The sequence below is a fragment of the Paenibacillus sp. MZ03-122A genome, from assembly GCF_024213325.1.
GTDB classification, from domain to species: Bacteria; Bacillota; Bacilli; order Paenibacillales; family Paenibacillaceae; genus Paenibacillus; species Paenibacillus polymyxa_B.
Window position 1 is genome coordinate 57,672 of sequence record NZ_JANAVI010000015.1, and the last position, 47,867, is coordinate 105,538.

A 47,867-nucleotide genomic window follows, 5' to 3' on the forward strand; every position below is an offset into this window, starting at 1 on the left:
TTTTCGACAAACACTAATGATGGAAGAAGATAAAGGAGTGAACGGTGTTTTATCCCAGTCCGAATATTGATTTTCAATACAAAAGCCGCGGCTCGATAATAAACGCTGAAGCGTGTCATTATCAGTAAAGCGACATGCAATTCGAGAAATTGTTTTCTCCAATCCCCAATCACGGAACGTGACCCAGTGCATGATCTGGTTACTTGAATCATACGACTGTGTCCCAGATATCTTGACTTTAATTCCATCTTTATCGATAAAATTTCCCCAGATGCTTTCCTCTTGGTTGGATAAATCGGTTCCCAAGGGGTTTCGTGTTTCAAAAACAAATATCCCATTTGATTCTAGGTGCCTGTAGACGGTTTCGAGTAAGGCTCGTTGATCCTCATCGCTCAAAAATGCCTGGAATGCATTTCCTGTCAAATAAATCATGGAAAAACGCTTTTCGGAATCGAATGTACGAGCATCAGCTTCAATAAAATCCACAGGCAAACCTTGAGCTTTAACCCGCGCATATTCAAGCATCGATGAAGAAATATCAACACCTGTTATATGTATCCCCGATTTTGATAAATGAATGGTTGTCAATCCTGTACCACAGGCAAGTTCCAGAACCTCGCCTGGGTTCAATCTAGCCAGATCAAGATAGAAATTGTATTTATTAGTCTCACCGCCAAATTCAAGATCATAATTAATCGGGTCTCGATACTCTTCAAGATTATCGTGATTTATCAATATGAATCACCCCTTCACTACACTACAGATTTCTTTAAATCATCCTTCATTATACCATCCATTCTCGGTTTTGCTATATATGGAAACCATGTTGATGTTTTATAAAAAAAGGACTGACGCGCCAGCACTTTTAAAACAAAAAAAGCCGCTAATTTAGCGGATCTGATGAGGCAATATCTTTTTACTGGACGAGAGCGTGTCTTTAAACCTAATTTAACATCACTTGTAGGAATTACACTACTAAGAGATACCATAACCCGTTTAAAAAATGCTGATTTGCATATACGTGATATTAAGGGAGAACTTTATATTGAGGAACGATAAAGGGGGCAACGTTTAAAATGGGAAAAATAATGGATGTTAGTTTAACTTTTGAGTCAAAAGATGAAGGTACAATTATAGTAGGAACAAACAAAGGATTAGATCATTTAACCTACCCAGAAATAAAAAAATGATAGGTAATAAAATTCTTATTAGATATGCAAATCAAAATGAAATGATATTAAGCGTTAGCTCTGTTCAAATTTCAACTTCAATGGCTGAAAGGAAAAATATTGGAATATGCGTTGGTAAGTTAGCATCTCCTGATCTTGTTCAAGTGGGGGCAAGTATTTACAGTTTGGAAGATTAAGAAATTAACACTAGGCATGTTTTGAGCAATTTTACGTAAAAAAGGCGGTTTCCCCTTTTGGGGAAACCATTCGTTATGCATAATTCTTTTAAATATTTATGAAATATCCGCATTAACCATGCTCTGAATTTTTTATGTGAAATACTTTTAGTATTCATCCATCTTTGTTATAGGAACTTATTCATTTCATTAAATGCTAACTCTCTGTGACCTGCTTGGCAATGTTGCTCACCGCCCGTTTCTTTAGTAAATACTTTGGTTGTAATGGACGCAGCATTGATTAATTCTTGTTGGATTTGAGCGAGTCGGCTAATAGGTACGTATTGATCATCTTCTCCAGCTAGTAAAAGAACATCTTGATTAATGAATGCTCCAATGCCTTGCATTGTGTGCTTTTCGAAATTTTTAATGAGATCAAAAGGCGTTACTTCACCGGTGTTTTCCATCCCTTTGGTAATCTTCCAATGCAAATCAATATTGTGAGTCATCATCTGTTCGAATAATGTATTCACTTGATCTACTTCATTATGATCGACTAGCTGTATCATACTCTGATACGTTTCTTCTGGCATCCCCATTTTTAAGGCATCTAAGCCACAATAGAAAATGTTAAAAGCAACTACTTTATCGATTCTCTTTTCGAAGGCTGCTGCACGCATAGCTAAATATCCTCCCCAAGAAGCACCTACGACTAACACGATCTAATTTGAAATAATCAATCACCGTTGATATGGGCTTTTCCCAGTAATGAATGAATTTTAGGCCGTTTTTTAAAGCAGTTCCTTGGCCAGGGCCATCGAATACAATAATATTGTAATCAATTCCCTTCATAAATCTCATCATTTTAAGCATCTCTTCCATGTAAGAATCATACCCACCAAAGACAAGTAATGTCTTCGTAGCTTCAGGTGTCAATAATTTTACAGCAGGAAGATAGGAATCTTCATAAGGAATCTTGTAGGGCTTATAATCAAAATCATGAAAGCATTTATAGAATGTTTCTCTATATTTCTGATACATTTTTCCTTTATTAGGGTCTGTGGTTACAAGATAAAATTCTGCGGCTTGATAGTAGACTGAGGCTAAATCATAGTCCTTGCTGTCTTCGCGTTTCTTTGCAAAATTGAGCCAAGCTTCATACCAGCTATGGGTGTCGTTTAATTTCGGAATCATTTTTTCCAAGTCAGCTTGTGCTCGATCATCTTCTTGATAATAATCATTGATAAAACGATTAATTTGAAGATTGAACTGTTCGTTATTGACATAGGATTTAAACATATACTGTCCTCCTTCAATTTGGGTATGTGCTTACTATAGAGTATAGTTACTACATAAAAAATAATTAGTATCGCATAATCTGTAAGATATCTTACACGATATATATAAAGTGTTCGAAAACTTACACATAAGGAGCAAGTGGTTAAATGAATGAAGATATCAGAATTTATAAAACAAAAATAGCTATTGAGCAAGCTTTAATAGAATTACTCCAACAACATAATTTTAAAGATATTACGATCAAAAAAATCTGTGATCAATCTCTTATCGGCCGTTCTACCTTTTATAGTCATTATTTGGATAAGTACGACTTACTAGAAAAAGTAGTTAAACAGTATGCTTCTGATTTTAAAGTTGAAATTGAGCTGCGTTTTAATTCCACGGAAGATGGCAAGGTGGCAAACGCCATAGAACTTGTAACCGATAATATGATTAAAAATAAGCTCGAAATTTCAACATTGTTAACCGTTCATGAAATATCCGCTGATTTACGTAAAGAATTTGAACAAATTTTGTTTCGGACTTGTTTAGATTATTTAAAGCAACAGAATTCTTCAACTTCGATCGCATTGGAGTATTTAGCTGAACTATATGCTGCTAACTCAATGACGTCTATTCAGTGGGTTTTGAAAAATGGTAAAGATACTAACATCATTCTTCTTTTAGATCAAAAGCAAGAATATATTTTTAATCAGTTAAAGTCTGATCTATATACAAGTTAGCACGCGTGGAGTATGGGGTGCAGGAATAAACAATGAAGATCTATTTTGTAAAATGCAAAATAACACTTTGTTAAAGTTCAATCGCGAATTAACAAAGTGTTATTTTAAATAATCTTCTCGTTCACAACATCGTTTCACCAAAAGGCAGCTTGCTGGAACTTTAACTTTATAATCCTTGGGTAAGTCCTAATATCTGATCATTCACATGTACATTACTTAATCCCCCGTGATAACAAACTACGGATGCAATGTCGAGATCTAAATACTTTTTCAATGAGAGATGAGCTGCATCCATATCCGGTGTGGTCGGGACATGAATTCCCCCGAGAATCCCGTTAACACTGTACATCGAATCCCCGGCAATAAGAGTCTTACTTTGCATTAAATAAAGGCTGATATGACCAGGGGTATGCCCAGGCGTATGGATGACTCGAATTCTGCCGCAAAACGGCAGTTCCTGACCATCTATTAAGGTATCGTCCACTTTGCCCTTCGGGGGATTCTCAAGGTGACTATCTTTTAAAAGGGGGATATCCCCCTGAATATACGGCTTATCTAGTTCGTGTGCATAGACTTTGATATGTTGGCCACACTCCTGCAAAATCTCAGGAAGACAACCTATATGATCCACATCTTGATGCGTCAAAATCACAACTTTTAGTTTGTCAAACGACACACCTACCTTTTCCATAGCCTCGCGTAAATCTTCCATTTGCCCAGGGAATCCTGTGTCTATTAAAACAGCGGTTTCTTGATCCCACAAAAGAATGGGGTGAATCATATTCCCATAAAAATCTAGCTGAAGCATTTCTACTCCCTGTGAAATTTTCAAAATATCGGGCCTCCGTAAAATGAAATTGCCACCCCATGCTAAAATAGGTTCAAGGGGCGAATCCAACTCTGTGGCGTTGCCGTTCCTTAATGTCAATGGATACGGTGCGAATGGATGTAATAGGAATAACAAGCGTCTGATATTGCGTAAGGTATTTAACGAACTTGTCGTCAATCTGATCCAGTACCCCGTCGCATACATTTGTCCCATCTATAAAATGAATAGTTACTTCCTCGCCTTGTAAGCTTGCTAACATGATATCACCTCGTATTATTTCTTGAAGTTTCTTGCAGATCATTAGGTTTTGAGCATACTCTACAAAGAAGTTATCACTTGATCAATAACACCATATTCCAGTGCCTCCTGAGCGGACATGTAAAAGTCCCGGTCCATATCTTTTTCGACTTTTTCAAAAGATTGCCCGGTCCGTTCAGCTGTGATACGGGTTGCCTTTTCACGAGTCCATAAAATTCGTTTTGCGCTGATCGCAATATCGCTGGCCTGACCTTGTGCGCCCCCGTGCGGCTGATGGATCATGATTTCACTGTTCGGCAACGCCGAACGTTTCCCTTTGGCGCCCGCTAGCAACAGGATCGCGCCAAACGAAGCAGCGAATCCCGTACATATCGTGTGTACATCGGGTTTGATGTACTGCATCGTATCATAAATGACAAATCCTGCGGAAGTAGAGCCACCCGGGCTGTTGATATACATGTAAATTTCTTTTTCCGGATCTTCTGCCGCCAGGAACAATAATTGAGCAATAATACTGTTAGCCAAATGATCATCGATGGCTGCCCCGACAAACACAATACGATCCTTTAAGAGTCTGGAATAGATATCGTACGATCTTTCACCTTGAGCGGTTTGCTCAACAACATAAGGAACATAAACACTCATTCTGATACCCCCAATTTCCCTGTTTTCAGTTGATTTCTCCTTGTAAACGAACCGAGATCGTAAAAAGATACGGAGGTTTCAATGGGAAAACGATTTGCGTAAACGGTGTAACTTTTACAACCACTTGTTCGTTTACATTGGAGGTAACAAATGGCTTTGCTCTAGGAAAGGGCAGAATAAGACCGTGGAGGAGAGGACCTATGCGCATAGATGATTCTATACAAATGACAGATAATACAATAAACATCGAGAACTTGGAGGAATTACAGGCGGTCCTGAAACGTTACTGTCTGTCGCTTACGAAATCAAATTGGGATGCGGAAGAACTGGCTCAGGACACTTGGATAAAAGCATTAGGTAAGTTAAATAGCTTCGAGCATACAAACCCCAAAGCACTTTTGCTACGAATTGCTAAGAACACCTGGATTGATGATATACGGAGAAAAGCAGTCTACACTCGAATATTGAATAGGGAACAAGCGAAAGTAACTGTACCGGATCATGGATCTTTTGAAATAGAGATAGCGTTGCAGTCCTTAATGAAACATTTATCTCCGCTTCAGAGAACTGTTTTTTTGCTGCGAGATGTGTTTGGATATTCGATTAGCGAGACATCCGACATGCTCGAAACAACGGAGGGAGCGGTAAAAGTTGCACTCCACCGGGCACGAAAATCGCTTGAAGCAGCCAAGGAGGATCTCCTCAAAGGAGAGTTATCCTTACCGGAAAGTGAAAACTCGAAGACTTTTCTAAGGGCGTTGACGGCGGCATATCAGATGGGAGATATTGCAGCAATGGTTATGCTCTCCCATCAGGATGAAATGGAGCCGGACGTGGTGATCGGAATCGTCAATCATAAGCTGCACCGGAGTCTCGCGTTAGTAAAACAAACGGATTCCCATACCATGAGTATGATAGCGGCGTAGTTTGCGAAGAGAAATGCGGGGCTGATCATAGTGGTTGTTTCTGACCCGGGGGTAGTGTCAGCTTCGCTAGTACTACCCCGTGTAGATCAAGAGGGTACTAGCGCATAGGACAAGCACATTGCGAATTTGTCTAGCAAAGCCACCTACCTAAACGAAATGAGTGTAATATTCCAAACGTACTTTTATTGATAACGATGCAAGAAGCCATCAACTAATTTGGCGTTTGTCATCTGAATTACGGACTGATTTTCCAGTTCCTCGGCCATATCATCATCCGTCATGGACACGAAAAAAATAATATCTTCTTTGGATTGGCCACATTGATTAAAAAGTACATCGTCTGTTTCCTTAACTACCTTGGCCATAATTTTTATCATTTCATCTTTATAGTCAAACACATTTTCGGTTGCATACAGAAATTTGCTAATATGATTGAGATGTGTTGTATCGCCATATTGATATTCGCTTAATCCCCATCTATAATAATTTTCATCTTCCTTGCTGTTGCACAGGTCTTGGGCTTTCATGTTTGTGATATGTCTAACAAGTGATTCCTCCGTATTAACAGCAAGAAACAAGGTGATAAAATCGCTGTCTGTGCCAAAAGCACAAGCGTAAACCTGCTCATTCTTCACTTCTTCCAGTATGCTTTTAAGATCATCCCAAAATCCTGCCCTAAATCTTTCCTCAAATTCATTTAGAAAATTGTTCATCTGGTTCATATACTCCTTTATCAGTTTTATACTTGCTTAGAAAACCCTTTTATTTGTTTAAAAAAAGTTGTTATAATTGTTAGATCAGTGTGTAGAGATATTGGTACTAGTTTTAATGACCAAAAATACATGTCGCATGATACGTCTACCATCTGAAATATTTTTATTTCGGAGGGTAACAATATGTATAAGGAAGAAAGACTGCCTCAAAACGCAAAAGAAGGTATATTATTTTTATTGATTATTTCAATTATTTCAGTAAACACGATCGCCCCCATTATTATGGGATTGGAACGAGGCTTTAGTAAAGAAAACTATTTAGAAACGCTAAAGATTATTCCGTTTATGTGGATTATCGTTGTTTTGTTAGTAAGATTGGTTGCAGGACCGTTAGTGGGTAAAGTGATACCCAAATTCGTAGGACAAACAGATGGATTTAATGCTAGAGTTTTATTGAATACTTTATTGAATGTTACAGTCTTATCTATGCTTCTAACCATTATAGGAACTTGGGTTGGTACGAAACAAATAAGCCTAGAACCTTTTCAGAACTTCTTTCACAGTTGGTTTAGAAATTTTGGTGTAGCATTTTGGATTGAGCTATTGGTCGCTCAGCCAATAGCAAGATTTGCAATGAAAAAAATACACGTAAGACAGGCTAGCAAAGCAGAGAGTGTAAATCCGTAACACGATACCAAAGGCATAATAAAAAAACGTATAACAACGTGGTTTTTCGTAAATCGGTAAGTTACAAACCATATAAAACAAGCGCTGGTTCCAGCTTGGGACCAGCGCTTTTTCGCGTTTCGGATTACGAACTTTCGTCAGGCCAAGGAGGGCGGGTTGGCGACTTATTTCCTAAAATGACCCATTGCCGCCCGTTCTCCTCTATTCTCGCTGGGCCGTTAAAATCAGTGGTCCGTCCGCAGTAACTGCGATCGTATGCTCATATTGCGCCGACAACTTGCCGTCGGCCGTTCTCGCCGTCCACTGATCGTCGTCGATCGTGATACGGAACGTACCTTCGTTGAGCATCGGTTCAATCGTAAACACCATGCCTTCCTTTAACCGAATGCCTTTGCCGGCTACGCCGATATGCTCGTAGCTCGGCTCCTCGTGCAGGCTCCGCCCGATCCCATGCGCCAGCAGATCGCGTACGACTGAATACCCGTTCGCTTCCGCATGTTGTTGAATCGCCGACGTTATGTCGCCGAGCCGGCCCCCCGGGAGTGCCCGGGCGATCCCCATATCCAAGCATTCCTTTGTCACCTTCATTAATTTTTGCGCTTCCGGCCGGATATTGCCCACCGCATAGCACCAGCACGAATCGCCAAACCATCCACCATATTCCACGACGATGTCGAGCTTCAGCAAGTCACCGTCCATAAGCGCCTGGTTCGAAGGAATGCCGTGGGCCACCACATCGTTGACCGAAATGCAAGTTTCGGCGGGGAAACCGTTGTACCCTTTCGTAAACTGCTTGCCACCCAGCTTGGTGATGTGTCTGGCAACAAAGTCATTGATTTCCCGGGTGGTGATCCCAGGCTCGATCAGTTTGGCCACCTCGCGGTAGCAGTCCGCAACGATTTGGCTCGCCGGCTTCATCTCTTCGATTTCCCTAGGTGATTTTAAAATGATCATTTTTGTCTATTCGCTCCTTATCAATTCTATAATTTTAAAAACCGGACGATATCTTTGGCCTCTTCGTGCAGCTTTCCGCGGCGAAGCGAAAGCGACGCGCAGCCGACCAAGGCGGCCAGCAGCATTTCCGCGCGCTGTAGCCGATACGGTGGCTCAGCCGCGTTTCCGCCGGAAGCGGCAGCCCCGTCCGCCGCACGACCGGTTTCCAGCAGCGAGGCAAGCGGCGCGAGCACCTCCCGGCGAAAGGCAGCCGAGAGTGGGGCAGAGCGCGCTTCAGGCAGCGAGGCAAAGCCCTCACCGGCCAGCTTATGCAGTAGGTACAAGGCGTGGTCCTCCGCCCAAAGCTGCAGCAGTCGAATGCTGGCGACGGCGACGGAGCCAAGCTCTGTGGAAGCGGCCGTTTCGCGGCTGCTGCTTTGGGAATCCGCGGCAGCCGAGTTCCCGGTGTTCGCCGCAGCAACCAAGCCGAAATGCCCGCCTGCCAGCGCCTCCCCCGAAGCCGAAGCGCGCGGGACCTCCAGCCATTCCCCGGCCCGCTCCAACGCGTCCCACAGCAGATCGTGGAGCAAATTGCCCTTATTGCTGTAATAATGGTATACCGTGCCATAGCCGAGTCCCGCCTGCACGGCCACATCGCGGATTTCCAGTAAAGGCCCTTTATTTAAAAACACATCGGCAGCGGCTTTTCGGATTTGCGCCAGACGCCGCAGCCGGATCTCTTCGTTTTGTTCCTTCGTACGTGGAGACATCTCGTCCGTTCACCTCTTTTATTTTTGACCTACTCTTATGTCAATATAAAACATCGGCTTGCGAATAACAAGAGTCGGGCAAACAAAAGTCCCGGCAACACCTCATAAACGAATGAAGATCAGTTATATATCAGCTCAATTTTAATGGTTTGATTGTACTGATATCATTTAGCTGGTCCCAGGTGAGCAGAAGTTATGCTATACTTGCGAAGTAAAAGGGGGTGCCTACTGATGGAGAATCTATTGGGATTGTCTGTGACTTCTTACACTCATGCAAAGCCAATTATTAGGAAAGCGTTACTTTGTATGGGGCGAAACAATTTTTAACGCTACAAGCTTTTTTAATATTTTTGGCTTTGCACCTTATTTTTAAGAATCAAAATAAGGGGCGAGCAAAATTGAGATATACGAATGCTACAAAAGTTTTACCTCAAAAACTAATTATGGAAATCCAAAAATATGTTCAAGGAGAGACGCTGTATATTCCTAAGCCAAAAACGGAATATATGGATTGGGGAAGTTTGAGTGGCGGGAGAAGGTTGCTTGAACAGCGAAATGCTGCAATCAGAAATGCTTTTCAAAATAGCAGCAGTATCGAGCAATTAGCTACGGAGTTTTTCCTCTCTACCGAAACCATTAAGAAAATTGTGTATTCACATAAAAATACCTAGTTTGCAAAGTGGCGTGGTGCTATACTCGCGTCAATGAATTTAATTTTGGCCTCATAACATGGTGAGCTTAGGGCGTGACCGGATGATCGTGGTGAAAAATCAATCCGTTCACGTCTTTTTGTTTGGCAAAAGGTTTGATATGTGTTCGCATTTCATTTTCTCTCTTGAGCTTTTTTACATACCGTTCTTGATCCCAAAATTCCGTTCACCCTCCCCGATGATCCAACAGACCCATTCTATTTCAAAGGCTGTACTCCATTTTTCATTATTGTTTTTATGCCAAAAATGATTCTAAATCGTTGTTTTCATTTATTAAGCTTATTTTAATCTTTAAAATATGAATATAAACAACAGCAACAATTAAAGGGAAAAATGTATTGATTCATTGTCTTAAAACAAGAAAGTGAGGAAACGATTACTATGGGAGAGCAAAAAAGTAGAAGTAGACATCTGATTGATCCGGAAATTATCAGTGCAGTTGATTTAATACCAACAACCGATCTTACCGAATCTACACTAATGGAAGCACGTAAAAATCAATCTCAAATGATGCAACAAATAGATGTAACGCAGATGTTCCCTATTACATTAGAAAAAAAGGTTGTGCCAAGTTACTTTAGTGGTCCAGATATTCAAATAGAAATCATTAAGCCCAAACATTCAAAGCATCATAAGATGCCTCTATATTATTCGATACACGGAGGCGGGATGGTCTTAGGAAGTCCAGTCGTGGATCGTCCTGCTAATGCATCTCTTGCTGCACAACATGGTTTCTGTTGTGTATCCGTGTACTATCGCCTAGCACCAGAGCATGTGCAGCCAAGTCAGTTACAGGATTGTTATTCGGGCCTAAAATGGTGTATTGAACATGCGGAAGAGTTAGGGATAGATACTCAGAAAGTTGCCGTAGGGGGCAGCAGCGCTGGCGGCGGTCTGGCGGCTGGCCTAGCCTTGTACATTCGTGATCAGAAGGAATTCGAAATCCATCATCTAAGATTGATGAGGCCAATGCTAGACGATCGGACAAGTACCGCACCAGAGCATCCATACGCAGGAGAGTTTATTTGGACAAAACAAAGTAATTATTTTGGCTGGAAATCTGTATTGGGGGAAGAACCGGGTCAAGAGGAGGTAAATGAGTATTATGCGCCGGCCCGTGCTAAGTCATTGGCCGGGTTACCACCGACTTATATAAATATAGGTACCATTGATTTATTCATTGATGAAGCATTGGTTTTTGCCAAACAACTGGCTTTTGATGGAGTCTTAGTGGAATTACATGTCTATCCCGGGTACCATCATATGTCTCCTGCGTTTCCGGATGCACATTTTTCAAAAGAAGGGGCCAGAACAAGTGAATACGCCTTACTGAAAGCGCTGGAGATCTTTGATATAAATTCTAATGAGTATAATGCTAAACGCTAATAAGGTACGACTGCAGTATATAAAGCACTGATGAAGAATATCCATCAGTGCTTTTTCATACCTACTTATGATCTGAATAAACAATTTATGGATAGATACGGTTGAGAGTCATTGATACTTCTTAATAATATATTAATTCTAATCTGATATCATCTTTTTTTCATCTCTTCCGACTTTTACCACCCATTTAGGGTAAAATAGTACCAAGCATAAAATCCAACTACGGAAGTGGTGATGTCCCATGACAACGAGCAGCAAACCGAATAGACTATCCAAGGAAAAATCACCGTATTTGCTACAGCATGCTCACAATCCGGTAAATTGGTTCCCTTGGTCAGATGAGGCTTTTGAAATTGCTAAACGTGATAACAAGCCTATTTTCCTATCTGTTGGCTATTCCACTTGCCATTGGTGCCATGTAATGGGGAGAGAATCTTTCGAGGATGAAGAAGTGGCTGAGCTATTAAACAGGGATTACGTATCCATTAAGGTGGATCGTGAAGAACGTCCAGATGTGGATCATATCTATATGTCCATCTGCCAGACGATGACAGGGCATGGAGGCTGGCCACTGACAATATTGATGACGCCGGATCAGAAGCCTTTTTTTGCGGGGACGTATTTGCCCAAGGAGCAAAAGTATGGCCGTGTCGGACTGTTGGAGTTGCTGAACAAGGTGGGCGCCCGGTGGAAAGAACAGCCCGAAGAGCTGGTGGAGCTGAGTGAGCAGGTGCTAACCGAGCATGAGCGGCAGGACTTGCTTGCAGGTTATCGCGGTGAACTGGATGAACAGAGCTTGAATAAAGCTTTCCATGAATACAGCCACACCTTCGATAAGGAATATGGCGGCTTCGGGGAAGCTCCTAAGTTCCCTTCTCCGCATAACCTGTCTTTTCTGCTGCGATATGCACAGCATACGGGGAATCAACAGGCACTGGAAATGGCAGAGAAAACGCTAGATGCGATGTACCGTGGCGGAATCTACGACCACGTAGGCATGGGGTTCTCACGATACTCCGTGGACGAGAAATGGTTGGTGCCGCATTTTGAAAAAATGCTGTATGACAATGCTCTGTTGGCCATCGCGTATACAGAAGCTTGGCAGGTGACAGGCAAGGAACTGTACCGACGGATTACAGAACAAATCTTTACATATATCGCAAGAGACATGACGGATGCAGAAGGTGCCTTTTATTCGGCGGAGGATGCGGATTCCGAAGGAGAAGAGGGGAGATTCTATGTCTGGGACCACTCTGAGGTAAGGGCTATACTAGGCGATGAGGATGCCGCCTTTTTCAACGATTTGTATGGGATTACACCTTACGGCAATTTTGAAGGCCACAACATTCCAAACCTGATTGATATCAATCTGGAAGCCTATCGGATCAAGCATGACTTGACTGAGCAGGAACTGGAGCAGCGGGTTAGTGAGCTGCGCGCCAAGCTGTTTGCTGCCAGAAAGCAGCGGGTTCATCCTCATAAGGATGACAAGATTTTGACCTCGTGGAACGGGTTGATGATTGCTGCTCTTGCGAAGGCGGGACAAGCTTTTGGAGACACAAGATATACAGAGCAAGCTCGGAAGGCTGAGACGTTTTTGTGGAATCATTTGAGACAGGAGAATGGACGGCTGTTGGCACGTTATCGGGACGGAGAAGCAGCTTATCCCGGTTATGTAGATGATTATGCTTTTTATGTGTGGGGCTTGATCGAGCTGTACCAGGCGACCTTCGATATAGAGTATCTGCAACGGGCGTTGACGCTCAATCAAAATATGATCGACTTATTCTGGGATGAGGAACGGGACGGATTATTCTTTTATGGGTCAGATAGTGAGCAGCTAATTGCCAAGCCTAAAGAAATCTATGACGGTGCGATTCCGTCGGGTAACAGCATTGCGGCTCATAATTTTGTGCGGCTTGCACGGCTAACGGGTGAATCCCGATTGGAGAATTATGCAGCCAAGCAGTTTAAGGCTTTTGGCGGCATGGTTGCTCATTACCCGTCAGGCTGCTCAGCCTTGCTCAGCGCGTTGTTGTATGCAACAGGAACGACAAAAGAGATTGTGATTGTAGGTCATAGGGACGATCCGCAGACCGTACAGTTCATTCAGGCGATTCGAGCGGGGTTCAGGCCGAATACGGTCGTTATTTTGAAGGATGAAGGACAGTCGGAGATTGCAGAGACGGTTTCTTATATCCGTGATTACGATCTTGTGGAAGGCAAACCAGCTGTATATGTGTGTGAGCATTTTACCTGTCAGGCACCTGTTACTAGGCTTGAAGATCTGAAGGTGTTGTTGGATTGAACTGAATAAAGCGATCAAACCTAATCCCCTCGGGGGTAGTAAGCATAAGGTGATTTTCGAAAATGACCCTATGTTTGCTACCTTCAAGGGGATTATTTTCATATTAAGAGGTAGGTATAGTGAGATGAAACTAATATTTTCTTAACATATGCTACGCATTTTTTTTAATATTTTTTAGGTATATTATATCAAAGAACCGGTTCCGACCAGCCTTGCTGTTTTCGAAAATAAGTACATATACCTATTTAACTAGCGTGTTTATATCTTTTATGTCCAAGCGTTTTAGCAGCAGATGTGAAAAATGTGAAAGTGAGTCTGTCGGGTGATTGTCGTCATCGGCAAGACGAAGAGGTTCGCCATAGGTTAGGAAATCCAGGTAATGAAATGGAGATGTTTATTAATGAAGAAGTTATCGGGGAAAAAGTGGCTAGTCGCAAGGATGCTCAGCAAAAATTTTAAAACGAAGCTAATGGTCGCCTTTATTGCATTTCTGATTTTACCGTCCATGATCGTGGGGGCTTTGTCGTTTGTGAGCGCTAGTCAGCAGATTCGAAACCAGATTGAAGAAAGTGCCGAGCAGGCTATCATCCGCACTAATTTTATTATTGATAGTACTATTGAACCCAAGGTACATGACGCAGAATATTTTGCAGAAAGACTAAAAGGCAATCGGGTAGAGACGGAGGAACAAGCGGCCAAACTGGAAGAGTTTTTTAAGCAATATGCTGCACTTCATCCTGAAGCAGAATCCATTTTTTATGGTACGAAGGACGGTAAATTTACAACCTATCCACAGAAGCAATTACCGGATAATTATGATCCACGAGTCAGACCTTGGTACGATAAAGCGATAAAGGAGCAAGCAAAGACAGCGATTAGTTCTCCCTATCTTTCGGCAAGCTCGAAGCAAATGACGGTTACGGTGTCCAAGGCAACGTTAGATGGATCGGGTGTTATTGGCATTGACCTGAAAATAAGTGGTATTAAAGAGACGTTGAACAATATTAAAGTAGGTCATGAGGGTTATGCTATATTGCTGGACAGCAACCATACTTACATTGTACATCCGACGAAGGAAGCAGGCACCAAAATTACAGATATTGAATCACGCATGTTTCAGAGCGATACTGGTGAATACGAGTATGAGTATGAAGGACAGCCCAAATATATGAACTATGCGACTAACAAGCTAACTGGCTGGAAGATAGGCGGAACGCTATATTTGTCTGAAGTCGATGAGGCAGCAGGACCGATTTTGATCAGCACTTTACTAACCATCATCGGTTGTCTTGTGATTGGTATTATCATCGTTTATTTCCTGATCCGTTCCATCATCAAACCGATTTTAAAGTTAAAAGAACAAGCGGTAAATGTGAGCGCCGGAGATCTGACACAGGACATTCAAGTAAAGAGCGAGGACGAGATCGGAGAATTAGGAGTGGCTTTTCAAAATATGCAGAATAACTTGCGATCTGTCATTCAGAACGTAGGGAACAGTGCAGATCATGTGGCAATTTCTTCGAATGAACTGACAATAAGCGCGGAACAAACCAGTGCTGCAAGTGAGCAGGTGTCCCAGGCTGTGCAAGAAATAGCCAGTGGTGCAGAGAAGCAGACTACAGGGCTGGAAAATAATTCGGTGGCCCTCGATGAAATTGCACAAGGAATCACCCAAATCGCTGAACGCTCGATTTCGGTAGCCGATTTGGCCAAACGATCTGCCTTGCAAGCCGAGGAAGGACGAAAGTCTGTTGAGCAGACAGGTGAGCAAATGAATTCCATTCATCAATCAGTAGAGCGTTCCAACCAGATGATTCAAACCTTGCAAGCCCGCTCTCATGAAATCGGTGAAATTACGAAGGTTATCGGCGATATCTCCAATCAGACAAACCTGCTGGCATTGAATGCAGCTATTGAGGCAGCCAGAGCGGGTGATCATGGAAAAGGCTTTGCCGTCGTTGCTGATGAGGTGCGCAAGCTGGCAGAGCAGTCTCAGACATCCGCCACACAGATTGCCACCTTGATTGCCGAAATTCAGCATGAAACCGAAACAACAGTGAAGACGATGGACAGGGTTACGACTGAGGTGCAGGATGGACTGCAGATTTCCAAAGCAACCATTGTCAAGTTGGGTCATGCGATGGAAGGCATTCGAGAGACAACACCTCAGGTAGAGGAGGTCGCTGCGATTGCACAGCAAATATCAGCCAGTGTACAAGAGATTGCAGCGACAGCCAACGAACTTGCGACGATTGCAACCGGTAATGCCGCCACATCTGAGGAAGTTGCCGCCTCCTCACAAGAGCAGCTGGCTTCCATGGAGGAAATATCAGCTTCTGCACAGTTGCTTTCAACCATGGCTACTGATTTGAAGGTGATGATCAGTCGTTTCAAATATTAAAACGAGCTTGAACCCTATGGAATCTATAGTACAATGAATGCTCGGGACAGTTCTTTAAGCCTTATGGCATAAGGAATCTGTCCTGAGTTTTTTTATATTTTCGATTTATTGTACAAAACATGGAAGATTATAAGGGGGGCGAACACTTGGTTCGAGATTTAATGCTATGTGCTATCGTGATATTATTGTTAGTTTTGATTTTTCAGCGTCAGCTTGTTCGTCAGACGATCGCAGGTGTATTTTATGGAGTGGCAGGAATTCTGCTCTTATGTATTGGTATAAGTGATAAAACACTGCTGACCTGCTTGCTGGAGCTAGGGATTGGTCTAATGTTCATGACTCTGTTTGTGCACACTTTAACCACCGCTAAGTATACATATGGACAACGTTTGTTAAACAAAGACCGTGATCTGCTGAATTTACTTCGGGTCCAACCGGGTTTTACCTTCAGGCTGGAGAAAAGTGGTGATGAATTTTATTATAGGCTGCTTGAAGGGGAATTGCTAGAGCGCGTAGGTCTGAATCTGCAAGTCAACTACAACAAAAGGGAGCATGTGAAGCGTCTCGGGGACATATTGGAGCTTTCCTCTGAAACGATGGAGCAGCTTAGTCAATACTACAAGCAAGCCTGGTTTGGTGATCGAGCCGTATTTGAATTGGAGTTTTGGGAATATTCGGCTCTCATTACCTTACATCCGGTTAAGGAGGACGGGATTACTAGGTATGTTATCGGTCACGTGTTGGATATTACAGAGTATAAAGCCTCCGGGCAGAAGAGAATGGAGATGGACGAGGCTAACCATGCGAAAAGCATTTTTTTGGCTCATATGAGTCACGAAATCCGCACCCCGCTGAATGGAATCATCGGTCTGTCAAAGCTATTGAATAAGACTGAACTGACTGCCGTTCAAAGAGATTACCTCCACAAGCTTCTTGCCTCCTCGCGTACCCTTTCATCCATGCTCAGTAACGTATTGGATTTTTCCAAAATGGAAGCCGGCAGTCTGGAGCTGGAAAAGGTAGAATTTGAGCCGGAAAAAATGCTTCGGCATCTCGCAGATACCGTTGGAACTTTGCTGGAAGATAAGGAAATAGAGATCGTATTTATAACGGACCTGGCGTTACCGAAAAGGTTTAAGGGAGATCCGCTTCGAATGGAGCAGGTGCTTTCAAATCTTCTGACCAACGCCATCAAGTTTACGGATCAGGGACATGTATTGTTACAGGTGAAAATGCTCAGTCAGCAGGGCGGACGAGTAGGCGTTTCTTTTATGGTAGAAGATACGGGAATAGGAATTTCCGAGACGTGTATGGACAAGCTATTCGTCCCTTTTATCCAGGCGAGTACCTCAACCAGCCGCAGATATGGGGGCTCTGGGCTGGGTTTGGCCATTAGCAAGCATTTGGCTGAAGCTATGGGCGGGAAAGTAGAGGTGAAAAGCCAATTAGGAGAGTACAGTCAATTTTACTTTAATGTCGAGTTGGATACCGGGGAATTGAATGCGGGAAGCACACGAATAGAAAAACAAATCAAAGGCAAAGCCTTAATTGTTGCGCAGCATGAACTGGTGAGGTACAGTTTGAACGAATTACTGCAAGATTTGGGGCTAAAACCATTCACTATTTCATCCTTCCAAGAAAGTATGGACGCTTTTCAAAAGGGTGAGCATTTTGATTTTGTTATCATTGATATGGGGATGGAAGGTTTTAGAGAACTGGACTCCCGGAGGCAATGGCTTCAAATGCTGGATAGGCAGATAACTCAGATCATTGGACTTACAACCGTGTTTCAGATGGAAACCATAGCTGCTGGGGACATGGATCATAGGATCGATGCCTTTTTGTCCAAGCCTGTTACCCGGAACGCTCTGCTGGAGGTTCTCTGCTGGAAGAAGGAACAGTCAGTGCCTGTAGATGGTAATACTCTGGAGACTCATGTGACCATGAGTTCCCGCAATGAGATGGGGGATACAACACAGAAGTATCAAATTCTCATAGCAGAGGATAACGAAATTAACCAGGTGGTGATTACCGAGTTTTTAGCAGAGCGTAACTTTGAGGTAACGATGGTCACGAACGGAAGAGAACTAATAGCGTTACTGGAACTGCGTTACTGGGATATGGTGTTGCTTGATCTGCATATGCCAGAGATGGATGGTTTTGAGACGGCGAGACATATTCGGAGAAACAAAGCTTTTAACAGGCTTCCCATTATCGCTTTTACCGCTGATGCTGTGCAGCATGAACAGGAAGTTTGTCTTCGTGCCGGTATTAATGCCGTGCTTCTCAAGCCTATCCATGAACTGACCGCTGCTAGAGTGTTAACTAGTTGGATTAACTTAGCATGGCTGCAAGATTTACATGGTATTCACGCAGATCAGGCGATAGCCGCTATGGATGGCAAGGTGTACATTTTTCAATTTGCCCTTTATAAATGGATTCAAGAATACCAGCATCTTGATAAGAGAGTACTGAAAAAAATGGGCAATGGGCAGTTATCTTCTGCTCTTCGATTAATCCACTCGCTTAAGGGAGGAACGGGGAATCTATGCGCGGCAGAGCTGCTGGCAAAGGTGATAGAGCTGGAAAAGGCATTGAAGCGCAGCGATGAAACCTCAACAGGTGAACTGTATCCAGACTGGAAAGAGCAACTCAGTATGGTTCAGAAGGAGATTAATCAGATCAAGTCATCACTTCCCTGGAGCTGACCGTATTATTGCATAAATTTGTAGCCGATTCCCCAGATGGTCTTGATCAATTGCGGTTTCTTAGGGTCTTTTTCAATTTTTCTGCGTAAATGGTTAATATGTACGTCCACAGCCCTCTCATTAATAAAGGAGTCTGTGCCGCGGAGAGCTTGAATCAAAGCATACCTGCTGAATACAATTCCCCGGTTCAAATAAAAAAGCTTCATGAGCTCAAATTCTGAATATGTTGTCTCCACATTCTGTCCGTTAACGGTAATCATTCTTTTCGCTAGATCCAAAGTAATGCCCGTTTCAGGTTCAGGTGCTCTGCCTCTTCCTTGCAAGCGTGTGATTTCAATACGACGGAAAAGAGCCTCCATCCGTGCTTTTAGCTCTTGCATACTAAAAGGCTTGCAAATATAATCATCTGCTCCCAACGTAAGTGTACGAATGCGCTCTGATATGTTGTTTTCTGTAGAAATCACGATGATGGGCACGTCCGTATGCTTGCGTATCAGTGGGCAGGGATTTATTCCATCCAAATCTGGAAGCAACAGATCCAACAAAATAATATCGGGCTGTACGATCTCAAGCCTAGCAATACCCTCAGACGCTTGTTCCACTCGAGTAACATTGTAGTCTTCTCCTGTTAAATACAAGGAAAGGGTATCTCCCAGCATATTGTCATCTTCAATAATTAAAACATTAGACATGATCATATTTCCTTATCTTTCTATCAAATTCGAGCGAAATAGTTAGGATAACTGCAATGTTTACAACAAGTTTTTGGCAGGTCCTGTTGATAGAGTAAACTCCTTTGGACAGTCTGTCAAAAGATCAGGCTTGTTGTGGCAATCCTGTGGACAAATAGTCCAGATATATATCTATTTGATATGGAAATGTACTATTTTTGAGATTTATTTCTATAATACGACAATTTTCGTTTTCTTATAACAATATACTACAAGGCGTTGATGATAAATTACAAAAATTTAACAAAACACCTCAGAAACATGCATTGACTTAAATGAAAATTATGGTATTTTATTACATAGGAGTTGACATCCTCTGATAGGCCTCTTAGAAAAACCCACTATTTAATCTTCTACTAACTTACTCTCAATGTGCTATCTCTGTATTTAATTTTCGTACTTTAATTGTTCTTGCGATCATACTTATGATTCTTTGGTGTGGATATCCCATTGTGAATTCAGACTGTCTACTCTTTTAGATTACATATTTACATTTTTTTGCTTTCCATGCTTGTATTTTTTAAAATCAGGTCAGCGGGAGGACGAGAGATCATGAACACATTCGAAGTGCTGGAGTCCAATGTAAGATCCTATTGCAGAAGTTTTCCAGTTGTTTTCAACAAAGCTAAAAACGATGTACTGTACACGGAGGCAGGCAAGGGGTACATTGACTTTTTTGCCGGTGCAGGGGCTTTGAACTATGGGCACAATAATGATTTTATGAAAAACCGGATATTGGATTATTTAACTTCCGATCGGATTATGCATGGTCTGGATATGTACACGACGGCCAAGCAAGAGTTTATGGAGTCTTTTTCAGAGCGTATTCTCCAGCCCAAGGGCTTGAATTATAAGCTGCAATTTTGCGGACCGACCGGAACCAATGCAGTGGAAGCAGCACTGAAACTTGCACGCAAGGTGAAAAACAGAAATGGTATTTTCGCTTTTATGGGTGCGTTCCACGGAATGTCGCTGGGTAGCTTATCTATTACCAGCAACAACTCCATGCGAGAGAGCGCAGGGGTACCCCTGAACAATGTTACCTTTATACCTTATAACAGTACATTTAACGGAATGGATACCATTTTGTATATGGAGCAGCTTTTAACAGACACCCATTCGGGTGTGGAAAAGCCTGCCGCGATCATTTTGGAAACGGTACAGGCTGAAGGCGGTATTCATATTGCAGAGACCGAATGGCTGCGTGATTTGCGACAGCTGTGCGATGATCATGATATTTTGCTCATTGTTGACGATATTCAAGTCGGTTGCGGCCGGGTTGGATCGTTCTTCTCATTCGAGCGGGCGGGAATCGTTCCTGATATGGTTGTTTTGTCCAAATCGATCAGTGGATACGGATTGCCAATGTCTCTGTTGCTACTCAAGCCAGAATTGGATATATGGAGTCCGGGTGAGCATAACGGTACTTTCCGTGGAAATCAGCTTGCTTTCGTCGGGGCAAAGGCTGCGCTGGAGTTCAGAGATACGGTAGAGCTGGAAGCACAAGTGAAGGAAAAAGAGGCTTTTGTTCAGCAGTTCTTGCGTGAACATATCCAATCGATAGATCCTCTTATTGAAATTCGTGGCATGGGATTGATCTGGGGGATTGATGTGTCTCATCTGGGAGAAGCGTTCGCCAAGGAGGTAGCGTCTCTCTGCTTTAGTAGGGGACTCATTATTGAACGTGCTGGGCGTAACGATACGGTAATTAAAATTATGCCAGCGTTAACGATAAGCTTGGAAAACTTGCGTAAGGGCTGCGAAATTATTAAAGAAAGTATGGCACAGGTAACCAGTACCTTGGTTACGATGTAAATCGATCAGTAAAGCCCCTTGGCTGGAGCTGCCGTCTGCTGTAAAGCAGGTATGGCGGGCGCCGTCCAAGGGGCTTTCTAGTAAAAAATTAAGAAATAACCGTTTGCGCGTATTTTTGTGCGGATTGTTCTAGTTGCTCATCGGTCAATACTGCAGCACCATATTGTACGAAATAAGGGAGCAATTTGACACCAATCATATGGGCTGTAGCTTCCAGAGGTCTCAACAGCTCTTCGATCGTATACCTGTTCCGTCCGTCATGTTGATAATTTTCCTCAACGCTGGCAGCAGACAAGGCGATCAACAACTCTTTGCCCTGTAGCTTGCCACCTTCGCTTCCATAAGCCCAGCCGTAGGTTAGAACCTTATCCAGCCATTTTTTCAGCAGGGAAGGAGTGCTGTACCAGTAAAAAGGGAATTGCAGAACGATACGGTCATGCTGCTCTAGCAGTTCCTGCTCCTGGGCGACATTGATTTGCTCATCTGGATATACTTCATAGAGGTTGTGAACGGTCACGTCGGATTGTTTCTTGAGTTCTTGCACCCATCTTTTGTTAATGCGAGATTGCGCAAGATCAGGGTGAACGACAATAACGAGGGTTGACATTTAAAAACCATCTCCTTCGAACTTATTTATTGTAAGTAAATAACCAATACATATGTAACAATTTTAGTTTCAACTTATGGAATTGTCAACTCTATTACATTTTAAGCTCTATATTCAAAAGACTCCGGCAAGCTCATGCCGGAGTCCATCAAATGAAGTGTTTTTACATTAAGCGATATGATTAAGAGCAACAATTTTGTTTTTCCCAGAGCGCTTAGCTTGATACAGATAGTCATCTGCTTGCTGAAAAAATACATCTTTATCTTTGTTCATTTCCTCTGTATAGCTTTTCAGTCCAATGCTTACGGTTACAGAAACGAGCTGCAATTTCTCCTGAAAGGTCATTTTCTCCACTTCACGCCGGATGTTTTCGACGATCTGATAAGCTTCTTCGAAAGTATGCTCGAACATCAAAATAGCAAATTCCTCACCGCCATAGCGAGCTGCAATGTCATTTGCGGTAATCTGTTCTGTAATGATTTGCGAGATGCCTTCCAAAATTTTATCTCCGAACTGGTGTCCGTAAGTGTCATTGATCTTCTTGAAATTATCAATATCCACTAACGCCAGATGGATGATCGCGCCTTGTTCGGCATATTCGAGTGCTTTTTCATAAAAGTTTTGAAAGGACAAATGATTGTACAGCTTTGTCAAACCATCAGTCATTGACATTTTGCTGATAATCGCGTTACTGATCATTAATTCCTGTTGGGCACGCTTTGTTTTATACAAATCCACTAACAAATCGCGGCCGCTGGCCTGAATAATGAGAGCAAGAAAGGTGGACATAATTAAAAAGGTTGGAATCGCCACGATATCAAAGTCTGACAAATAGCTGCGGAATGATTCATCTGCTGCCAGCAACAGAAAAAAGACGACCACTTGCAATACAAAGGAAAGCCATATTAAGCGACGATTGAAGAACAGAATAGAAGAGAAAATAGGCAACAAACATAGCGCAGGAATAATCCGGATATCATAATTTAGGCGAATAATCATCCAGCAAATGACGGTGCTTGCCATAAACAGGATCGCAAAAGAATACCTGTTAAATTTAAAATGAGCCAACTCTGCCAGTAAGTTGGAACCACTCATGATTAGCGTGGGAATAATAAGGGTTCCGACGTAAAATTCATAAGGCGAAGCGTGGTAATCAAGAAATAAGTAGCTGCCCAGCTGGACGATAAAATGTACAGCTATAATCATCCAATATAGTAATAACATTTTGCGCACCCAGCGGGCTTGTTTTGTTTTGTAATCCATGGTTTGAGTAAGCCGTTTTGTCTTGTTCATGATGTCACCACACTTAATGTATCTTTAGCCATTCTCGTATTATAAGATACTATGTGATGAAGTTGAAGCTAATTTTTTTGAAGGCCATGAACTTGTTAGCCTAGCAACACTTTTACTTGGTGGATAGCCCCGTCCCCTGCAACCGACAGGGTATTATTCGTAAGGACGGTGCCATCTAAGGTAACTGTAACTACACCCTTGGAGACATGCTGTGGATTCGTGATATGAATCACGTAGGTATCACCGCGGAAGACACGGGTGACTGTGAATTCGTCCCAGGCTGTAGGAATGCACGGATCAATACGCAGACCATCCCATTCAGGCTGAATACCGAGAATGGATTGAGTAATAGCTATAAAGTTCCATGCCGCTGTACCCGTCAAAAGACCCAACACATGATTATATTCGAAGATAAAGCCGTTCTTTCTTTAGAAAGACATTTCCTGCCTTATACAAAATGTGCTTGATTTTCTCAAGCATTCTTCTGGAATTTGCAAAATATTTGAAATGGGTAAATATACCTTTTTATGCTAAAATGAAAAAGTTAGAACTTAGCAAGGCAGGAGGTTGCAAGAATGGCACCTATCACATTATTTTTTATCCCGTATGCAGGCGGATCGGCGTCGGTCAGCTTCAAATGGAAAAAGTTGCTACTTCCGCAGATCAAGCTTGTTCCACTGGAATTAGCGGGCAGAGGTATTCGTTCTGGGGAACCGCTAAAGGAAAGCATTGAGGAGATGAGCGAGGATCTGTTGCACAAGATCAGCGAAGAGATAGCCCCGGGCGATCCTTATGCCATATACGGACACAGTATGGGGACGATGATCTCATTCGAGCTGTACTACAAGCTGGTGGCGAGTGGATATGGAAAGCCTGCTCATCTGTTCGTTTCAGGTGGACGGGCACCGCATGTCCCAAGAAATTCCCCGTGGTTACACGATCTGCCCGCAGATCAGTTCAGGACGCATTTGCAGCGGTACGGTCAGCTTTCGGAAGCGATTTTTGACAATCGGGAATTATACGACTATTTTATGCCAGTGTTAAGAGCGGATTTCAAAGCTGTCGAGTTGTATAAGTACATGGCTAAAGCCGCACCTTTACATTGTTCTATCACCGCTTTGACGGGAATGACCGATAACACGGTGACCTTACAAGATGCGGAGGCATGGGCACACCATACGGATCAGCAATTTCGTATGTTTACCTTTGAGGGAGGACACTTTTTTATTCATGATGAAGTGGAACGGATTACGCACATCATCAATGAGACCTTGGAGCAGAGTACGGTAACAAGTACCATACAACAATAAAAATAAGAGGTGATTTTTAGTGACAGTAGGTGTATTGGCACATTTGTTTGGCAAGTTGCCTTATCGTGAATTGGCTGCAAAGGTAGGCGCAGCGGGCTTTACTCATGCTCAGCTGGCTCCGTGGAGAGCGATCAGTGATGTAGATTTTAATAAACCGGGTAAGTTCAATCCGGGATTGGCACTGTCTATCGCAGAAGAATTTCGTAAGCATGGTGTATCCATATCAGTGCTCGGGTGCTATTTACATTTTTTTATACAGGATGAGGAATTGCTGCGTGAAAATGTAGAGCGCTTCAAAGAGCTGATCCGATATGCAGGTCTGTTAGGAGCACCAATGGTTGCAGCTGAAGTCGGACGTAATGAGGACGGTACCGCCTATACGGATCGTGACTGGAGAGTTGTAAGGGAAGTAGTGCGTGAATTAGCAGATGAAGCGGAGAAGTGGGGCGTATTCGTAGGATTGGAAGCTGCAAACGATCACTTGGTCGGAACCGCCGTAGAGTTGGCTACCTTTCTGGAGGAAGTACCTTCTTCACACATCGGTGTTGTGATTGATCCGGGTAATCTGCTGAAAACGGAAAATCTGGCGCAACAGGATGAGATCATCCGCGAAGCTTTCCAACTGCTGGGCCCCCGGATTATCGCAGCGCATGCCAAAGACCGGCGGTTGTCATCGTCAGGTGAAATTGAGACGGTGCCGCCGGGTTTTGGAGACATGAACTATGGCCTCTACATGGAACTACTGGAGCAGTACAAGCCGGGGGTTCATATTATTATGGAAGCTGCTCAGGAGCATGAGATGGCTGAATCCAGACGTTATATCGAAGGTCATCGGATAGCCGCTCAGAAAGCGCAACAAGTGCAGACGAGATAGTGCATTCTTTCATATAATCAGGAATGCTACGTTAATAATTGAGAGACTTGGAAGCGCCTCCTTTTCCAAGTCTCCGTTCCTTTATCCTTCTTTAACCTTGCACAACCGCCACGATTACAATGACCCAGCTTGCCAAAAAAGCCAACCCGCCAATGGGGGTGATTGCCCCAAGCTTTCTCACACCGGATATACTAAGGGCATACAGACTGCCGGAAAACAGGAGAATACCCACCAGCATAACCCAACCTGCGGTTACGATGAGAGAAGAATGGACAAGGCTGTCAGCAAGAACTCCAAGCAGTAGCAAACCCAGTCCATGAGCGATTTGATATTGAATTCCTGTCTGGAATATGCTGAGCATGTCTGCGGAAAGTCTTTTTTTCAATGCATGCGCGCCGAACGCTCCCAGAGCTACGGCTAAAAACATCACGATACAACCAAGCAATAGCAAAATTTTCATGTTTTAACGCCTCCCTGTGAAATAGTACCGATTCCAATCGATTTCGTCAATTTTCCTTGTGAATCTCTAAACTTATAGAATTTTTCGACTCTCATCTGGCGCCTAGTATGATATATTTTTTCCAGGGCCAATGCGAAGCATTTGGAGCAATAGACAGCGTGTCCTCCACCTTTTTTACGGGAAAGTGAGGTGATGATGCTGTCTTTTTATGCTGTCGTTTTTCGGAATAATATCTTGTGTAAAGCCAAAATTGATAATGGAGAGGATGAATGCAAAAGTGATCAGGAGAAAATCCGTGTTCAGGAAATCTGTCTCTATGGTCATGTCAGCCATTTTGGTACTTTCGTTAACCTTGGGCTTATTTCAGGCAGGACCCGACCGTGCATCAGCCGCAACACCGGAATCGACACGTTTTCTACAACTATATAAACAGCTGAAGGATCCGGCTAGCGGATACTTTTCAAAAGAAGGCATCCCTTATCATTCCGTTGAAACGCTCATGAGCGAGGCTCCGGATTACGGACACTTAACGACTTCGGAAGCGTACAGCTACTGGATGTGGCTGGAAGTGCTGTATGGTCATTATACCGGGGATTGGGGACATTTGGAATCCGCATGGGACAACATGGAGAAATATATCATTCCTGTTAATGAAGGCGACGGTAAGGAAGAACAACCGACAATGAGTAACTATAATCCGACCAGCCCCGCCACTTATGCCGCAGAATATTCGCAGCCGGATCAGTACCCAAGCCGCCTGAGTGGTCAGTATGGTGCTGGCAAGGATCCACTGGACTCTGAGCTGAAGGCAACCTATGGCAACAACCAGACTTATCTGATGCACTGGTTGTTGGATGTGGATAATTGGTACGGCTTCGGCAATCTTCTGAATCCGTCGCATACAGCTGCCTATGTAAACACCTTCCAGCGTGGGGAACAGGAATCAGTCTGGGAGGCTGTACCGCATCCATCACAAGATAATCATAAGTTTGGCAAGCCTAATGAAGGATTTATGAGCCTGTTCACCAAGGAAAATAATGCCCCGGCACAGCAATGGCGTTACACGAATGCCACCGATGCAGATGCACGGGCAGTCCAAGCGATGTACTGGGCAAAGGAATTGGGATATGACAACTCCGTATATTTGGATAAAGCCAAAAAGATGGGAGACTTTTTGCGGTATGGCATGTACGATAAATACTTCCAGAAAACCGGAAGCGCTTCCAATGGAAGTCCTATTGCTGGTACAGGCAAGGATGCCAGTCTTTACCTGATGGCATGGTATACGGCTTGGGGCGGCGGACTTGGCCAAAGCGGCAACTGGGCTTGGCGAATTGGTGCCAGCCATGCGCATCAGGGCTACCAAAATGTCGTCGCAGCGTATGCGTTGTCCGATCAAGATGGTGGATTAATACCGAATTCACCAACGGCGGGACAGGACTGGGCGACCTCGCTGAAGCGCCAACTGGAGTTTTATACTTGGCTGCAATCCGATGAGGGGGCCATTGCAGGCGGAGCGACGAATAGCTGGGATGGTGCCTACAAGGCTTATCCATCTGGCACAAGTACCTTTTATGGCATGGCTTATACAGGGGCTCCTGTATATAACGATCCACCGTCGAACAACTGGTTCGGGATGCAGGCTTGGCCTGTCGAGCGGGTTGCCGAGCTGTACTACATTTTAGCCAAGAAAGGGGATACTTCGTCCGAGCAGTTTAAAATGGCTAAACAAGTGACGGAAAACTGGATAGCGTGGTCCAAGAACTATGTATTTGCCAACGAACGGCCTGTGACTGATGCACAGGGATACTATTTGGACGCTCAAGGTAAGCGTATTCTGGGTGGCAAGAATCCGAAAGTGGCTACTACAGCAGCTAAAGGGGAATTCTGGCTGCCGAGCAATCTGGAATGGAGCGGAAAGCCTGAAACCTGGAGCGGATTTGCCAATCATAAAGGGAATACCAATCTCCATGTGGTAACAAAGAATCCAGGGCAGGATGCCGGAGTGCTGGGCAGCTATGTTAAAGCACTTACTTTTTTTGCTGCTGGAACGAAAGCTGAAAAAGGAGACTATTCCGAGTTAGGCAAGGAAGCTAAGGATCTGTCTAAAGCTTTGCTTGATGCTGCCTGGGGTTATAACGATGGTATAGGCATTACAACGAAGGAAGCGCGCGAGGATTATTATCGCTATTTCACGAAAGAAGTGTATATTCCGAGCGGCTGGAGTGGTAAGACTGGACAAGGCAACACGATCCCTGGCACAGACGCTACACCGTCTGATCCGTCCAAAGGCGGTAATGGTACGTATTCCAGCTATAGTGACATCCGGCCTAATATCACTAAAGATCTGCAATGGTCTTATCTCAAAGATAAATACACGACTTCTTGGAACAATCAGACCAAAAAATGGGATAAAGGCGCTCCAGAATTTACGTATCATCGTTTCTGGTCCCAAGTGGATATGGCAACGGCTTATGCCGAGTATGACCGTCTCATTAACGGTAGTGGACCAACCGAGCCGACAGCTCCCAAAGCTCCGGCAAATGTGAAGGCAAATGCAGGGGATGCTCAGGTTACACTGACCTGGAGCAAAGCGACGGGTGCCGATAGCTATACGGTCAAGCGCTCGACAACCAGTGGTGGCCCTTATACCACAGTAGCAACCGTAACAGACAGCACTTACAAGGATACAGGAGTGGTGAATGAAACCACTTATTATTATGTGGCAAGTGCAACAAATTCTTTAGGAACCAGCCCGGATTCTGCCGAGGTCAGTGCCAAGCCTACGGCAGCACCCATTCCAGGAACGGGAGATGTGATTGCCCAATACCGGGTGGGTGACACCAACCCGGAAGATAACCAGATTCGGCCACTGTTCCGTGTAGTAAACAAGGGTAAAGAGGCAGTTGATCTGAAAAATGTCAAGCTGCGATACTATTACACTGTAGATGGCGACAAGTCACAGGAATTCCATTGTGACTATGCACATTTGGGCAGTAGTAACGTTCAGGGACGTTTTGTGAAACTGGATAAGGCCGTTACAGGCGCAGATTATTATCTGGAAATCTCCTTTGGAGCTGGTGCGGGAAGTCTGGCAGCAGGGGAAAACACAGGGGATATTCAGATTCGCATGAACAAGGCGGATTGGAGTAACTATAACGAAAGTGATGATTTTTCCTATGATCCAACCAAGACATCTTATACGGATTGGGACAAAGCACCTTTGTATATAAACGACAAACGTGTCTGGGGGCTGGAGCCTTGATTGTGAACTGATTGTGGAAATTGCGGACGGAACGTGAGAGCACTGAATTCACTTCCGTCCATTTTTTTGTGATCGGATTCGTGATACACTATGATCGTTACATCACTACATACATGACCGAGGTGACCTGAGACATGAATGACAATTTGGCACAGGCTCTGAATGAGCAAATGAACTTTGAATTTTACTCCGCTCACGTATATCTGGCGATGGCTGCTTATTGCTCCAGTGAAAGTCTGGATGGGTTTGCAAACTTCTTCCTGGTACAAGCTGAGGAGGAACGGTTTCATGCGATGAAACTGTATAAATACATTAATGACCGTAGAGGACGCGCCACATTGGCTGCATTGCCGGAGCCGAAAAATAGCTACGATTCCATGCTGGACGTATTTGAGCATGGCTACAAGCATGAGCAGCAAAACACGCAAAAATTTTATCATTTGGCTGACTTGGCCCTCGATGGACGCGAGCATGCAACGATCCATTTCCTGAAATGGTTTATTGATGAGCAAGTCGAAGAGGAAGCTCTGTTCGACAGTGTTATCCAGAAGCTTAAGCGCATTGAAAGAGACAGCAACGCCTTTTATATGCTGGACAGCGAGTTTGCCAAACGCAGCTTTACTGCCCCTGCGGAGTAATACAGTATACATGGTTTGTTTTGAATGCCGGAGCTAAGACCAGCATTTTATTCGTCTAGAAAGTAGAGGAGCCCGATTTTCGGGCTTTTTTGCGTTTTGACTTTAATTAACGAATTCCCATCTTTCGAGGGGCTATTGTTATTTTAAATGGAGTTATAGAAAAAATTAATTTGTCGCTGAATGGTGAGCATGCTACAGTTATGTTAACTTTTATATCTTATTAAATAGATGGGAATAGTTATATAGTGGTTCACTCGTTTTATAAAAACATTAGAAGGAGGCGGGTTAGTATGAGTGAAATCTATCGTCTGGCACTCCAGGAGGACGCAGAAAGATTGCAGTATGTGACGTATGAGGCGTATGAAACAATTCGGCAGTTGGAGCTTCAATGGCCTGCCGCTCAGGCAGACGTTGCTCTCATTCAAGAAAACATTAAAAATAATGATTGCTATGTGCTGGAAGTAGACGGTGTTATTCAGGCTACCGTTAGCCATCTCAAAAATAGAGCCCTTAATTTTATAACCGATCTACCGTTTGTGATGTGGTTTGCTGTAGACCCGGCTGCCCAGGGCAAAGGATATGGGAAAAAACTGCTGAATTGGGTAGAGCAAACGATTATTCGTGACAAGGTCGGTGCTCCTGCTGTGACACTGGCGACTGCGGAAAAGCATCCCTATTTGCTATCCATGTACGAGCGTTGGGGATATGAACGTATCCATGCTTTTGACCATGGAACAGGGGACGGGACGATGCATTTACTGCGTAAAGTGGTGAATCCTGAATTATTCTCCACCTACATTCGTGAAAAAAATGAAGCCGAGACAGCTAATCGAAATTAGACGCGATCATAGGGAACGAAGAAGCCGATTCGTTCGCAGAAGGGGGCAGGAGCTTATGAAGTTTGTATTATTCAGCCTAATGGCTAATCTGCCTAATGCGATTACCGGAGAAGCCCGGAGTTCGCAGCAAAAATTCCAAAATGTAATAAAGCAGGCTGTGCTCGCAGAGGAGCTTGGTTTTGATGCGTATGGTGTGGGGGAGCGGCATGGTGCGCCTTTTTTGTCGTCTTCACCTCCACTCGTTCTGACCGCTATAGCAGCGAGAACTGAACGGATTCGTCTGCTGACGATGGTAACGGTGCTTAGTATTCTTGACCCGGTACGCGTAGCTGAGGATTATGCGACACTGGATCATTTATCGGGTGGAAGATTAGAACTGATTATCGGAAAAGGCAATGATCCACGCCATTATCCGTTGTTTGGAATTACGGAGGAAGCACAGTGGGAGTCGCTAGCAGAACGCTATCGTTTGCTCAAACGGCTATGGAGCGAGGAAGAGGTTACGTGGGAGGGCAGCTATCGGTCCCCGCTGTATCAGGTCACGACACAGCCACGCCCGTATCAACAGCAAATTCCGATATGGCATGGAAGTGCCTCAAGTACATTATCGACGAAGCTGGCTGCACAATATGGAGAGCCGTTATTTTCCTCAAATTCTTTCCATCCTCAGGCCAAGTATAAAGCCATAATTGATCATTACCGTGAACGGCTGGCTTATTACGGTCATGATCCTGCTCGGGCCGTAATTGGTGCCGGAGCCGGGAGTTTGTATCTGGCGGATACAGACGAGGAAGCGATCAGACGCTATCGCCCGTATTATGATGCATACCACTCGACGACGGCGGCTCAGCATAATCAATCCCCGTTTACAAGTTTGGAGGACAATATCCGCAACGGTCCAGTTCTGATTGGTTCTGCGGACAGCGTTCTTGAAAAAATACGAAACTATTATACTGCGTTCGGCCATCAGGTACTTAGCATAAGCGTGGATGGGCTTGAAGAGCAGGAGCAGCTTGAACAGTTGCATCGGTTTGCCGAGGATATCATCCCTGTGCTGCGGCGAGAGATTCCCAGCACTATTTGGCAGCAGGTGCCGAACCTACACAAAGAAAATGGATCACTGGCTGCTATTCCTAAAGGTGCTCCCTCCATTTCTCCTATTTTTCAGTTGTGATTGATGAATAACGTTACCCTCTCTCATGAAAGCAACCGAAGTAGCGGTGTTTTCGGGTCGATAGCGACTGAGAGAGGGGCTTTTTAGTTTTAAACAAATTGACAGAGATACATAAAAAGAGTAACGTAATTGTATATTTATTTAAATCGCATAAAATTCATCGGATTAATTAAAATTTAAAGATGTGGAATCTAATGATATAAAGGAGGAATTTTTTTGAGCGACTCACAATCTAGTACGACCAAGCGCTGTATAACAGCCGAGGATTTATATCGACTTCACTGGGTTAGCGATCCAGCTATTCATCCTCTCAGCAGTGAAATCGCTTACGTAGAGCAGCATATTAATAAAGAGCGGACAGATTATAACTCAGGAATTTGGCTATTATCGTCTGAAGGCGCTAGCGCAGTACCCTTTACATATGGACCCAAAGATGAAACGCCTGTCTGGTCACCAGATGGAACACAACTAGCTTTTCTCCGTACAACAGACGGCAAGCGCCAGGTATGGATTATTCCGAAACGCGGGGGGGAGGCACGCCAGCTTACACACGTAGAGAACAATGTTCATTCATTAGCCTGGTCTCCTGATGGGACCTGCATATCGTTTGTAGCTAAAACGGCCGAGAACCCGTCAAGCCCTACATCCGATGGAGGAACTCAGGAGGCACAACTTAAGGGACGAGTCGTTAATCGAACGAAAGCTAAATCCGACGGATATGGACTGTGGGATGATACTCGTGATCACTTGTATGTAACAGATGTGACTTCGGGGTACACAGTTCAACTGACTTCCGGCGCTTATGATGCGGCGGAGCCTGTGTGGTCACCGGATGGTCAACGTATTTTATTCGTCGCCAGAATAGCAGAGCATTCGAACGAGGATACGGATTTACGTAAGCAAAATGATTTGTTTACGATAGCTCCTGCGACTTCAAATGGTGATGCAGCAGCACCGCTTAAGTTGACCCATTCTGAACTGCACATCGAGAGTGCTGCTTATTCTCCCGACGGTTCAACGATTGCCTTTTACGGTCATGATCGACATGCCAAAGACGCTACACAGACCCGACTGTACACGGTTCCTTCCAGTGGGGGGACGGCAGTATGCGTTAGTGAGACGCTTGACGCTCACCTCGGTAACGCGGGTATGAGCGACATGCGTTCACATCTTCATGTAGGACCACCACGCTTCAGTGCGGACGGTCAATCCCTGTATACGCTGGTAACCCTTGAAGGCAATGTACACGTATATCAGTTTGCGCTTGATGGAACTTTTAAAATTTTAACCCAGGGAGAACGGGAAATTTATCAATTCGAGCTTACTTCGGATGAGCAGCATATCATTGCCGCTTCCACCGATGTAGCTTTACCAGGTGATTTGTTCCGGATTGCGATTCATTTAGGAACTGAGGAACAGCTGACACGAGTGAATGATTCTCTGCTTGATGAGATTGAGATCAGTGTGCCTGAGAGCTTCTGGACTGAGGTTGAGGATGGACGACGGGTGCAGGGATGGGTGATGAAGCCTGCTGGGTTTAAGGAGGGGGTATCTTATCCTGCTATTTTGGAGATTCACGGTGGTCCTCATGCCATGTATTCCAATTCTTTTTTTCATGAATTTCAGTTGCTGGCCGCTCAGGGATATACAGTCATCTATACGAATCCGGGAGGAAGCCGAGGGTACGGACAGTCTTTTACCAATGTCGTCCTTGGAGATTACGGCGGACGCGATTACACCGATCTGCTGAGCGCAGTGGACGAGGCTATACGTCAATTTCCATTCATTCATCCAGAAAGGTTGGGTGTAACAGGAGGAAGCTATGGTGGCTTTATGACAAACTGGATTGTCGGCCATACCGATCGTTTCCGTGCAGCTGTGACCCAGCGATCCATATCTAACTGGCTGTCCATGTATGGAGTGAGTGACATAGGATACTCGTTTACTGAGGATGAAGTCGGCGGGAATCCGTGGGACGATTGCGAGCTCTTGTGGAGGCAATCTCCGCTGGCTTATGTGCAGCAAATCAACACACCGCTGCTCATATTGCACGGGGAGCAGGATCTGCGATGCCCTATAGAGCAGGGAGAACAGCTGTTTACAGCATTGCGTCGCTTGGGGAAACCTACGCAATTTGTCCGTTTTCCAGCTTCAAGTCACGAGCTTTCACGAAAAGGGCACCCGCAGCTTCGCGTGGAACGACTGCAACGTATTACCAATTGGTTTGTCCAACACGAATTATAAGTAAATCGCTTTCTTGTATTAATGTAAAAATGTCAGGTCCTAATCACAGGACTTGGCATTTTTAGTATGCCTTGCTACAATTCTCTCAACCTCATTCAAAAGGAGATATATAATGGCCGAGCCCTTAAAAAATATGTACACGGAGAATTTTCTTCAACTATTCGGTGAAAAAGTACAGTCTGCGTACATACCGTTCGATACCAACGGATTCATCCATCAAGTGATGGATGAAAAATGGGATGAACTGGAGCTAAAAGAACGAATACGGCGTATTTCGTTTACATTAGGGGCATTTTTGCCCAGCAATTATGAAGAAGCTCTGGATATTCTTTTTGCTATAGACGAGCATTGCAGTGGTTTTCCGTACTTGTTTTTCCCCGATTTTGTGGAGGTGTATGGGCAGGGAGAAGAGCATTGGGACCTGTCCATGAAGGCACTGGAGCGCTTCACATCTAAATCCTCTGCGGAGTTTGCCGTGAGACCCTTCCTCCTGCGTGAACCGGAACGGATGATGCAGCAGATGACGACCTGGGCGGGACACCAAAGTGAACACGTTCGCCGTCTTGCCAGCGAAGGCTGCCGTCCACGGCTACCCTGGGGACAGGCATTGCCTGTGTTTAAGCGCGATCCTGCTCCAGTATTGGCCGTATTGGAATTACTGAAGACGGATCCTTCGCTATATGTACGTAAAAGTGTAGCCAACAACCTGAACGATATTGCCAAGGATCATCCTGATGTGGTCATTGCTACGGCTCAACGGTGGAAAGGGACACATCCTGACACCGACTGGATTGTGCGTCATGGCTGTCGGACCTTGATTCGCAAATCCATACCCGAAGTGATGGCAATGTTTGGCTATGCGGATGAAACAGACGGGGCGCCGTTAGTCACTGATGCCTCTTTCAGCACAGACCCTGCCTTGCTAAGGCTCGGTGATAACTGTGAGTTGAGCTACGCGCTTCAGCTTCGAGAAGGTGACCCAGTACGAGTCCGTATCGAGTACGGCATCGATTTTGTGAAGGCGAGAGGACAAGTCTCACGTAAACTGTTTTTGCTATCTGATAAAACGGTCCCCGGAGGAACGCGTCTTGCAGGTACACGGACACACCGTTTTGCAGACCTGACAACTCGTCGCCATTATGCGGGAGAGCATCGGATTGCGCTGCTCGTAAACGGGCAGGAAGCAGCTTTTACAATGGTAGAACTCCAGTTGTAGATCACGATAGCGGTGAAGAAAAAGAGCCTGAAATCAGGCTCTTTATTTTTGTCGTTCGCTTTACCAAATTTATTTTTTTCCAAAAAAATGATCCTGGTATTAGAACCTGGTACTAAGACGTGTTATACTACAGTAAGAAAGTGGATCTCATCTTATGTATAAAGGGGAAGGTATAATTTGACAGATCAACAACAATGGCTTGCGCCTGAATATTACAATATGACTTCGGAAATGGAACACCATGATGCTAGTAAAACTGCACTCAAGTGGCTGAGTGAGACAGGAGAATACGAAGAAATCACCTACGGAGAGCTGTTGAAAAAGGCTAACCGGCTGGCTGGAGGACTGGCAAATCTGGGATTTAACAAAGGTGACAGGGTTCTGGTCGTAGTACCACGGCGTATTATTGCGTATGTAATTTATCTGGCCTGCTTGAAGCTGGGGCTTGCTGTCATTCCATCTTCAGAAATGCTACGTGCCAAGGATATTGCATATCGTCTTCGCCATTCGGAAGCGCGTGCAGTCATTGCCTGGACGGGAGTAACAAGCGAAGTGGACAAAATAAATGATGATTTGCCTGCTCTGGATTATCGTATCGTGGTCTCCGGGGACGACACGGCAGATGTATCTGGCTGGCTCGTGCTGAATGAACTGATGGATGGACAGGGAGATACTTTTGAAGCTGTAAAGACACACCGTGACGACATGGCCATTCTGGCCTATACTTCGGGCACCACGGGAAATCCTAAAGGTGTTGTACATAGCCATGGCTGGGGATATGCCCATCTGCGGATAACATCACCATGGTTGGATATTCGAGCTTCAGACGTAGTATGGGCTACAGCTGCACCAGGATGGCAAAAGTGGATTTGGAGCCCGTTTTTATCTGTACTGGGGAATGGAGCGACCGGATTCGTATATAATGGTCCGTTTCGTCCGGGTCGCTATTTGCAGTTCATGCAGCAGTACGGAATCCAAGTGTTGTGCTGTACGCCGACAGAATACCGGATTATGGCGAAAACGGATGGTTTGGATCAATATGATCTATCGCAATTGCGCAGCGCAGTTTCTGCGGGAGAGCCTCTCAATCAGGAGGTCATTAATAAGTTTCAGGAGCAGTTCAACATTACGATTCGTGACGGCTACGGTCAAACAGAGAGCACATTAATTATTGGTAATTTAAAGGATGCACCTCTGCGCACAGGCTCGATGGGCAAATCTATTGCAACGGGACTCGTTGAGGTCGTAGACGAGGATGGCATTCCACTGGCTCCGGGGCAAGTGGGCGATATTGCGGTACGCGCTGATCTGCCGGCATTATTCCATACGTATTACCATGATCCAGAACGCAAATTAGCTAGTGTCCACGGAGATTATTTTGTTACGGGAGACCGAGCTCGCAAAGATGAGGATGGATATTTCTGGTTCGAAGGACGTGGGGATGATATCATTATCAGTTCTGGCTATACCATTGGTCCTTTTGAAGTAGAGGAAGCGCTTATGAAGCATGACTCCGTGCAGGAATGTGCTGCTGTAGCCAGCCCTGACGAAATCCGTGGACATGTTGTAAAAGCTTTTGTCGTACTCAAAGCTGGGGTAGAAGGATCACCGGCGTTAGTGAAGGAACTGCAACATCATGTGAAAACATGGACGGCGCCTTATAAATATCCACGTAAAATAGAGTTTATTCAAGAGCTTCCTAAAACTAGCTCGGGCAAAATACGAAGAGTGGAGCTGCGTGAACTGGAGAAGCAATCCGTACTGTAGTGATGAAATCATTCAATATAATCAAAAGGGAACAGGAGCGTGGAAAAATGAGTACATTTGAATCATTGTTGGAGCAATACGCAGAACTGGTCGTAAGAGTAGGGGTTAACATTCAGCCCGGACAGGTGTTTTTGGTAACTGCACCACTGGAAACTGTTGAGTTTACACGCCTGATTGTCAGCAAAGCCTATGAAGCAGGCGCTAAATATGTACAGGTAGAGTTCGAGGATGATTCCATCATACGTAGTCGTTTTGAACATGGTGACGAAGCCAGCTTTGATTACTATCCTGCTTGGAAGGCAGAAATGATGGAGAAATTTGCCGAAGAGGGTGGAGCCACACTAACGATTAAAGTACCGAACCCGGATTTATATCAAGGCATTGATCCACAAAAGGTATCTCGTGCGACTAAGGCGGCAGCTACGGCGAGAGAAGGTTTTTCTAAATATACCCGAAATCATAAAATTAGCTGGTGTTTGATTAAAGCGCCGACGAAGGCTTGGGCCGATAAAGTATTTGCAGATGTAGCAGAAGAGGATCGTATACGTGTCATGTGGGATACAATCTTCCAAATGAATCGTGTAGATGGCTCTGATCCTATTCAGAATTGGCAGAAACATTTGAAAAACCTTGAACAGGTACAAGACAAGCTGAATCATAAAAAGTATAAAAGCCTCCATTATCGTGCACCAGGAACAGATTTGAGAATTGAACTGGCTGACGGGCATATTTGGCGCAGCGGTGGTGGTGAGAACGAGCACGGAGATTATTTTGTCGCGAATATGCCGACAGAAGAAGTGTTCACGATGCCTAAGCGTAAAGGTGTCAATGGTCATGTCACAAGTACAATGCCACTCAATTTAAATGGACAACTGGTGGATCGCATAACGTTTACCTTTAAGGACGGTAAAGTCACTGAATATACAGCAGAATCCGGCGAGCAGCATCTGACTCATTTGCTCGCTACGGATGAAGGGGCCAGCTATTTGGGAGAAGTTGCACTGGTGCCGCACGATTCACCGATTTCCAATCTCAATCGCATTTTTTACAATACAGGTATCGACGAAAATGCCTCCTGCCACTTGGCTCTAGGCAGTGCGTATCCATTTAATATGGAAAATGGGACACAAATGAACCGGGAGGAGCTGCTCCAGAACGGTGCCAATGTCAGCCTGACTCATGTGGACTTCATGATCGGCTCAGCTGAGCTGGATATTGACGGCGAATTGCAAGACGGAAGCAAAGAAGCCGTGTTCCGCAAAGGAAATTGGGCTATTTAGGCCTTTTTTCAATCTCCATTCAATCGACCCGCAAACGATCTCATTCGTTATGCGGGTTTTTCTATTTCCTAAATCTTAAATTGCTCCTTGTTTTGTGAAATATAAAGTGCTAAACTGAGTTCAAACAGTAATTTAAACAACGTTTTAATTATTGTTTAAAAAGTCATTTACATAAGATCGTCCCATTTCATTCATCCGTTATGATTGGACGAAACTGGAGGAGGAAAAACATGAATCACCCAGACAAAAAACAACAAACCAAAGAAAAAATCTTAGACGCTACGCTGGAATTTATTCAAAAGGAAGGTTTTGAGGCGGTTACAATCCGGAAAATTGCCGACCTGTCTGCTACTAATATTTCTTTAGTTAATTATTATTTTGGCTCCAAGGAAAATCTGCTCAGTGAAGCTATTGAAGTGATATTAAATGGCTTTCAGCACACCTTTTCTATTTTGGACAATACAGCGATGCCCCCCCAAGATAGACTGAAACAGTTTTTACTTAACTATCTGCAGATCATTCGTCAATATCCAGAGCTTCTTTCGCGAATTATTGCCATGGGCAGCACGCCCTTTACATCTCAACAGGAATACGGAAGGTTTTTAAACATAATGGGATTTCCAAAGGTTCAGAGCACGATCAAGGAGCTGACAGGTGAGCAACAGCCGGAGCGCTTGTTAGCGATGATGCTGCAAATATTTGGAGCTATTTTTCTGCCTGCACTGATGAGTCCAATTCTTGAATCAGGGGCAGTTGTGGAAATACCTTCAATAGAGGAACAATTAAATCTGCTGTTCGAAAGATATTTTGATCAAAAATAAATCATAGGAGTGACTAATATGAATTTTTTGAGAAAATATTGGCAAGATGCAGGGGCTATAATCGGTGTGGTTGTATGTATTGTTTTACTTATGAATCCAGCTATCCTTTCGGATATAACAGGCATGTTATGGTTGAGTTTTGTGGCTATATTGTTTCATCAATTTGAGGAGTACCGCTGGCCTGGATATTTTGCTGGTTTATTTAACAATGTTATGTTTAAAAGTGACACACCGGATCATTACCCTTTAAACACTCAATCAGCGATGATTATCAATGTGGCAATTGCCTATGTGTTTTATCTGCTTCCCGTATGGTTTCCGCAAGTAATCTGGCTTGGACTCGCACCAGTTTTTATGGGATTCTTTCAGGTCGTTTGGCACGGCATCGTTGTCAATATTAAAGCAAAAACCTTATATAATCCTGGCTTGTTTACAGCACTTCTCCTGCATGTTCCAGTCGGAATCTGGTATATTCATGAAATAGTACAGCGAGACATCCCAACGGCAATAGATTGGATTGCGGGTACGATCTACTTTGTTTTTGCTGTATACATCTTCATCATTAAAGGGAATATATGGTTGAAGAAGAGTGACTCTCCTTACTCCTTTTCTAAACAACAGCTGGGAGCTTATGGTCGTAAATAGGGTATATTAGAAAATCATCAATGTCCTGTTTACAAGTTGGAAACAAGTAGAGGTATTCCGGAAATGAGGTTCGGTTACACTTGGTTTGTACCCAAGAACAAGGAAAGAGTGATCTTATAATGAAGCATACACATCAATCTTATGATCGTAAAAAGTTGGCTTACAAGCTAATCACCACTAGTGCTTTATTGGCTATAGGTTTTGCTGTGATGACAGGATGCAGCAATAGCGGGGAGGAAAAATCAACTGCTCCTACTAAAGCAGAAACAGTCACACCACCTGCTAGTTCTACAAATCAAAACACGGATCTCAATACTAATGGGCAAGGCTCAACCTCTACCCATCAAGAACCTGCCAGTAGTACAGCTTCATCTCACGGTAAACACAGCTCCGCAGCTGCTATACTCAGCGCAGCCAAGCAGGGGACCTTACCGAATTTGCCTAAAGGTCTTGGCTTGGGAACTAGTAGCGATTTGTTATTTGAACTGTGGGGGAAATCCGAGTCAGGTTCTACAGGTCCTATGAGAAGCTATGCTAAGTATCATACAGACATCATGCTGGATGGAAGTGATAAAGTTACAGAAATTACATCTTCCGATCCAGACTATAAGAAGTTGCTTATTAAACAAGTTGTTGACGAATTGGGCAAACCTACGGAAACCGTTGACACCTCTAGAGACATACCTGACACAGCAGAAGCTAATTATACGATCAATAACACATCAGGACTTAGTTATTATTTAGTATTTTCCTATCAAACCAAAACGAAAAAGATCAATTATATCCGTATATATTTTAACTCTAAAACACCATAATTGGATGTATATAACAGAGTCGTTTCCGTCAGAATTGCGGAGGCGACTTTGTTCAAACTCATTGCATTTTTAGGTTATGTCGTTTATACTAATTTGTAATTGATTAATCACTAATCGGAAAACTGTGCTAAATAAAGGGATGAAAAAAACATGGCTAAAGCTACGTCAACCTCTATAAATCGCCAAAAGGAAATCATATCTGCTGCTATTGAAGTGTTTGCAGAAATGGGCTACTACCGAGCTACAACAGCCAAAGTTGCGGAACGGGCCAATATTTCTCAGCCCTATGTCTTTCGTTTTTTCGCTACCAAGGAAGCGTTGCTTGTTGAAGCCTTGAAGGTTTCATTTGCACGTATCATAGAATCTTTTCACAGCGTCATTCATTCGGCCTCATCTGAACAGCTCGAGCAAGAGCTAATTGCAGCCTATTCGCAAATGATGATGGAATACCGCAATGAAACACTTTTGCAAATGCAGGCGCAGACGATTCGCGAGGATGAGGTCGTAAGCGTGATGCAGCAAGGATTCCGTGAAATTCATACGACGGTCTATGATGCTTTCCGACGGGCAGGTATTGAACAAGCAATGGAAAGAACGATGCTTTTTCTTGCCAGAGGTATGCTGTGCAATATTTCGATGTCGCTGGATCTGCCAGAACTGATGAAAAAAGACGATTAATTTGGGTTTATGCATTAGAGTCGCGTTTTCTCGCGGCTTTTTTGCTTTTAATTTTATTTTGTTCAAGACATGATTTCGTTTGCTTCTGAGAAAAAACGGCCAAATAAGTTGACAAAAGAAGCGAGTCTCGTTATCCTAATACCCATAGGGGTATATGTATAATTGGGATTTAACTAAGCTAAGCCCTCTCAAAAAACAGACGGAGGTACTACAATGTCATCAATTAACAATATCCAAGCAGATCGTATTCTTGATTGCAAAGGGCTAGCTTGCCCTATGCCTATAGTAAGAACAAAAAAGGCTATGAATGAGCTCGTTCCCGGAAAGATTATGGAGGTTCAGGCGACTGACAAAGGTTCATTAGCCGATTTTCAGAGCTGGGCCAAAAACACCGGACATCAATATTTGGGCACTCTCCAAGAAGGAGATGTAATGCGACATTATTTACGCAAAGCAAATCCGGCTGAAGTGAAGCAGGAGCAAATATTTTCTTCTACGATAAGCTATGAAGAGCTACAAGCAAAATGTTCTGGAAACGAGAACTTCATTTTGCTTGATGTTCGTGAACCCGCTGAATTTGCGCTTAAACATATCCCTGGATCTAAGCACATCCCTCTTGGTGAACTGGAGAACAGACTCTCTGAACTGAACTTGGAAGAAGAAATCGTAGTGATCTGCCAAGCTGGAGCACGCAGTGAAATGGCTTGTCAGCTATTAGTTTCCAAAGGCGCTAATAAAGTCAAATCTGTACTTTCAGGCATATCCGAATGGGCTGGAGAGACTAAGGGAAGCGAATCCATATGAGTACGACAGCCGGAATTTATACAAATAATCAAGAACATGCTCAGCCCAAAACGACGATTGTATTATTCAGCGGGGAGCTGGATAAGGCGATTGCTGCATTCATTATTGCGAATGGAGCGGCAGCATATGATCATGAAGTAACTATTTTCTTTACTTTTTGGGGGCTAAATACGTTACGCAAGGATGAAATCGTGAGCACCAATAAGGGAATGCTCGAAAAAGCCTTTGGCTTGATCATGCCTCGTGGACCCAAAAAGCTTGCACTATCCAAAATGAATTTTGCCGGACTTGGTCCACAGATGATCAAGCATGTCATGAAAAAGCACAATGCGCTTTCCTTGCCGCAGCTTATAGAGTTGGCACGAGAGCAGGGGATCAAGCTCGTCGCCTGTACCATGACCATGGATTTGTTAGGGCTGCAGCAAGAAGAGCTAATCGAAGGTTTGGAATATGCTGGAGTAGCCGCCTACTTGGGGGATGCTTCGCAGGGCAAGGTGAATCTATTTATTTAGGGTATCCTATTTATTTTTTTGGTTTATAATATACCTATACGTGTATATGGTAAGTCAAAAAAGGAGTGCATTACTTATGGATTACAATTACAGTGATGAACTGAAAACGCGCCTGAGGAGGATTGAGGGACAGGTGCGTGGGGTACTTCGTTTAATGGATGAAGGAAAATCGTGCAAAGACGTCGTTAGCCAGTTATCTGCCGTACGTAACGCATCAGATAAAGCGATTGCCCAAATTGTAGCAGAGAATCTGCAACGATGTATATTGGAAGAGCAAGAGGCTGGAGGAGACACGGATAAGCTGGTTAAAGAAGCGATTCAGCTTCTTGTGAAAAGTAGATAATCCTGACTCCAGAGTCCAAGCTAGCGGGCAATGATATCACTATGCACAAAATTACGGGAGCTGGCATATTGCCTTTAACCAGCCACATATATTGGACGTGGTTAAGAGTTTTTTGATAAACATCTGAAAGATTAAGATTATATAATAGCCGTAATTAAAAAGTTCGCTGCCTCTAGTTGGTAGCGGGCTTTTTTAATCGTACAATTTTAGGAATAAGCCTCTGTTTATGCTGAGGTAGACAGGTGTAAATAACACATAAGGAAAACAACTTCTTCCGGGAGGCATACTTATGGAGGTATTTGTTACGATTGGTGTCAAATTGATCATCAGCTTTTTTGGCTTGTGGATCATTACTTTTATTACAGGTCGGAAAACACTCAGTCAGTTAACACCACTCGATTTCCTAACATCATTGGTGTTAAGCGAAATTGTGGGAAATACGTTATATGACGATAAGGTAACCATTGGGCAGCTATTGTTTGCTTTGGCACTATGGTGCGCGCTGGCCTACTTTTTTGAAAAGGCGACGACCCGTTTTGTGAAATTTGGCTATATGGCAGAAGGTCGAACAGTGCTGCTCGTGGATAAGGGCCAGGTCAATCAAGAGATGCTTGAAAAATATGATATAGAATTTACACAGTTGCTCACCATGCTGCGCCAGCAAAATATTTTTTCTCTACGTGAGGTCTGGTATGCCACGTTAGAGACGAACGGTTCATTGTCAGTCATGCGCAAACCCGAATACGAGCCACCTGCTGCTCAGGATATGGGAATAGATGCACAGCCTGATCTATTTTCTGTTACTGTCATTGATAAAGGAAAGCTTCTGAACGAATCTATGCGTGGGAAGTCAATCGATATTGAAGAGATTAAAGCAAAAGTGCGAGAGCAGGGATATGATAGTCTCGATGAGATTGCCTATGCAGAGTTTAGCGAGGATGGAACACTTCACATCGTGCCGATGAAATAGAAAAAGCACAATAAAAGAGGCTGAATTACGAATCGGGCTGTTTTTTTAGCTTCTTTCTTTTTCTAATAACTATTACTATAAGAAGCAATGATGGGAGGATAAACTGAAAAATAGGAAACCAAAAAGTAACCACAGTCTTCCGACCCGTCATAATGTGATGAGTGTAGTTAGGGGATAGAAATGAAAGCCCATAAATGAGAGCTCCGAGAGGCAAAACCCATTTTTTAAATCCAATTTTAGTTATTTTTTCAAGCCCTATCACGGCACCATTAAAAAATGCGACCATTTTGATAATTAAGCCAAGAAAGAGGAGCAAGGTGAAAAGTGCATCCATGCGTTCGAACACTTCTGCCAATTCAATCAATTGTACAGTTTCCAAAAGAGGCAGCGTGCTGCTTGCGGCGATCTTGGAACCCAGAACAAAAATAACCATCATATTCCAAAATAGGAAGTATAAACTCAAAGTGAAAAAGGCCGGTGGCCGGGATTAATACAGTAATTACAGTAAATGCAATCGCAAAAACAGGTAAAAGAATTAAGCTAAATGAAAACAATACTTTGTATCCGTAACGAACCGTATTGGATATAACCATGACTGTAATCAAGGTAATGACCCATATTGGTGTTTGGTTCAGCAAAGTCATCACTGTCACCTCGCCTAAATCGCGTAAATTCCGGGAAGTTTCATATGCAAAATATCCAACAAACAACAGGTTGAAGAGTGTACCCCAATATTTCCCCATGTATCGCCGAAACAACATGTACAAATCTAAATTAGGGCCTGATGGTGAATGGCTAGATGAAGCAGAAGGACAAATAGTCCTACTAAAGCTCCTATTAGCATAGCTAACCAAGCATCTTGCTTAGCTTCATCACCTATTAAATACAGGGTTGTACTTCCCAACTCAAACAATGAAATACAGACGATCAACTCTGATACCCGGAGTGTATTTTTACTCATGGCTTACATTCACCCCTCCCATATTTATTTCATGCATTTAATTATCATTTTCAGATTCCAGCAGTTCTTTAAAAGATTTTTGAAATAACCCTGGGCGTTTAATGTTTACTTTTACATCTAGTTCCATGTCCATGCTTGCCAACTCTTTAGGCCACGTTTCCTTAATTTTTTTCCAATCTTGAGAATATTTTTGGTGGATTTTATTCCCGATTCCAACAAGATCGATATTCCGTTTCTGAGCTGCTTCCCATCCTTCCCGAATTTGCAACTACTTTTGGATATCAGACTCATGATCACCACCAGTATCATCTGAACTGTCAGGATATTGATGGGTTGCTTGTCTCGTCTTGTTAGGGCCCGATTTTTCATTAGGTCTTGTTTTCATAGCCCACCACGGTGCTCTAATGACCAAGTCCTTAAAATTGGACTTATAGGAGGGGCTGTAGGGCATAAAATAATTAATGCCGAACGATTTGAGTGCTACAAGGTGAACCAAAAGGGGGATGATCCCCATCAGAATACCGAATAGCCCCAGTGCTCCTGCTAGCAGCACTGAGAGCAAAACGCAATAACCGGACTGCTGAGCGCATACTAAAATACGTAATTTCAAAGTTAGATATAGCTGTGAAGGCAACAACGATAACCATTGCACCTGAGACCAGTCCGGCTTGTACTGCTGCTTGCCCAATAACCAGAGCCCCTACGATTGAAACGGCTGGTCCGATGACCCGGTGCATCCGTACACCGGCTTCACGAATCACTTCAAACATTAATTCCATCATGAATGCTTCCAATAATGCAGGAAAAGGAGTACCTTCCCGTTGAGCAACCAACGAGATATCCTCTGTAAATCCTTATTTAGGCCCCCTAATGACGGTTTGGGAACTGGGCTCCTCAACAGCTCTTCTGACCCCGCCTGCTATGGAAATGGCCAAAGCACATAGATTACCGTCAATCACAATGACAGCACTTCCGGACAAGATAGCTTGATATATCTGATTTTGCGAATTGATGATTTGAAGCAAGTTTTGGTCAATCAGTCCTTCAATATAACAAACGGCAAATTGGCCGGCATGAGTAGGACTTTCGGGAAAATCACGAATAATAAAGTCAGAACTTTGCCCAAGTTTAAATTTGAGCAAAGATAGAGTATGTGCTAATGATGGATTTATAGGTTCTGAAGAGGCTTGCTGTTTGGATTTTTTGATATCCTGTGTGTACCTTTTTCCAGGTTTCAGAACATTTCTAATCCAACGTGTTAACACATGTGAGCCCCTCTTTTTTGATAAAGCCTATCTTTGCCCTGCAACCTAAAATATACGTTATTTTTATGAATTGGATACTTATTGAAAAACATTTGGCTCATAATTTTCCGAATTTCGCAAATCAACCACCACAGGGTCTAGAGGAGTTTACATTATAGAATATTTGAGTTCCGGATTGAGGAGACTACCTCATACGGGTTTGAAATTTTTTAGAAAGTGGTGATCAGGTTTGAGTTTCTCGGATGATCAGCTTATCTGTCTCAAATTTGAGGGCGAACTAGGGTATTTTGCTAAGGCTGCTGCTCCTCCTATTTATGAGACTGCTCCATTTTTCTTTGATACTTACGAAGATTATGCTGAAGCAGCTAATAATGAAAAGGAGCATTATGTCTATTCGAGGGGAACCAATCCTACCGTTCAGATTGCAGAGCAAATGATTGCTGCGCTGGAAGGTGGGGCGGACTGCAAGTGCTTTGCTTCCGGAATGGCTGCTATCAGCGCCGCGCTAATGTGTAGCTTGTCCGCAGGGGACCATCTGATTCTGGTCGGACACATATATGAAACCTCCGTCAGCCTAGCCCAATATTTAAAGAGGTTCCATATAGACTATACAATCGTACATTCGACTACAACAGAAGCAGTCGCTGGTGCCATCAAACCGCAGACCCGAGCTATTCTTATGGAGTCTCCTACCTCATTCACATTCGATATGGTAAATATTCAGGAGGTAACTTCGCTTTCCAAAGCGAAGGGTATACGCACAATCGTAGATAATTCATGGGCTACACCCCTTTTCCAAAAACCATTGGAATGGGGCGTAGATATCGTTGTTCACTCCGCATCCAAGTACTTGGGTGGTCATAATGATTTAATTGCAGGGGCAGTGATCGCTTCTAAAGAGATAATAAACCGTATGTATGCTGAAGAGTATGAGTTGATTGGCGGCTCGTTAGGCCCTTTTGAAGCCTGGCTACTCATTCGGGGGCTAAGAACACTCCCGCTCCGAATGGAAGCCCATCAGAGAAACGCTTTGTTGGTTGCTCATTTTCTATCAGATCATCCGGCCATTTCCAAAGTGAATCATCCCGGACTCCCTTCTCATCCACAACATGAGCTCGCATGTAGACAGCTCAAAGGCTATGCCGGATTATTCAGTTTTGAACTAAAGGATTCGACTTATGAGGATATATGTAGAGTGATCAATAAACTGCGACTGATCCGGATCGGTGTATCTTGGGGGTCCATGGAGAGTCAGGTGATCTCACCAAACTACGGCTTCAATAAGCAGAGTCTAAAAAAACAACACATGCCTGAATCGCTTATCCGCTTGGCTGTAGGGCATGAGCCCGCTGAACTTTTGATACAGGATTTAGCTACAGCTTTAAGCTAAACGAACATTTCAGGATTTTTATCATAAAAGCTAAAGCAGCAGCTCATCCAATACATAAAGAGCTTCTGCTTTTCTGATTTATGACGTTTATACCTGATCAACTTTGCACTTCAAGTAGGAGAAAAGAGAGTTTCGGTTATTACAGGTAAATCATCGTGTGTTGGAGTGTTTTAATAAAAACTACACCGTTTAGCAAACTGGTAAATATTACAACTTGCCTGATGGGTATACACGTGATAAATTATATATCCAGCCAGTTAAACGGCTGTTGATTTGATCTTTGAAAACTGAACAACGAGTGAGTACGGATTTTGTTTACAAAATCCAACGCAGAAATTTTGGTACATGCCATTAGGTTGTATGAAATGGAAGCGAACAAGAGATATTTTTATCTCGTCAGTTTCAACATGAGCTCATCGCTCTTTCGATAACCAGCTTCGGTTGGTCTTTAATGGAGAGTTTGATCCTGGCTCAGGACGAACGCTGGCGGCGTGCCTAATACATGCAAGT

At 43.7% G+C, this 47,867-nt stretch carries 46 protein-coding genes, 1 rRNA gene and 2 pseudogenes (1 of these 49 only partly in view); 29 read left to right on the forward strand and 20 right to left on the reverse strand.

The genetic code is table 11. From position 1 onward, the window contains the following. Positions 1 to 735 carry the 5' portion of a class I SAM-dependent DNA methyltransferase gene (locus tag NLX74_RS22170; protein WP_254330224.1) on the reverse strand. Its footprint begins 15 nt before the window's first position, so 735 of the gene's 750 nt are visible here — the first part of the coding sequence; the start codon lies at positions 733 to 735; the stop codon falls past the left edge of the window. Positions 736 to 1,533: 798 nt separating this feature from the next. Beyond that, positions 1,534 to 2,644, reverse strand: a pseudogene (locus NLX74_RS22175) (alpha/beta fold hydrolase). A 146-nt stretch (positions 2,645 to 2,790) separates the two neighbouring features. On the opposite strand from NLX74_RS22175, the gene NLX74_RS22180 reads away from it, so the two are divergent. After that, complete coding sequence (locus NLX74_RS22180; protein WP_254330226.1) at positions 2,791 to 3,366, forward strand: TetR/AcrR family transcriptional regulator; 576 nt, start codon at positions 2,791 to 2,793, stop codon at positions 3,364 to 3,366. Between the two features lie 166 nt (positions 3,367 to 3,532). Here the strand turns inward: NLX74_RS22180 and NLX74_RS22185 are convergent, their stop codons facing one another. The 3 genes from NLX74_RS22185 to clpP are packed head-to-tail and all read right to left on the reverse strand — an operon-like array spanning position 3,533 to position 5,098. After that, the gene (locus tag NLX74_RS22185) at positions 3,533 to 4,198 is read right to left on the reverse strand and encodes an MBL fold metallo-hydrolase (RefSeq protein ID WP_254330229.1); all 666 of its coding nucleotides are present in this window, start codon (positions 4,196 to 4,198) and stop codon (positions 3,533 to 3,535) included. A 49-nt stretch (positions 4,199 to 4,247) separates the two neighbouring features. Further along, entirely contained in the window at positions 4,248 to 4,454 is a 207-nt protein-coding gene (locus NLX74_RS22190; RefSeq protein WP_254330230.1) for a hypothetical protein, read from the reverse strand. Between the two features lie 59 nt (positions 4,455 to 4,513). Continuing rightward, positions 4,514 to 5,098: an ATP-dependent Clp endopeptidase proteolytic subunit ClpP gene (clpP, locus tag NLX74_RS22195; RefSeq protein ID WP_254330232.1), complete on the reverse strand. Its 585-nt coding sequence runs from the start codon at positions 5,096 to 5,098 to the stop codon at positions 4,514 to 4,516. 200 nt (positions 5,099 to 5,298) lie between these two features. On the opposite strand from clpP, the gene NLX74_RS22200 reads away from it, so the two are divergent. Continuing rightward, a complete protein-coding gene (locus NLX74_RS22200) occupies positions 5,299 to 6,024 on the forward strand; it encodes an RNA polymerase sigma factor (RefSeq protein ID WP_254330234.1) in 726 nt (241 codons plus the stop codon). A gap of 182 nt (positions 6,025 to 6,206) precedes the next feature. Here NLX74_RS22200 and NLX74_RS22205 read toward each other — a convergent pair whose 3' ends face one another. Next, on the reverse strand, positions 6,207 to 6,737 hold the full coding sequence (locus NLX74_RS22205) for a DUF4303 domain-containing protein (RefSeq protein ID WP_254330240.1): 531 nt from the start codon (positions 6,735 to 6,737) through the stop codon (positions 6,207 to 6,209). 183 nt (positions 6,738 to 6,920) lie between these two features. Here NLX74_RS22205 and NLX74_RS22210 point away from each other — a divergent pair, with 183 nt between their 5' ends. Beyond that, positions 6,921 to 7,424: a DUF2798 domain-containing protein gene (locus NLX74_RS22210; RefSeq protein WP_254330247.1), complete on the forward strand. Its 504-nt coding sequence runs from the start codon at positions 6,921 to 6,923 to the stop codon at positions 7,422 to 7,424. A gap of 201 nt (positions 7,425 to 7,625) precedes the next feature. Here NLX74_RS22210 and map read toward each other — a convergent pair whose 3' ends face one another. Continuing rightward, on the reverse strand, positions 7,626 to 8,378 hold the full coding sequence (gene map / locus NLX74_RS22215) for a type I methionyl aminopeptidase (protein WP_254330248.1): 753 nt from the start codon (positions 8,376 to 8,378) through the stop codon (positions 7,626 to 7,628). A gap of 26 nt (positions 8,379 to 8,404) precedes the next feature. Then, complete coding sequence (locus NLX74_RS22220; RefSeq protein ID WP_254330250.1) at positions 8,405 to 9,127, reverse strand: TetR/AcrR family transcriptional regulator; 723 nt, start codon at positions 9,125 to 9,127, stop codon at positions 8,405 to 8,407. Between the two features lie 398 nt (positions 9,128 to 9,525). Between NLX74_RS22220 and NLX74_RS22225 the strand changes: the two genes are divergently transcribed. The 5 genes from NLX74_RS22225 to NLX74_RS22245 all read left to right on the forward strand — a co-directional run bounded on the left by NLX74_RS22225 (position 9,526) and on the right by NLX74_RS22245 (position 18,640). Next, positions 9,526 to 9,798 carry a CD3324 family protein gene (locus NLX74_RS22225; RefSeq protein WP_061831680.1) on the forward strand — a complete coding sequence of 91 codons (273 nt, stop codon included), beginning with the start codon at positions 9,526 to 9,528 and terminating at the stop codon, positions 9,796 to 9,798. Positions 9,799 to 10,218: 420 nt separating this feature from the next. Continuing rightward, entirely contained in the window at positions 10,219 to 11,223 is a 1,005-nt protein-coding gene (locus NLX74_RS22230; protein WP_250268261.1) for an alpha/beta hydrolase fold domain-containing protein, read from the forward strand. A gap of 241 nt (positions 11,224 to 11,464) precedes the next feature. Next, positions 11,465 to 13,531, forward strand: a complete 2,067-nt coding sequence (locus NLX74_RS22235; RefSeq protein ID WP_254330252.1) for a thioredoxin domain-containing protein — start codon at positions 11,465 to 11,467, stop codon at positions 13,529 to 13,531. 400 nt (positions 13,532 to 13,931) lie between these two features. Then, positions 13,932 to 15,932 (forward strand): methyl-accepting chemotaxis protein, encoded by a 2,001-nt coding sequence (locus NLX74_RS22240; RefSeq protein ID WP_235306272.1) that lies wholly within the window; start codon positions 13,932 to 13,934, stop codon positions 15,930 to 15,932. Between the two features lie 146 nt (positions 15,933 to 16,078). Beyond that, on the forward strand, positions 16,079 to 18,640 hold the full coding sequence (locus NLX74_RS22245) for a hybrid sensor histidine kinase/response regulator (protein WP_254330254.1): 2,562 nt from the start codon (positions 16,079 to 16,081) through the stop codon (positions 18,638 to 18,640). Between the two features lie 5 nt (positions 18,641 to 18,645). Here NLX74_RS22245 and NLX74_RS22250 read toward each other — a convergent pair whose 3' ends face one another. Beyond that, positions 18,646 to 19,332: a response regulator transcription factor gene (locus NLX74_RS22250; RefSeq protein WP_061831656.1), complete on the reverse strand. Its 687-nt coding sequence runs from the start codon at positions 19,330 to 19,332 to the stop codon at positions 18,646 to 18,648. A gap of 591 nt (positions 19,333 to 19,923) precedes the next feature. On the opposite strand from NLX74_RS22250, the gene ectB reads away from it, so the two are divergent. Beyond that, positions 19,924 to 21,186 carry a diaminobutyrate--2-oxoglutarate transaminase gene (gene ectB / locus NLX74_RS22255; protein ID WP_061831657.1) on the forward strand — a complete coding sequence of 421 codons (1,263 nt, stop codon included), beginning with the start codon at positions 19,924 to 19,926 and terminating at the stop codon, positions 21,184 to 21,186. Between the two features lie 88 nt (positions 21,187 to 21,274). On the opposite strand, the gene NLX74_RS22260 is transcribed toward ectB, so the two are convergent. The 3 genes and pseudogenes from NLX74_RS22260 to NLX74_RS22270 form a co-directional block, all read right to left on the reverse strand. Beyond that, on the reverse strand, positions 21,275 to 21,793 hold the full coding sequence (locus tag NLX74_RS22260; RefSeq protein ID WP_069291891.1) for an NAD(P)H-dependent oxidoreductase: 519 nt from the start codon (positions 21,791 to 21,793) through the stop codon (positions 21,275 to 21,277). Between the two features lie 168 nt (positions 21,794 to 21,961). Further along, positions 21,962 to 23,086: a GGDEF domain-containing protein gene (locus NLX74_RS22265; RefSeq protein ID WP_254327411.1), complete on the reverse strand. Its 1,125-nt coding sequence runs from the start codon at positions 23,084 to 23,086 to the stop codon at positions 21,962 to 21,964. A gap of 95 nt (positions 23,087 to 23,181) precedes the next feature. Next, positions 23,182 to 23,469 (reverse strand): annotated as a pseudogene (locus NLX74_RS22270) (glycosyl transferase); the annotation flags it as partial. Positions 23,470 to 23,661: 192 nt separating this feature from the next. On the opposite strand from NLX74_RS22270, the gene NLX74_RS22275 reads away from it, so the two are divergent. Together NLX74_RS22275 and NLX74_RS22280 are read left to right on the forward strand one after the other, a co-directional pair. Beyond that, a complete protein-coding gene (locus tag NLX74_RS22275) occupies positions 23,662 to 24,396 on the forward strand; it encodes a thioesterase II family protein (protein WP_254330256.1) in 735 nt (244 codons plus the stop codon). Positions 24,397 to 24,415: 19 nt separating this feature from the next. Beyond that, positions 24,416 to 25,270: a sugar phosphate isomerase/epimerase family protein gene (locus NLX74_RS22280; RefSeq protein ID WP_254330257.1), complete on the forward strand. Its 855-nt coding sequence runs from the start codon at positions 24,416 to 24,418 to the stop codon at positions 25,268 to 25,270. Between the two features lie 91 nt (positions 25,271 to 25,361). Here the strand turns inward: NLX74_RS22280 and NLX74_RS22285 are convergent, their stop codons facing one another. Next, positions 25,362 to 25,730 (reverse strand): DUF423 domain-containing protein, encoded by a 369-nt coding sequence (locus NLX74_RS22285; RefSeq protein ID WP_250268271.1) that lies wholly within the window; start codon positions 25,728 to 25,730, stop codon positions 25,362 to 25,364. A gap of 316 nt (positions 25,731 to 26,046) precedes the next feature. Here NLX74_RS22285 and NLX74_RS22290 point away from each other — a divergent pair, with 316 nt between their 5' ends. The 16 genes from NLX74_RS22290 to NLX74_RS22365 all read left to right on the forward strand — a co-directional run bounded on the left by NLX74_RS22290 (position 26,047) and on the right by NLX74_RS22365 (position 43,741). Beyond that, the gene (locus NLX74_RS22290; protein ID WP_254330318.1) at positions 26,047 to 28,995 is read left to right on the forward strand and encodes a glycoside hydrolase family 48 protein; all 2,949 of its coding nucleotides are present in this window, start codon (positions 26,047 to 26,049) and stop codon (positions 28,993 to 28,995) included. 134 nt (positions 28,996 to 29,129) lie between these two features. Then, positions 29,130 to 29,633: a ferritin gene (locus tag NLX74_RS22295; protein WP_013310291.1), complete on the forward strand. Its 504-nt coding sequence runs from the start codon at positions 29,130 to 29,132 to the stop codon at positions 29,631 to 29,633. A 290-nt stretch (positions 29,634 to 29,923) separates the two neighbouring features. Then, the gene (locus NLX74_RS22300) at positions 29,924 to 30,472 is read left to right on the forward strand and encodes a GNAT family N-acetyltransferase (RefSeq protein WP_254330259.1); all 549 of its coding nucleotides are present in this window, start codon (positions 29,924 to 29,926) and stop codon (positions 30,470 to 30,472) included. Positions 30,473 to 30,527: 55 nt separating this feature from the next. Beyond that, complete coding sequence (locus tag NLX74_RS22305) at positions 30,528 to 31,646, forward strand: LLM class flavin-dependent oxidoreductase (protein ID WP_254330264.1); 1,119 nt, start codon at positions 30,528 to 30,530, stop codon at positions 31,644 to 31,646. Between the two features lie 216 nt (positions 31,647 to 31,862). Continuing rightward, positions 31,863 to 33,890 carry a S9 family peptidase gene (locus tag NLX74_RS22310; protein ID WP_254330266.1) on the forward strand — a complete coding sequence of 676 codons (2,028 nt, stop codon included), beginning with the start codon at positions 31,863 to 31,865 and terminating at the stop codon, positions 33,888 to 33,890. A gap of 112 nt (positions 33,891 to 34,002) precedes the next feature. Beyond that, complete coding sequence (locus NLX74_RS22315) at positions 34,003 to 35,106, forward strand: DNA alkylation repair protein (RefSeq protein ID WP_254330272.1); 1,104 nt, start codon at positions 34,003 to 34,005, stop codon at positions 35,104 to 35,106. A 177-nt stretch (positions 35,107 to 35,283) separates the two neighbouring features. After that, positions 35,284 to 36,873: an acetate--CoA ligase gene (locus tag NLX74_RS22320; protein WP_254330273.1), complete on the forward strand. Its 1,590-nt coding sequence runs from the start codon at positions 35,284 to 35,286 to the stop codon at positions 36,871 to 36,873. A gap of 47 nt (positions 36,874 to 36,920) precedes the next feature. After that, complete coding sequence (locus NLX74_RS22325) at positions 36,921 to 38,153, forward strand: aminopeptidase (protein WP_254330275.1); 1,233 nt, start codon at positions 36,921 to 36,923, stop codon at positions 38,151 to 38,153. A 230-nt stretch (positions 38,154 to 38,383) separates the two neighbouring features. Continuing rightward, positions 38,384 to 38,974 carry a TetR/AcrR family transcriptional regulator gene (locus NLX74_RS22330; RefSeq protein WP_254330276.1) on the forward strand — a complete coding sequence of 197 codons (591 nt, stop codon included), beginning with the start codon at positions 38,384 to 38,386 and terminating at the stop codon, positions 38,972 to 38,974. Positions 38,975 to 38,992: 18 nt separating this feature from the next. Next, positions 38,993 to 39,619 (forward strand): HXXEE domain-containing protein, encoded by a 627-nt coding sequence (locus tag NLX74_RS22335; RefSeq protein ID WP_061831669.1) that lies wholly within the window; start codon positions 38,993 to 38,995, stop codon positions 39,617 to 39,619. Positions 39,620 to 39,738: 119 nt separating this feature from the next. Continuing rightward, positions 39,739 to 40,434: a DUF4309 domain-containing protein gene (locus NLX74_RS22340; protein ID WP_254330278.1), complete on the forward strand. Its 696-nt coding sequence runs from the start codon at positions 39,739 to 39,741 to the stop codon at positions 40,432 to 40,434. 150 nt (positions 40,435 to 40,584) lie between these two features. After that, positions 40,585 to 41,112: a TetR/AcrR family transcriptional regulator gene (locus NLX74_RS22345; RefSeq protein ID WP_069291900.1), complete on the forward strand. Its 528-nt coding sequence runs from the start codon at positions 40,585 to 40,587 to the stop codon at positions 41,110 to 41,112. Between the two features lie 213 nt (positions 41,113 to 41,325). Beyond that, positions 41,326 to 41,916, forward strand: coding sequence for a sulfurtransferase TusA family protein (locus NLX74_RS22350; protein WP_254330280.1), 591 nt, complete (start codon positions 41,326 to 41,328; stop codon positions 41,914 to 41,916). Beyond that, positions 41,913 to 42,428: a DsrE/DsrF/DrsH-like family protein gene (locus NLX74_RS22355; protein ID WP_254330282.1), complete on the forward strand. Its 516-nt coding sequence runs from the start codon at positions 41,913 to 41,915 to the stop codon at positions 42,426 to 42,428. The genes NLX74_RS22350 and NLX74_RS22355 overlap by 4 nt, the downstream gene beginning before the upstream one ends. Positions 42,429 to 42,504: 76 nt before the next feature. Further along, a complete protein-coding gene (locus tag NLX74_RS22360) occupies positions 42,505 to 42,771 on the forward strand; it encodes a metal-sensitive transcriptional regulator (RefSeq protein ID WP_013310304.1) in 267 nt (88 codons plus the stop codon). 289 nt (positions 42,772 to 43,060) lie between these two features. Then, positions 43,061 to 43,741 (forward strand): YetF domain-containing protein, encoded by a 681-nt coding sequence (locus NLX74_RS22365; protein ID WP_254330284.1) that lies wholly within the window; start codon positions 43,061 to 43,063, stop codon positions 43,739 to 43,741. A 25-nt stretch (positions 43,742 to 43,766) separates the two neighbouring features. Here NLX74_RS22365 and NLX74_RS22370 read toward each other — a convergent pair whose 3' ends face one another. From NLX74_RS22370 to NLX74_RS25910, 7 genes are all read right to left on the reverse strand, one after another. After that, the gene (locus tag NLX74_RS22370) at positions 43,767 to 44,177 is read right to left on the reverse strand and encodes a GerAB/ArcD/ProY family transporter (protein WP_367997057.1); all 411 of its coding nucleotides are present in this window, start codon (positions 44,175 to 44,177) and stop codon (positions 43,767 to 43,769) included. Further along, entirely contained in the window at positions 44,098 to 44,502 is a 405-nt protein-coding gene (locus NLX74_RS22375) for a GerAB/ArcD/ProY family transporter (protein ID WP_367997058.1), read from the reverse strand. Before NLX74_RS22375 ends, NLX74_RS22370 begins: the two co-directional genes overlap by 80 nt. An 8-nt stretch (positions 44,503 to 44,510) precedes the next feature. After that, the gene (locus NLX74_RS22380; protein WP_254330291.1) at positions 44,511 to 44,702 is read right to left on the reverse strand and encodes a GerAB/ArcD/ProY family transporter; all 192 of its coding nucleotides are present in this window, start codon (positions 44,700 to 44,702) and stop codon (positions 44,511 to 44,513) included. 37 nt (positions 44,703 to 44,739) lie between these two features. Continuing rightward, positions 44,740 to 44,970, reverse strand: a complete 231-nt coding sequence (locus tag NLX74_RS22385; protein WP_254330308.1) for a Ger(x)C family spore germination C-terminal domain-containing protein — start codon at positions 44,968 to 44,970, stop codon at positions 44,740 to 44,742. Further along, positions 44,971 to 45,216, reverse strand: coding sequence for a spore germination protein (locus NLX74_RS22390; protein WP_254330310.1), 246 nt, complete (start codon positions 45,214 to 45,216; stop codon positions 44,971 to 44,973). Then, the gene (locus tag NLX74_RS22395) at positions 45,161 to 45,484 is read right to left on the reverse strand and encodes a spore germination protein (RefSeq protein WP_254330311.1); all 324 of its coding nucleotides are present in this window, start codon (positions 45,482 to 45,484) and stop codon (positions 45,161 to 45,163) included. Before NLX74_RS22395 ends, NLX74_RS22390 begins: the two co-directional genes overlap by 56 nt. 72 nt (positions 45,485 to 45,556) lie before the next feature. Beyond that, positions 45,557 to 45,967, reverse strand: a complete 411-nt coding sequence (locus NLX74_RS25910; protein WP_254330313.1) for a spore germination protein — start codon at positions 45,965 to 45,967, stop codon at positions 45,557 to 45,559. Positions 45,968 to 46,196: 229 nt separating this feature from the next. On the opposite strand from NLX74_RS25910, the gene NLX74_RS22405 reads away from it, so the two are divergent. Continuing rightward, positions 46,197 to 47,357 (forward strand): trans-sulfuration enzyme family protein, encoded by a 1,161-nt coding sequence (locus tag NLX74_RS22405; protein ID WP_254330315.1) that lies wholly within the window; start codon positions 46,197 to 46,199, stop codon positions 47,355 to 47,357. Between the two features lie 448 nt (positions 47,358 to 47,805). Continuing rightward, a 16S ribosomal RNA gene (locus NLX74_RS22410) occupies positions 47,806 to 47,867 on the forward strand; the annotation flags it as partial.

What these genes read in the sequence shown, in the direction of transcription:
- NLX74_RS22180 (WP_254330226.1), top strand. Translation starts at nt 2,791, where the DNA reads ATGAATGAAGATATCAGAATTTATAAAACAAAAATAGCTATTGAGCAA.
- NLX74_RS22190 (WP_254330230.1), bottom strand. Translation starts at nt 4,454, where the DNA reads ATGTTAGCAAGCTTACAAGGCGAGGAAGTAACTATTCATTTTATAGAT.
- clpP (WP_254330232.1), bottom strand. Translation starts at nt 5,098, where the DNA reads ATGAGTGTTTATGTTCCTTATGTTGTTGAGCAAACCGCTCAAGGTGAA.
- NLX74_RS22200 (WP_254330234.1), top strand. Translation starts at nt 5,299, where the DNA reads ATGCGCATAGATGATTCTATACAAATGACAGATAATACAATAAACATC.
- NLX74_RS22205 (WP_254330240.1), bottom strand. Translation starts at nt 6,737, where the DNA reads ATGAACAATTTTCTAAATGAATTTGAGGAAAGATTTAGGGCAGGATTT.
- NLX74_RS22210 (WP_254330247.1), top strand. Translation starts at nt 6,921, where the DNA reads ATGTATAAGGAAGAAAGACTGCCTCAAAACGCAAAAGAAGGTATATTA.
- map (WP_254330248.1), bottom strand. Translation starts at nt 8,378, where the DNA reads ATGATCATTTTAAAATCACCTAGGGAAATCGAAGAGATGAAGCCGGCG.
- NLX74_RS22220 (WP_254330250.1), bottom strand. Translation starts at nt 9,127, where the DNA reads ATGTCTCCACGTACGAAGGAACAAAACGAAGAGATCCGGCTGCGGCGT.
- NLX74_RS22230 (WP_250268261.1), top strand. Translation starts at nt 10,219, where the DNA reads ATGGGAGAGCAAAAAAGTAGAAGTAGACATCTGATTGATCCGGAAATT.
- NLX74_RS22235 (WP_254330252.1), top strand. Translation starts at nt 11,465, where the DNA reads ATGACAACGAGCAGCAAACCGAATAGACTATCCAAGGAAAAATCACCG.
- NLX74_RS22240 (WP_235306272.1), top strand. Translation starts at nt 13,932, where the DNA reads ATGAAGAAGTTATCGGGGAAAAAGTGGCTAGTCGCAAGGATGCTCAGC.
- NLX74_RS22250 (WP_061831656.1), bottom strand. Translation starts at nt 19,332, where the DNA reads ATGTCTAATGTTTTAATTATTGAAGATGACAATATGCTGGGAGATACC.
- ectB (WP_061831657.1), top strand. Translation starts at nt 19,924, where the DNA reads ATGAACACATTCGAAGTGCTGGAGTCCAATGTAAGATCCTATTGCAGA.
- NLX74_RS22260 (WP_069291891.1), bottom strand. Translation starts at nt 21,793, where the DNA reads ATGTCAACCCTCGTTATTGTCGTTCACCCTGATCTTGCGCAATCTCGC.
- NLX74_RS22265 (WP_254327411.1), bottom strand. Translation starts at nt 23,086, where the DNA reads ATGAACAAGACAAAACGGCTTACTCAAACCATGGATTACAAAACAAAA.
- NLX74_RS22275 (WP_254330256.1), top strand. Translation starts at nt 23,662, where the DNA reads ATGGCACCTATCACATTATTTTTTATCCCGTATGCAGGCGGATCGGCG.
- NLX74_RS22285 (WP_250268271.1), bottom strand. Translation starts at nt 25,730, where the DNA reads ATGAAAATTTTGCTATTGCTTGGTTGTATCGTGATGTTTTTAGCCGTA.
- NLX74_RS22290 (WP_254330318.1), top strand. Translation starts at nt 26,047, where the DNA reads ATGGTCATGTCAGCCATTTTGGTACTTTCGTTAACCTTGGGCTTATTT.
- NLX74_RS22295 (WP_013310291.1), top strand. Translation starts at nt 29,130, where the DNA reads ATGAATGACAATTTGGCACAGGCTCTGAATGAGCAAATGAACTTTGAA.
- NLX74_RS22300 (WP_254330259.1), top strand. Translation starts at nt 29,924, where the DNA reads ATGAGTGAAATCTATCGTCTGGCACTCCAGGAGGACGCAGAAAGATTG.
- NLX74_RS22305 (WP_254330264.1), top strand. Translation starts at nt 30,528, where the DNA reads ATGAAGTTTGTATTATTCAGCCTAATGGCTAATCTGCCTAATGCGATT.
- NLX74_RS22315 (WP_254330272.1), top strand. Translation starts at nt 34,003, where the DNA reads ATGGCCGAGCCCTTAAAAAATATGTACACGGAGAATTTTCTTCAACTA.
- NLX74_RS22325 (WP_254330275.1), top strand. Translation starts at nt 36,921, where the DNA reads ATGAGTACATTTGAATCATTGTTGGAGCAATACGCAGAACTGGTCGTA.
- NLX74_RS22330 (WP_254330276.1), top strand. Translation starts at nt 38,384, where the DNA reads ATGAATCACCCAGACAAAAAACAACAAACCAAAGAAAAAATCTTAGAC.
- NLX74_RS22335 (WP_061831669.1), top strand. Translation starts at nt 38,993, where the DNA reads ATGAATTTTTTGAGAAAATATTGGCAAGATGCAGGGGCTATAATCGGT.
- NLX74_RS22340 (WP_254330278.1), top strand. Translation starts at nt 39,739, where the DNA reads ATGAAGCATACACATCAATCTTATGATCGTAAAAAGTTGGCTTACAAG.
- NLX74_RS22345 (WP_069291900.1), top strand. Translation starts at nt 40,585, where the DNA reads ATGGCTAAAGCTACGTCAACCTCTATAAATCGCCAAAAGGAAATCATA.
- NLX74_RS22350 (WP_254330280.1), top strand. Translation starts at nt 41,326, where the DNA reads ATGTCATCAATTAACAATATCCAAGCAGATCGTATTCTTGATTGCAAA.
- NLX74_RS22355 (WP_254330282.1), top strand. Translation starts at nt 41,913, where the DNA reads ATGAGTACGACAGCCGGAATTTATACAAATAATCAAGAACATGCTCAG.
- NLX74_RS22360 (WP_013310304.1), top strand. Translation starts at nt 42,505, where the DNA reads ATGGATTACAATTACAGTGATGAACTGAAAACGCGCCTGAGGAGGATT.
- NLX74_RS22365 (WP_254330284.1), top strand. Translation starts at nt 43,061, where the DNA reads ATGGAGGTATTTGTTACGATTGGTGTCAAATTGATCATCAGCTTTTTT.
- NLX74_RS22370 (WP_367997057.1), bottom strand. Translation starts at nt 44,177, where the DNA reads ATGATGGTTATTTTTGTTCTGGGTTCCAAGATCGCCGCAAGCAGCACG.
- NLX74_RS22375 (WP_367997058.1), bottom strand. Translation starts at nt 44,502, where the DNA reads ATGTTGTTTCGGCGATACATGGGGAAATATTGGGGTACACTCTTCAAC.
- NLX74_RS22380 (WP_254330291.1), bottom strand. Translation starts at nt 44,702, where the DNA reads ATGAGTAAAAATACACTCCGGGTATCAGAGTTGATCGTCTGTATTTCA.
- NLX74_RS22390 (WP_254330310.1), bottom strand. Translation starts at nt 45,216, where the DNA reads ATGGGGATCATCCCCCTTTTGGTTCACCTTGTAGCACTCAAATCGTTC.
- NLX74_RS22395 (WP_254330311.1), bottom strand. Translation starts at nt 45,484, where the DNA reads ATGATGGAATTAATGTTTGAAGTGATTCGTGAAGCCGGTGTACGGATG.